The sequence below is a fragment of the Pseudomonas sp. 1 R 17 genome, assembly GCF_900067035.1.
Lineage (GTDB): Bacteria > Pseudomonadota > Gammaproteobacteria > Pseudomonadales > Pseudomonadaceae > Aquipseudomonas > Aquipseudomonas marginalis.
The window spans coordinates 64512-122182 of record NZ_FKLB01000064.1 but is presented as its reverse complement, the minus strand read 5'-3'; the positions used below and the strand labels follow the sequence as shown (position 1 = coordinate 122182).

Annotated in this window: 50 protein-coding genes and 1 pseudogene (1 of these 51 only partly in view); 16 read left to right on the top strand and 35 right to left on the bottom strand. The window is 61.0% G+C overall.

Annotation, left to right across the window (positions count from 1 at the left end):
* The 7 genes from BFP99_RS27140 to BFP99_RS27110 all read right to left on the bottom strand — a co-directional run.
* Positions 1-44, bottom strand: the start of a protein-coding gene (locus BFP99_RS27140) for a hypothetical protein (RefSeq protein ID WP_065948660.1). The gene continues 1264 nt to the left of window position 1, outside the view; 44 of the gene's 1308 nt are visible here — the first part of the coding sequence; it begins with the start codon at positions 42-44; its stop codon lies beyond the left edge, outside the window.
* A 49-nt stretch (positions 45-93) separates the two neighbouring features.
* Positions 94-837: a hypothetical protein gene (locus tag BFP99_RS27135; RefSeq protein ID WP_027606449.1), complete on the bottom strand. Its 744-nt coding sequence runs from the start codon at positions 835-837 to the stop codon at positions 94-96.
* A gap of 38 nt (positions 838-875) precedes the next feature.
* Positions 876-1556, bottom strand: a complete 681-nt coding sequence (locus BFP99_RS27130) for a C39 family peptidase (RefSeq protein WP_065927976.1) — start codon at positions 1554-1556, stop codon at positions 876-878.
* A 61-nt stretch (positions 1557-1617) separates the two neighbouring features.
* Positions 1618-2364, bottom strand: coding sequence for a hypothetical protein (locus BFP99_RS27125; protein WP_027606447.1), 747 nt, complete (start codon positions 2362-2364; stop codon positions 1618-1620).
* A 66-nt stretch (positions 2365-2430) separates the two neighbouring features.
* Positions 2431-2982 (bottom strand): hypothetical protein, encoded by a 552-nt coding sequence (locus BFP99_RS27120; RefSeq protein WP_027606446.1) that lies wholly within the window; start codon positions 2980-2982, stop codon positions 2431-2433.
* Complete coding sequence (locus BFP99_RS27115; protein WP_065948659.1) at positions 2982-3431, bottom strand: hypothetical protein; 450 nt, start codon at positions 3429-3431, stop codon at positions 2982-2984. The genes BFP99_RS27120 and BFP99_RS27115 overlap by 1 nt, the downstream gene beginning before the upstream one ends.
* A gap of 326 nt (positions 3432-3757) precedes the next feature.
* Complete coding sequence (locus BFP99_RS27110) at positions 3758-4753, bottom strand: FecR family protein (RefSeq protein WP_065948658.1); 996 nt, start codon at positions 4751-4753, stop codon at positions 3758-3760.
* Positions 4754-4893: 140 nt separating this feature from the next.
* On the opposite strand from BFP99_RS27110, the gene BFP99_RS27105 reads away from it, so the two are divergent.
* A complete protein-coding gene (locus BFP99_RS27105) occupies positions 4894-5163 on the top strand; it encodes a PepSY domain-containing protein (RefSeq protein WP_065927883.1) in 270 nt (89 codons plus the stop codon).
* A 20-nt stretch (positions 5164-5183) separates the two neighbouring features.
* On the opposite strand, the gene BFP99_RS27100 is transcribed toward BFP99_RS27105, so the two are convergent.
* The gene (locus BFP99_RS27100; RefSeq protein WP_065948657.1) at positions 5184-10346 is read right to left on the bottom strand and encodes a dermonecrotic toxin domain-containing protein; all 5163 of its coding nucleotides are present in this window, start codon (positions 10344-10346) and stop codon (positions 5184-5186) included.
* Between the two features lie 192 nt (positions 10347-10538).
* Between BFP99_RS27100 and BFP99_RS27095 the strand changes: the two genes are divergently transcribed.
* Positions 10539-11573 (top strand): Ldh family oxidoreductase, encoded by a 1035-nt coding sequence (locus BFP99_RS27095; RefSeq protein WP_065927881.1) that lies wholly within the window; start codon positions 10539-10541, stop codon positions 11571-11573.
* 155 nt (positions 11574-11728) lie between these two features.
* Here the strand turns inward: BFP99_RS27095 and BFP99_RS27090 are convergent, their stop codons facing one another.
* Positions 11729-12049 carry a DUF883 family protein gene (locus BFP99_RS27090; RefSeq protein WP_032887039.1) on the bottom strand — a complete coding sequence of 107 codons (321 nt, stop codon included), beginning with the start codon at positions 12047-12049 and terminating at the stop codon, positions 11729-11731.
* A gap of 165 nt (positions 12050-12214) precedes the next feature.
* Here BFP99_RS27090 and BFP99_RS27085 point away from each other — a divergent pair, with 165 nt between their 5' ends.
* Positions 12215-12469 carry a hypothetical protein gene (locus BFP99_RS27085; RefSeq protein ID WP_065927880.1) on the top strand — a complete coding sequence of 85 codons (255 nt, stop codon included), beginning with the start codon at positions 12215-12217 and terminating at the stop codon, positions 12467-12469.
* On the opposite strand, the gene BFP99_RS27080 is transcribed toward BFP99_RS27085, so the two are convergent.
* Positions 12441-13361: a LysR family transcriptional regulator gene (locus BFP99_RS27080; protein ID WP_065948656.1), complete on the bottom strand. Its 921-nt coding sequence runs from the start codon at positions 13359-13361 to the stop codon at positions 12441-12443. The genes BFP99_RS27085 and BFP99_RS27080 overlap by 29 nt on opposite strands.
* 90 nt (positions 13362-13451) lie before the next feature.
* Here BFP99_RS27080 and BFP99_RS27075 point away from each other — a divergent pair, with 90 nt between their 5' ends.
* Positions 13452-14378: a carbon-nitrogen hydrolase family protein gene (locus BFP99_RS27075; protein WP_065927878.1), complete on the top strand. Its 927-nt coding sequence runs from the start codon at positions 13452-13454 to the stop codon at positions 14376-14378.
* A gap of 298 nt (positions 14379-14676) precedes the next feature.
* Here the strand turns inward: BFP99_RS27075 and BFP99_RS27070 are convergent, their stop codons facing one another.
* Positions 14677-15138 carry an LEA type 2 family protein gene (locus BFP99_RS27070; protein ID WP_065927877.1) on the bottom strand — a complete coding sequence of 154 codons (462 nt, stop codon included), beginning with the start codon at positions 15136-15138 and terminating at the stop codon, positions 14677-14679.
* A gap of 16 nt (positions 15139-15154) precedes the next feature.
* Positions 15155-16579, bottom strand: coding sequence for a nucleobase:cation symporter-2 family protein (locus BFP99_RS27065; protein WP_065948655.1), 1425 nt, complete (start codon positions 16577-16579; stop codon positions 15155-15157).
* 235 nt (positions 16580-16814) lie between these two features.
* On the opposite strand from BFP99_RS27065, the gene BFP99_RS27060 reads away from it, so the two are divergent.
* Positions 16815-18440, top strand: a complete 1626-nt coding sequence (locus BFP99_RS27060; RefSeq protein ID WP_027606434.1) for a methyl-accepting chemotaxis protein — start codon at positions 16815-16817, stop codon at positions 18438-18440.
* Positions 18441-18510: 70 nt separating this feature from the next.
* Here the strand turns inward: BFP99_RS27060 and BFP99_RS27055 are convergent, their stop codons facing one another.
* The 5 genes from BFP99_RS27055 to BFP99_RS27035 all read right to left on the bottom strand — a co-directional run bounded on the left by BFP99_RS27055 (position 18511) and on the right by BFP99_RS27035 (position 23709).
* Positions 18511-19488, bottom strand: coding sequence for an NAD(P)-dependent oxidoreductase (locus BFP99_RS27055; protein WP_065948654.1), 978 nt, complete (start codon positions 19486-19488; stop codon positions 18511-18513).
* Positions 19485-20783, bottom strand: coding sequence for an MFS transporter (locus BFP99_RS27050; protein ID WP_065927874.1), 1299 nt, complete (start codon positions 20781-20783; stop codon positions 19485-19487). Before BFP99_RS27050 ends, BFP99_RS27055 begins: the two co-directional genes overlap by 4 nt.
* 45 nt (positions 20784-20828) lie before the next feature.
* Positions 20829-21770 carry a sugar kinase gene (locus tag BFP99_RS27045; protein WP_065927873.1) on the bottom strand — a complete coding sequence of 314 codons (942 nt, stop codon included), beginning with the start codon at positions 21768-21770 and terminating at the stop codon, positions 20829-20831.
* Complete coding sequence (locus tag BFP99_RS27040) at positions 21763-22545, bottom strand: sugar phosphate isomerase/epimerase family protein (RefSeq protein WP_065927872.1); 783 nt, start codon at positions 22543-22545, stop codon at positions 21763-21765. Before BFP99_RS27040 ends, BFP99_RS27045 begins: the two co-directional genes overlap by 8 nt.
* A gap of 144 nt (positions 22546-22689) precedes the next feature.
* Complete coding sequence (locus tag BFP99_RS27035) at positions 22690-23709, bottom strand: LacI family DNA-binding transcriptional regulator (RefSeq protein WP_065927871.1); 1020 nt, start codon at positions 23707-23709, stop codon at positions 22690-22692.
* Between the two features lie 244 nt (positions 23710-23953).
* Here BFP99_RS27035 and BFP99_RS27030 point away from each other — a divergent pair, with 244 nt between their 5' ends.
* From BFP99_RS27030 to BFP99_RS27020, 3 genes are all read left to right on the top strand, one after another.
* Positions 23954-25906, top strand: coding sequence for a hypothetical protein (locus BFP99_RS27030; RefSeq protein WP_065948653.1), 1953 nt, complete (start codon positions 23954-23956; stop codon positions 25904-25906).
* Between the two features lie 144 nt (positions 25907-26050).
* Positions 26051-28036, top strand: coding sequence for a hypothetical protein (locus BFP99_RS27025; RefSeq protein WP_065948652.1), 1986 nt, complete (start codon positions 26051-26053; stop codon positions 28034-28036).
* Between the two features lie 263 nt (positions 28037-28299).
* Complete coding sequence (locus BFP99_RS27020; protein ID WP_141690832.1) at positions 28300-30510, top strand: autotransporter outer membrane beta-barrel domain-containing protein; 2211 nt, start codon at positions 28300-28302, stop codon at positions 30508-30510.
* Between the two features lie 62 nt (positions 30511-30572).
* Here the strand turns inward: BFP99_RS27020 and BFP99_RS27015 are convergent, their stop codons facing one another.
* From BFP99_RS27015 to BFP99_RS26985, 7 genes are all read right to left on the bottom strand, one after another.
* On the bottom strand, positions 30573-31022 hold the full coding sequence (locus tag BFP99_RS27015; RefSeq protein WP_065948651.1) for a hypothetical protein: 450 nt from the start codon (positions 31020-31022) through the stop codon (positions 30573-30575).
* A 48-nt stretch (positions 31023-31070) separates the two neighbouring features.
* Positions 31071-31892 carry a hypothetical protein gene (locus BFP99_RS27010; RefSeq protein WP_141690831.1) on the bottom strand — a complete coding sequence of 274 codons (822 nt, stop codon included), beginning with the start codon at positions 31890-31892 and terminating at the stop codon, positions 31071-31073.
* A gap of 118 nt (positions 31893-32010) precedes the next feature.
* Positions 32011-32616 carry a LysE family translocator gene (locus BFP99_RS27005; RefSeq protein WP_065948649.1) on the bottom strand — a complete coding sequence of 202 codons (606 nt, stop codon included), beginning with the start codon at positions 32614-32616 and terminating at the stop codon, positions 32011-32013.
* 54 nt (positions 32617-32670) lie between these two features.
* Entirely contained in the window at positions 32671-33510 is an 840-nt protein-coding gene (locus BFP99_RS27000) for an AraC family transcriptional regulator (protein WP_065927865.1), read from the bottom strand.
* A gap of 72 nt (positions 33511-33582) precedes the next feature.
* Entirely contained in the window at positions 33583-34224 is a 642-nt protein-coding gene (locus BFP99_RS26995) for a DUF1345 domain-containing protein (protein ID WP_053135146.1), read from the bottom strand.
* Positions 34225-34315: 91 nt separating this feature from the next.
* Positions 34316-37405 carry an efflux RND transporter permease subunit gene (locus BFP99_RS26990; RefSeq protein ID WP_065948648.1) on the bottom strand — a complete coding sequence of 1030 codons (3090 nt, stop codon included), beginning with the start codon at positions 37403-37405 and terminating at the stop codon, positions 34316-34318.
* Between the two features lie 12 nt (positions 37406-37417).
* On the bottom strand, positions 37418-38575 hold the full coding sequence (locus BFP99_RS26985) for an efflux RND transporter periplasmic adaptor subunit (protein ID WP_065948647.1): 1158 nt from the start codon (positions 38573-38575) through the stop codon (positions 37418-37420).
* A 171-nt stretch (positions 38576-38746) separates the two neighbouring features.
* Here BFP99_RS26985 and BFP99_RS26980 point away from each other — a divergent pair, with 171 nt between their 5' ends.
* The 4 genes from BFP99_RS26980 to BFP99_RS26965 all read left to right on the top strand — a co-directional run bounded on the left by BFP99_RS26980 (position 38747) and on the right by BFP99_RS26965 (position 42462).
* Complete coding sequence (locus tag BFP99_RS26980; protein ID WP_027606419.1) at positions 38747-39448, top strand: response regulator transcription factor; 702 nt, start codon at positions 38747-38749, stop codon at positions 39446-39448.
* A 3-nt stretch (positions 39449-39451) separates the two neighbouring features.
* The gene (locus tag BFP99_RS26975) at positions 39452-40756 is read left to right on the top strand and encodes an ATP-binding protein (RefSeq protein ID WP_065927862.1); all 1305 of its coding nucleotides are present in this window, start codon (positions 39452-39454) and stop codon (positions 40754-40756) included.
* Between the two features lie 58 nt (positions 40757-40814).
* Complete coding sequence (locus BFP99_RS26970; protein WP_065927861.1) at positions 40815-41585, top strand: class I SAM-dependent methyltransferase; 771 nt, start codon at positions 40815-40817, stop codon at positions 41583-41585.
* A 91-nt stretch (positions 41586-41676) separates the two neighbouring features.
* The gene (locus BFP99_RS26965) at positions 41677-42462 is read left to right on the top strand and encodes a sulfite exporter TauE/SafE family protein (protein ID WP_027606416.1); all 786 of its coding nucleotides are present in this window, start codon (positions 41677-41679) and stop codon (positions 42460-42462) included.
* A gap of 151 nt (positions 42463-42613) precedes the next feature.
* Here BFP99_RS26965 and BFP99_RS26960 read toward each other — a convergent pair whose 3' ends face one another.
* A complete protein-coding gene (locus BFP99_RS26960; RefSeq protein WP_065948646.1) occupies positions 42614-43852 on the bottom strand; it encodes an acyl-CoA dehydrogenase family protein in 1239 nt (412 codons plus the stop codon).
* Positions 43853-44119: 267 nt separating this feature from the next.
* Between BFP99_RS26960 and sfnG the strand changes: the two genes are divergently transcribed.
* Entirely contained in the window at positions 44120-45205 is a 1086-nt protein-coding gene (gene sfnG / locus BFP99_RS26955; protein ID WP_065927859.1) for a dimethylsulfone monooxygenase SfnG, read from the top strand.
* Here sfnG and BFP99_RS26950 read toward each other — a convergent pair.
* Positions 45201-45650, bottom strand: a pseudogene (locus BFP99_RS26950) (GNAT family N-acetyltransferase); the annotation flags it as partial. The gene sfnG and the pseudogene BFP99_RS26950 overlap by 5 nt on opposite strands.
* A gap of 94 nt (positions 45651-45744) precedes the next feature.
* Between BFP99_RS26950 and BFP99_RS26945 the strand changes: the two are divergent.
* Positions 45745-47331, top strand: a complete 1587-nt coding sequence (locus BFP99_RS26945) for a RimK family protein (protein ID WP_065948644.1) — start codon at positions 45745-45747, stop codon at positions 47329-47331.
* Positions 47332-47474: 143 nt separating this feature from the next.
* Here BFP99_RS26945 and map read toward each other — a convergent pair whose 3' ends face one another.
* Both map and BFP99_RS26935 read right to left on the bottom strand, forming a co-directional pair.
* Positions 47475-48230, bottom strand: coding sequence for a type I methionyl aminopeptidase (map, locus tag BFP99_RS26940; RefSeq protein WP_065948643.1), 756 nt, complete (start codon positions 48228-48230; stop codon positions 47475-47477).
* Complete coding sequence (locus tag BFP99_RS26935) at positions 48230-48430, bottom strand: ParD-like family protein (protein ID WP_027606410.1); 201 nt, start codon at positions 48428-48430, stop codon at positions 48230-48232. The genes map and BFP99_RS26935 overlap by 1 nt, the downstream gene beginning before the upstream one ends.
* A gap of 249 nt (positions 48431-48679) precedes the next feature.
* On the opposite strand from BFP99_RS26935, the gene ilvA reads away from it, so the two are divergent.
* Complete coding sequence (gene ilvA, locus BFP99_RS26930) at positions 48680-49702, top strand: threonine ammonia-lyase, biosynthetic (RefSeq protein WP_074846461.1); 1023 nt, start codon at positions 48680-48682, stop codon at positions 49700-49702.
* Positions 49703-49934: 232 nt separating this feature from the next.
* Positions 49935-50204 carry a DUF1652 domain-containing protein gene (locus BFP99_RS26925; protein ID WP_027606409.1) on the top strand — a complete coding sequence of 90 codons (270 nt, stop codon included), beginning with the start codon at positions 49935-49937 and terminating at the stop codon, positions 50202-50204.
* 61 nt (positions 50205-50265) lie between these two features.
* Here the strand turns inward: BFP99_RS26925 and BFP99_RS26920 are convergent, their stop codons facing one another.
* The 7 genes from BFP99_RS26920 to BFP99_RS26890 all read right to left on the bottom strand — a co-directional run bounded on the left by BFP99_RS26920 (position 50266) and on the right by BFP99_RS26890 (position 57614).
* Entirely contained in the window at positions 50266-50535 is a 270-nt protein-coding gene (locus BFP99_RS26920; protein ID WP_027606408.1) for a DUF2790 domain-containing protein, read from the bottom strand.
* 84 nt (positions 50536-50619) lie between these two features.
* Entirely contained in the window at positions 50620-51558 is a 939-nt protein-coding gene (locus tag BFP99_RS26915) for a carbohydrate kinase family protein (RefSeq protein ID WP_065927855.1), read from the bottom strand.
* A gap of 12 nt (positions 51559-51570) precedes the next feature.
* Positions 51571-53052, bottom strand: a complete 1482-nt coding sequence (gene xylB, locus BFP99_RS26910; protein ID WP_065927854.1) for a xylulokinase — start codon at positions 53050-53052, stop codon at positions 51571-51573.
* Between the two features lie 189 nt (positions 53053-53241).
* Complete coding sequence (locus BFP99_RS26905) at positions 53242-54723, bottom strand: mannitol dehydrogenase family protein (RefSeq protein ID WP_065948642.1); 1482 nt, start codon at positions 54721-54723, stop codon at positions 53242-53244.
* Between the two features lie 18 nt (positions 54724-54741).
* Complete coding sequence (locus BFP99_RS26900; RefSeq protein WP_065948641.1) at positions 54742-55845, bottom strand: ABC transporter ATP-binding protein; 1104 nt, start codon at positions 55843-55845, stop codon at positions 54742-54744.
* 37 nt (positions 55846-55882) lie between these two features.
* The gene (locus BFP99_RS26895; RefSeq protein ID WP_027606403.1) at positions 55883-56713 is read right to left on the bottom strand and encodes a carbohydrate ABC transporter permease; all 831 of its coding nucleotides are present in this window, start codon (positions 56711-56713) and stop codon (positions 55883-55885) included.
* Between the two features lie 10 nt (positions 56714-56723).
* Positions 56724-57614 carry a carbohydrate ABC transporter permease gene (locus tag BFP99_RS26890; RefSeq protein WP_051429369.1) on the bottom strand — a complete coding sequence of 297 codons (891 nt, stop codon included), beginning with the start codon at positions 57612-57614 and terminating at the stop codon, positions 56724-56726.
* Between the last annotated feature and the right edge of the window lie 57 nt (positions 57615-57671).

The window sequence follows — 57671 nt, the reverse complement described above, 5'->3', positions numbered from 1 at the left end:
GTACTTAAACAGATCACAGCACGGAGCGATAACGATCGATGCATGAAATAAGCCGTCCTTTTCTAATGCGTAAGTGTCGACGGTCAGCGTAGTTCAATAACCGAGCGTGCGTAGGGCTTTGAGTTGATCCAGATTGCAGTTCAATGCGCCGTTGTTCAAACCGTTGTTGTTCATCACTACGTTGAGTTGGGTCATGTTGTTGACGAAGTTAGTGTTGCCAGTCAGAACCGTGCCTTGCAGCACATTCCCACCACCGATCTGCTGCAGGCTGTTGCCCTGGTTGTGGTTGGCCTGGATCGCCATCTGCAAGCCACCGTTGTTGGCCGACACGCTCACGCGGCCTGCTGCGCTGTCACCGGTCACCGTACCGCCGGCGACCAGCACTTGCCCCGATTGCACGATGTTGGAGGGCGCAAAACCGTTCTCGACGGTGATGCCCACATTGTTATAGGCGGTGTTGCCATCGCCGGCGGTACGCACGCTTTGTGTCACACCCTGGCCGCTGCCCAGGCCGGCGCCGCCGGTTACCGTGCCGGTGCCGGTGTTCGGGTTCGTGCCGTTGCCGGTCGAGCCGGTGGTTTGTACGTAGAATTGCGGGGTGATGGTCGACGAATCGATCTGCATGCTGGCCTTGCCGGTGATGGTGTCACCCACGGCGTTGGTCCAGGTGCTGCTCATGACAATGCCGAAGCTGATGATCCGCCCCGGCATCACGTAACGACCGCGCAGGTCGGCCATTTCCGAATCCTTGAGCTCGATGGGTTTGAACCCCGACGAAGCATAAGCGGGCATTGAGGCTGCCAGACACAAGACCGTCAGCCAACGGGAAGTGTTCATCTTTTGCTCCTGGAGCGTCCTGCCCCTTATTGCGCTTCTTAGAAGAAGTCGCTCTGGATAAAACCGAAATCCATCAGCTCGGCATCGCCTACGGGCCTGAACTCATTCAACTGGTTCTTGGCGGTCAGTGGCGTGGGCGGGTCGAGCAGGGCGTTGGCCTTGTCGTAACCTTCACCCAGCACGGCGAACACGATGCCGTTCCAGCCCTTGACGAAGTCATCATGGGAATAGCGCTTATGGCCCAGTACCGGGTCGCCGATATAGACCCAGTCCTTGTCGGCCCGCTGCATCACCACGAAGTGCTTGTAGCCACGAATTTCCAGCAGGACCACCACGGGGATCTTTACGGTGACCAGTGTTTCTGGCGCGATTTTGTAGCCCCGGGCACGCATGCCGATGCTTTCGAGGTAGCGCTTCATGTCCAGCATGGAAAAGCCCTGGGTACGCACCAGGTCCTGGTCGGAATTGACCAGCATGCCTTTGATGACGTGATCTTCGTCTACATCCAGCCAATAACCCTGGCGCAGAATGGTAGCGAGTGCCGCAGCACCGCAGCTGAAATCGGTTTTCTGTTCCACCAGGTTGGCGAACCGGCGTTCACGAATACTCTCGACCTTCTTGTAGATCACTGCACCGCCAGGCAGGGCGGAGATCGCCATGGTGCCTGCCCAGGTCGGGCCGGTGAGCAGCATCAGGAGGGTGAGGGTCGCGAGGCGCATGATCATGTGACCTGCTGGACACTGGAATAAAAAAGGGCCTTGTTGCCAAGGCCCCGTTGGATCAGAAGCGCACGCCGCTGGCGCAGACGCTGCAACCTTGACCGATCGACAGGCTGTTGCTGCCTTGGTTGCCCGAGCCGGATTGCAGGTTCACACCCACGTTGCCGGAGTTGCGGTTAACCGAGTTGTCGAGGCTGGAGTTGTTGGACACGTATTGGGCTTTGCTGCCATGGCCATACCCGTAGCTGGTAGCGGCAGTGTTCAGGTAGCTGTTGGCGAGCGAGTTTTGCTCGGTGTTGGCGGCCGCTGCGATGTTTTTGCCATCAGCGGTGGTGATTGCCAGGTTGTTTTTACCCTGGTTGCCTTGACCGGCCTGGCCGTTGTAACCCAGGTTGCCGGAGTTCCCGTTAGCCGAGTTATCCAACGAGGCGTTGTTCTGGGTGCCTTTGTTGACGAAGTTGTTGAGCCCGCTGTTTTGATTGACATCGACGACAGCGAATACCGTTGCAAAGTCACCTTTGGCACTGGAGATGGCGCCGGAGTTGTCGGCCTGGTTACCACTGCCCGCCTGTACGTTGACCCCGGTGTTACCGCTGTTGCTGGTTACCGAGCCGTCGGCAGAGGCGTTGTTTTCGGTTTTGGTGTCATCGAACTTGTTGCCCACGCTGTTTTGCACATCGGTCACGACAGAGGCAACCACACCGGTGGGTTGAGGTGCAGGGTGCCAGCCGCCACCTGCTTGAGCAGCAGCAGCCATGAGTGCGGCCAGTGCGAAAACCAGTGGTTTCAGAGCCATTTGAGGTTTCATGGTGTTTCTCCTTGCTTCTAATTAGTTGGTTAAGTGTTGGTACGGTCTAACAGTGCTACCAAGCGTTTACTTGATAGTGATGCCCAGGGTGTTAGCCACTCGGTTCCCCACCCCGGCACTCTGGTTCACCTGAATCACTCCTCGGCTGCCTGTGAAGGCCTGGTCGCTCGTAACGACAAGGCGGCTGCCAGTGGTGGGGGTGAGCCCTGAGTCGGTTGCCAGCGTCGTGGTGTTCTGTTGCAACAGGACGCTGTCATCGATGCTTTGCGGGCCAGGGTTGATGCTGATCCGCACGGCATTGATGGATTGGTTATTGGCCCCGGCGGACTGGTTGATGCCCAGTACACCGTTGCCGTTGGTAAATGAGCTGCCCTGGATCGCCGCCCTGGCGTTCAGGGACGGGTCGACACTGCCGTCGAGGCGCTGGATGTTGACGTTGGTGGCCTGGCCACCGAGCGCGATGGCGCGGCTGTTGGACATTTGCTGCTGGTTGCCGGCCGCCTGGTTGATCGACACGACACCCTGGTATTGTTGGCCGCTGTTATGGATCACCGCCGTGTCGTCGGCAAATGCCGGGGCGCTGGCCAACAGGGCGAGAACGAGCAGGGAACGATTCATCACTTGCCCCCCAGCATGTTGCCGATGTTATTCAACGGCGCCATGCCGCGCTGGACCGAGTCGCTGATCTGCCCGCCCATGCTGCTGCCCGCACCGTGGCCGGCGGCAGAGCCGGCCCCCAAGGTGGACATGCTGTTTTGCGTGGCGTGCAGGCCGGTCAAGGTGCCGTTGGTCTGAACTGCGCGGACAATGCTTGAGCCGCTGCTGATGCCGCCGATATCCATATCACTGAGTTCGCCAGTGGCACCGATGATGTCCCGGCTGGGGTTGGCGTTGGCGGTGGTGGGGTAGGGGTCTTTACCGAAGGCGGCGCGGCCGTACATATGAGCCTGTACGTTGCGCCCTGTCACGATCACGCCATCCTCTGCAAAGCTGGGAACACTGATGCCGACGCTGAGTACACAGCTGATCAGCAGCACGTTCATCGAACCTTGAGTGAGTGTGGCCACGGCGGCATTCCTTATTCGTCGCGCTGACCCTAAACAGCGCTGCAAGGGATAGAGCAGAAGCCGTGCCGCTTTTTATTTGCCGTTGTTATTCAATGGCTTGGATTTGTTTGTGGGCGAAGTGATGTCAGTGCTGTTTCAGCGCTGAGACACCTGCCTCCAAGGCATACACACAGCGGCGTACCACAAACGATTCACCAAGCTGTATCAGCGCTGTAACACTGCCTATGACAAAACGATGAATCCGCACCACACGGGCGGTCCAGGGGAGTCGAGTGTTTCAAAAATGGACACTTCAGGCGCAACGATGCCCCGGCCGGGGTGCAGGCTCAGCCTTTGGGGGATTTACGCGGGATGGAATTGAGTACGGGGTTGCCATCCTGGTTCTGGGTCAGATAGACCGGCAAGACCTTGGGCAAGGAGGGGATGAGGTTATTGACCTCGGTGATGTTGTAGATGCCACCGATGCGAATCGTCCCGGTGTTGGCGTCTGCCAGCATCACCGGTCTGTTCAGGTAGCGGTTGATCAACGGCAACGCATCCACCAGCGCCAGGTTGTCGAGCACCAGCTTGCCCTGGCGCCAGGCCAGGGCGCTGTCATTGGCGGTGATTGCCTGTATACGCGGCGTTGCATCGCCCTGTTGGTAGCTGGCCTGCATGCCCGGCGTCAGGGGCACGCTGCCGTGTAACGAGTCGCTGGCAATCTGCACCGAGCCTTCGAGCAACATCACCCGCACCTGGTCTTCATACTTCCAGACGTTGAACTGGGTGCCCGTGACGCGCACCTGGCCTTCGCCTGCGTGCACGATAAACGGATGCGCGCTGTCATGGCTGACCTTGAAGAACGCCTCACCCTTGTTCAACGTGACGCGGCGCTGATCCTTGTAGTTGCTGTAGACCAGCTCGGTGCCCAGGTTGAGTTCCACCTGGCTGCCGTCGCCCAGAATGACTTGGCGCAAGCCGTTGGCGGCCTGGAAACGCTCATAGGAACTCGGCAGCCAGCCGGCTTCCCAGCCAGTGAAAGCGGCCAGGGGCAAGGCGACCAGGCAGATCGCGGCCGCTACTGCATAGGTGCGCAGCCGGCTGCGCTGCTTGAACGGCACCACCACCGACGGGATCTCGTGGCGCGGCAGGTGGTCGGCGACGTCCCAGATTTCCAGCATGGCCGCGTATTCAAAGGCGTGCAGCGGATGGGAGTCATGCCATTGCGCAAAAGCCTGACGTTCATCCGCTGTGCAATCACTGGCGTGCAGGCGCATGCACCAATGCGCGGCGGCGTCGGTGATGGCGTCATATTCGGCTTCTGAAATGGACTTTTCGCTCATTAACTCATCCTGATTTCGCACATTCTAACCTCCCGAGGTGGACCGCGAGAACAGGCGTCATGGCGATTGCACATCAATTGGAACTTATTCTCGTTTGGGAGTACCTAAAAATCAGGACATTCCCACAATGGAGTACGAAAATGCTGAAGAAAACCTTAGTCGCGCTGTGTGCAACCACTGCTCTGCTTAGTGCGGGCGCTGCCCTGGCCGATAAGCCAGGCGCAGGCTGGATCACCATCGAAAAAGCCATCGACGTTGCCAAGACCAAGGCGGGTTATGTCGAGGTCTATGCGGCGGAAGCCGATGACAATGGCTACTGGGAAGTCAAGGGACGCAAGTCCGACGGTACCGTGTACGAAGCCCGTATCGATGGGGCCTCCGGCAACATCCTGCGCGACCAGAAAGACTGACGTACCTGCCGGGAGCCTGCTCAGGCTCCCGCATCCAGCTCTCGCCCGAGTTGGCTGATCAGGTAGGTGACCGAATCGGCATTGGCCAGAATCGTGTCGATTCGTTTGTCTGGATTGCTCATGAACATGTCCCGTGCATCATTCAGGGTTCGGCAGCCGGTGATGCCGAGGACTTTATCTTTTTGCGGCGTGGTCGCCCGACTGCTGCCGAAATCCTCCCATTCTTCGCTGAACTCATCCCAGGTTTTGAACAACAGCGTGGCGGGCGTCAGCGTGGACAGCGCGGTATCACGCAAGTCGGCCAGGTCGGTCTGCATCAGCCTGGCACCTTGGATCTTCACATTAATCAGGTCGTGAAACGGGCGCATGCTGTCCAGGTAGGCCAGGTCCTCAGTCAAGGATTTGATGTGCGATATCTCGTGAATCAGCACCGTTGCCCGTGCGTGGGCCGAGATGTTGAACGGCGTGGTCAGGCGGTTTTGATAGTTATCCAGTGGGGGGTCGAAAAAGCGGTCGAGCAAATAGATTTTCTGCTCCTGGTCATCGGGCAGCACAAAGGCAAAGGTGTTGCGCGGGCTGTAGCGATGGGTGCCGCTGACAAACCGCATCGAATCGGGGCTGATGAGGGTATGGTTCGTCAACTCATCGAGTATCTCGTCGACCCGTCGCTCGACTCGCTGCACCTGCTCGGGCGTCAGCGTGACGATGCCGAACAGTTCGCTGAAGAACCGCCCGAGCCGGCTATTGGGGGCCAAATGTGTCGCGAAGTGCAGCAGGTTGCGTTTGCAGTTGACCGAATAGTACGTCGCGACATTGAGCGCTTCATCAATGCACTGGGCCTTCCAGTTGGATAGCGTGGCAATCTCTCGTATGCCCACCGCTTCGATATTGATGGCATCGCGCTCGGCTGCACGGGTGGTGAGTTTGCCGGCGTAGCGGCTTAACGTTTTGCCGTAGCGCGGGTAATGCCGGTCGAGGTCCAGTGTCCACACCCCCTGGGTGTTGCACTGCACATAGGGGCCCGGTAGCTCGTCCTTGATCAACCGCCAGTGTTTGCCGGCTTGTTTTATCGGATAAACCTTGCCCGACAAGGGGATGAACTGCCGCGTGCCGGCCTGATCCCTGTAAAGGCCGGTAGGCTTGCCTGGGGTGAGGTCCGCCAGCGCAATATCGTGGTCTTCGAATACTTGCAGGTGTGTCCGTGCGGGTGCGGTCAGGTCCAGGTCTGCCAGGGTATCCGCAGCAGGCGCGGGGGCTTGCAACCACTGCTCAACGGGGGGCGGCTCCGTGACTGGCGCGTCCTGGGGCAAGAGCTTGTCCAGCGCCTTGCGCAGCGCGGCCAATTCGGCCACTCCGCCGGCAAAGGCCTTGAGCGCGCGTTGCCAGCGGTGCTGTTGCAGGTCTTCTGCGGAGGCCAGGAACAGTTTGTAGCTGCGCCACACCACTAGCGGGTAAGCAAGTTTACCGGCCATGAACTGCAAACCCTTGGGAATCTCCCGGGTCAACAGGCTGGTGATCCCGTCCCATTTGACCTTGCCCGACTCAGAGAACTGGCAGGCGAGCATCTGCAGCAGCAACTCAATATTGTCCTTGAACAGGCGCTTGAGCAGGTTGCCGACAATCGGGTTGGCACCCACACGGATTTCCGAAAGCCCATGACGCCAGTTCTGGCTGAGCAAATTGCGGTAAGTGGCTTGTTGCGATTCTTCCAACTGGCTGACCACCCACTCTTGCAGCGCCCCGGGGGTGGTGAATTCGCTGATGAACGCCGCTTCATTTGCGTATTCCTTCAACAGGTGGCTGGGGCTATAGGGCGCATACAGGATCAACGGGCCCGTCGCGCCGCCCTTCGGGCCGATCAGGTAGCAGCCCAGAGCCTTGACCAGCGCCGCCCCCGGCGTGGCGATCAGTTCGAGCGGGCGAACCATCGCCGTGACGCCGCATACGCTGTTGCGCGCCAGGGCATCGGGCATATCAAAGACTTGCTGGATAAAGCTCCAGGCTGATGCCGACAGGCGCTCCTGAAGTGTTTGTTCATGGGCGTATTGCAGCAATTGCCACGGCAGTTGCCGACAAAACAATCGACGACGGCGACGGGTGTCTTCGGTCTGGCCCTTGAGCAGGGTGGTCAGTTGTGTCTGGTAGAGACTTTTCAAGTCCAGTTGGCGCACCAGTTGCACCACGGTGCTGCCATCGAGTGCTGCTGGCAAGGGCGTGTCTGTACGCGATCGCGGCCGGATATCGTCAGCGTTCAGTTCAGGCAAGTGCCGCAGGGCGAAGTCGGTCAGGGTCTGGGTGTGGTTTTGCAGGTCGATACGGCCAGGTATCAATATGGCGTCGGGGTTGACCACTTGCCCGGGAAACCGCGCATTGAGCAAGGTAGATAAGCTACTCAGCACCTGTTCGCGCATGGGTGTGAGGCCGTGCAGGTAATCCTGCTCATCCGTTACGCTGGCGCGGTATTGCTCAAGCAGTTCGGCATGCAGGATTTGTTCATGTGGCCGCGCCATCCCCAGCCAGACCGGCAGTGCCTGTTGATGGATCATGGCACGTGCAATGGCCATCGCCCTGGGCAGGTTGGTCGGTGTGGCCTGGCGGATAAAACTGTCCATGAAGTCCTGAAAGCGTTGAGCGTTCAATTTCATCGACAGTACATGGTCGATCTTGTCGCGCATGAAGTCGCTGTAAGTCTGTTGGCGATTGTGCAGCAGATGCTCGTCGATACGTTGCAGGGGGCCGAGCCGATAGGACTGGTGGGGTATGCGCTTGGAGGGCCTCAGGTTCTCGATCAGCGGTAACCGTGCGGTGGGGCTCAGCAAGCGTTGTTCCAGCACTTCGCGCAAGACGTTGAACGACGCAAAGGCCTCATAGCCGGCACGCGGCGTCCACAGCATTGCCAGCCCTGAATGGTCGGGGTCGGTGCCACCACGCTCGGTCAGTACAAAACAGTTGGTCAGCGCCTCGGGTACGGCGTCAGCCCCGAGGTTGAGGGTCAAGCCAAACGCGTCAGGGATAAACCCGTTGAGGCCACGCCGGGTGAGTCGGGTCATGTTTTCGGCGTGAAGGGCGCTGTCCAGCAGGTCGAGGCAGGCGACCGGCAGGCTCTTTTGTAATCGCCTCAGTTGTGCTTCACCGCTGAGCCCCAGCAACATGCCATGGCTCAGGTGCGCGCGGTTATGTTCCAGGAGTAGATGCGGCAGCGTCCGCAGGTCATGTTCTGCAAAGGTGGTCAGGACCTGCTCGATCACCGCATTGAAGCTGTTCGTGGTCAGGTTGTGCAGTTGGTTGGCGACGCCTGAGCGGCGCTTGCCGTAAAACCAGGTCAGGGGCGAGTCGGTCAAGGCCTCGGCTTGCTTGGCCAGGCGCGCAATAAAGTGCTCCACCATGCTTGTCGACGCCAGGGGCAATCGCTCTTCGCGCTCGCTGGCTGGCGTGGCGTAGCGGTTGATGTAGACGTTGTCGGCTTTGAGGCTCAACTGTCTTTTGCCCAGCTCGACGTTCAATGCTCGGCCCACCAACTCGCGCAGGGTCGGGTGTTTGCTGCGCTCCATCGCCATCGCCGCCTCGACCGTTTCCAGCGTCTTCAGCTGTGCCTTGGCCTTTTCGGCATGGACGGTAGAGGGGCGGCCGTTGCCGCTGGTGATGGGATGGACGGACCAGCGCCCGCCGGCGTCCAGCGCCTGCAAACGGCTGTCGAGCATGGTGCGCACGTCCAGGGCATTGTCGAGCAGCGCGGCCAGGTCGATCTCACCTGCGCTACGCCGATAGAGCCCCAGCGCATATTCCAGGTTGTCGAACTGTTTGGCGAGAATGTCTTCGACCATCTCCTGGAACGCATCGCCCGCAACCGGCTTGCCGGTCACTTCTATCTGATCACTGCCAATGAACACGCTACGCTCGTCCAAGGAGAGGAAATTGAGCAACTCATCTTCATGCCCTGCGGTTTTGAGCAGGGTCAACAGGATGTCCTTCAGATCATCGATGTCCTTGAGCACCTGCAAGCCGCGTGATTGCGTGTAGAGGTACGCGTGGGCATTGCTGATCATCAAGGTGCCCCCAAGATGGACATAGTGCTGAAAGGGCGCATGGATGCGCACCCTCTCGACGTTCAGGTGGTGGGTATAGGCCGCGCGCGCGGTCTTGTCTGCCAGGAACAGCGCGCGCAGTTGCTCGCTTTCTTCGCTGCTCAGGATCATGTCCTGATGCTTGAACAGCAGGTCTGCGCGACATTTGTCACTCATGACGCGGGCGCAAAACCGTTGGCGCGACTGGTCCGCGTTGACCTCTTGGTTCCAGTACGACTGGAGCAGGCTGTTCAATAGCTTGGAAAGAATGCCGCTGGTTTGCTCGACCACGCTGTTCCATCGCTGCTGGTCCTCGGCCAGTTGCTGCTGGCTGAAGGCTGTGGTGTTTCGGCCGATGTTGAAGAACGAATGAGTCTGGTCGGTTGGCCAGGCATGCCTGACATAAAACCGCAGCAACGCATCACGCAAGGGAAGCGAGTCGACCCAGCGGGCCTCTTCGCCCGTGGCCGGGCGGCTGAAGAAGTTCACGCGAGTGTCGGCCGGGTTCAACCCAGGGAAATAGGAGCGGGCCATGATGCCGAGCAAGGTGTCGAGCATGTCGTTCAGACCGGGGAGCTTGCGCAGTTCATCGAGCATCGCCCGTACATTTTTTTGCTGGTTAGCCAGGATGATCCTCCGTTGGTCGGCCATCACGGCGTCCGCAATCGTGGCGGTGGTCAGCGTCAGGCGCACGTTTATCGGCAACGCGTCCCGTTCGGCAATGGACAGAAACTGGAGCAACTCGCTGCGCCTGCTCGGTTGCGTCAAGCGTTCCTGCACCTCGCCAAGCAGGCCGGCACGGCTGTCGAACAGTTCCAGGCCACCGTAGGGGGTATAGAGCACGGCTTTGTTGTCGTCCGGCGTCGGGCTCATCATGAACGCGCCCGCCAGTGGGATGGCGGGTTGACCGCCGGGGTTGATCAACAACCGTTCTACGTGCATGGGGTTGCTTTGCACCGCGGGGTCCTGGCGGGCTGCGTCGGTGGCGTAGTACAGCGTGTGCAACCATTCAAGGTCCTTGACCGTGAACCCCAGGGCACGCTCCCGTGGTGTCGGCTCCTTGCGTTTTACGGGAAGCAGGAACTCGTCGAAGAAGTAGGGCGGGATGACCGTCGACATAGGGCACTCTCCATCAGATAGACGTTTACGAGCGCCCACGTTAAGGATTGCGCGGGAGTGCAGGGGGGTAGATAACTCGCGATCAAACCGCCGCAGATGTCAAGCGCCCGTTGACAGCAGCCACCTGAGGCGTTGTTTAATCGGGGGTCTGGATTCTTGTTGTCTCTTCCAATTATAAAATCGGAGCTACAGATGTCTGCCCAGTCCCCGATAGTTGACAACGCTACAGCGCTCATCGGTTTCAACGACCTCGTGGGTTTGTTGCACGCGGTATTCGTGAAGCACGGCACTTCGCCGGACGTCGCCGCGATCCTGGCGCACAACTGCGCCGGCGCCGAACGCGACGGTGCCCATAGCCACGGGATCTTCCGTATTCCCGGTTACCTCAGCACCCTGGCCAGCGGCTGGGTCGACGGCAAGGCCGTGCCGGTCGTCACTGACGTGGCGTCCGGCTTTGTGCGGGTCGACGCCGGCAACGGGTTTGCCCAGCCAGCGTTGCAGGCCGCCCGTTCGCTGCTGGTGGCCAAGGCGCGCAGTGCCGGCATTGCGCTGCTGGCGATCCACAACTCCCATCACTTCGCCGCCCTGTGGCCCGATGTCGAACCGTTCGCCGAAGAAGGCCTGGTGGCGCTGAGCGTGGTCAACAGCATGACTTGCGTGGTGCCCCATGGGGCCGACCGGCCGTTGTTCGGTACCAACCCCATCGCGTTCGCCGCACCGCGTGCCGACGGCGCACCTATCGTCTTCGACCTGGCCACCAGCGCCATTGCCCATGGCGATGTGCAGATTGCCGCGCGCAAGGGTGAGCGCTTGCCGCCGGGCATGGGGGTCGACAGCCTCGGCCAGCCCACCACCGACCCCAAGGCTGTGTTGGAAGGTGGCGCGTTGTTGCCCTTTGGCGGGCACAAGGGCTCGGCGTTGTCGATGATGGTCGAGTTGCTGGCAGCGGCCTTGACCGGCGGTAACTTCTCCTTTGAGTTCAACTGGGCCGACCATCCGGGAGCGCGCACACCCTGGACCGGGCAATTGCTGATCCTGATCGACCCAAGCAAAACCGCCGGGCAGAACTTTGCCGAGCGCAGCCAGGAACTGGTGCGGCAGATGCATGCGGCGGGGCTGCGGCGGTTGCCGGGGGATCGACGTCATCGCACGCGGGCGAAGTCGTTGGAGGAGGGCGTGATGGTGGATCTGGAAGCGCTGAACCAGCTGCGGGACTGGGCTACGTAGAGGCTGTCTATCCCGCTCCGCGCAATTCCGTAGCAGCTGCCGAGCGCAAGCGAGGCTGCGTCGGCCGCGCCCCGAGCTTGAATCGGCAGTGCGCCTGACGCAGCCTCGCTTGCGCTCGGCAGCTGCTCCGCACGCATAGCGCTATACGGACGATGTCAGTTACGGCGACCCAACAACAGGCCAACCACCAGGCCGAAGCCTGCGGAGATCGCGACGGTCTGCCATGGATGGCCACCGATGTAGGTCTCGGTGGCATCGACTACTGGCTTGCTACGCTCGCGCACGTTGGATACCGAATCCAGTGCCTGCTTGAGTTTGATGGCGACCTGTTCGCGCAGGGTTTCGCCTTCTTCGCCCACCAGGGCAGCGCTGCTTTTGAGCAGCTTGTCCGATTCTTCGATCAGGGCCGTCAGTTCACTGAATGCTTGATCCTTGATTTGATCTTCAACAGCTTGGGCGGCAGTTTTGCGGGCCATGGGTGTGACTCCTTGCAAGTGAATGTGACAGTGAACAATGGAGTGCCGGGCGGTGGCAAAAGTTGCAGTTTTTTTGCCGGGTCGGCACTGGCGAACGAAATCCGAATCCGGAAAAATCGACCTACAGTGTAAGATGTCGTCTATTTGTGCAGCAGGAATTTCAACATGAGCTTCAATCTCGCCAACAAGACCCTCGCCGAACGCGCCGAGCTGGAAGATGAAAAGTCCCGCCTCTATGACCTGTGGCAGACCAACCTGGGCAAGGCCAAGGGCGAAGCCGCGCGGTTGTTCGGTGAGCGCGCCAAGCGCAAGGGCAGGTGGTCCGAATGGGTCCGCGCCGAACTGGACGGCATGTCGCCACCGGAGTTTTCCAACATGGTGCGCAGTGAAGTCAACAAACTGATGGCGGCGGCGAAGTAAAGCCGGCGGCAATCGCTTCGCGTACTTTAAGCAACATCGGATCAAGCTGGGCCTGGGTGCGCCAACCCAGTTCCACCGGGTATCGCGGCAGTGCCAACGGGCAGGGCAGGACCCGCAGGCCGGTCATCTCGGCGATGGCCTGCGCCGCATGCCCGGGAATGGTCGCTACCGCCTGGCTGCCCTTGAGCAGAAACGGCAGTGCGGCAAAATGACTGGTCGAGGCGCACACCTGGCGGCTCAGGCCCTGCGCTGCCAGCCCTTCGTCGGTGATGCCGATGAACCCGCCTGACGACACCAACACATGCTCGCGGGTGACAAATTCATCCAGGCTGAGGCTTTCCTGGCCTGGCGCCAGGCTGCGTGGGTCCACGACGCAGCGATAATCCCCCTCTCCCAGTACCTGCCGACTCAATCGGCTTTGCGCAAAGCCGCCCGCGGTAATTGCCAGGTCCAGGGTGCGGTCGAGCAGGGCGCCGGCGACGATCTGACTGTGGGTCTGGCGAAAGATCACCCGCAGCTTCGGCAAGCGCTGTGCGATGGTGTCCATCAACCGGCGGCCATAGGCAATTTCGAAGTCGTCGGACAGGCCCACCACCACCGAGCGGCCTTGATAATTCGGGTTGTCCGGATTGACCATCGCCAGGCTTTGCCGACAGCGCTCCAGCGCCTCACTGATCACCGGTTTCAATTGGTTGGCCCGCAGCGTCGGCGCCAGGCCACGGCCGGTGCGCACAAACAATTGGTCGCCATAGACGTCGCGCAGACGTCGCAGGCCTGCACTGATGGCCGACTGCGTGACACCCAGGCGCAATGCCGCGCGGCTGGCGCTGGACTCATCGTGCAGGGCTTCGAAGGTTTTCAGCAGGTTCAGGTCGACCTGGGCGATATTCATCTGGCTCATATCATTCAGCACTGAGGTGGGCTTTATTCATGATCGAGCCTGGCGAGAGAATGGGCAACCCCCTTATCTGGAGTGATCGTGATGCCCGTTTCTACTGTGGCGGCCCTGCAAATCGGTTCCCTGCCTGGCGGCAAGGCCGAGACCCTGGCGCAAATCCTCGCCTATGAAGACGAGATCCTGCGCAGCGGCGCGCAATTGGTGGTGATGCCCGAAGCGTTGCTCGGCGGCTATCCCAAGGGTGAAGGGTTTGGCACCCAATTGGGCTATCGCCTGCCCGAAGGCCGCGAAGCCTTTGCCCGCTACTTTGCCAACGCTATCGATGTGCCAGGCGCCGAGACCGAGGCTCTGGCCGGCCTGTCGGCACGTACCGGCGCCAGCCTGGTGCTGGGTGTGATCGAGCGCAGTGGCAGCAGTTTGTATTGCACCGTGCTGTATGTCGAACCCACGGGCGGCCTGGTGGCCAAGCACCGCAAACTGATGCCCACCGGCACCGAACGGCTGATCTGGGGCAAGGGCGACGGCTCGACCTTGCCGGTGATCGACGCGGCGGCAGGGCGTATCGGCGGTGCGGTGTGCTGGGAAAACATGATGCCGCTGCTGCGCACCGCGATGTACGCCAAGGGCGTCGAGGTGTGGTGCGCGCCAACGGTGGATGAGCGCGAGATGTGGCAGGTGAGCATGCGCCATGTGGCGCATGAAGGGCGCTGCTTTGTGGTCAGTGCGTGCCAGGTGCAGGCCTCGCCCCAGGCACTGGGCATCGAGGTCGCCAACTGGCCTGCAGAGCGCCCGTTGATCGCCGGCGGCAGCGTGATTGTCGGCCCGATGGGCGACATCCTGGCCGGGCCACTGGTGGGGGAGGTCGGGCTGCTGACGGCGCAGATCGACACCGATGACCTGGTGCGAGCGCGGTACGACTATGACGTGGTGGGGCATTACGCCCGCCCGGATGTGTTCGAGCTGGTGGTGGATGAGCGGGCCAAGCCAGGCGTGCGCTATATCACCGACTGAAACCCGGTCGAAATGTGGGAGGGGGCAAGCCCTAACGCCGTTCAGTTAATCCCTGTAGGAGCGAGCTTGCTCGCGAAAAACGCTCAGGCAACGCGTTCATTCTCGATAAACGCGGTGGCCCTGAGTGCTTCGCGAGCAAGCTCGCTCCTACAAAAAGCCAACTGAACGGCATTCTGGCAAGCCCCTTCCACCTTTGGCTCTCTCAGCCTTTGGGCGATTGGGTTTCCAGCCATTCCTCGCGGGTCATTTCCCAGACAGGATCAGGCGTTCGGTAAAGAGTGTCGGTTGCATGGTGTCATTACCAGGTCGCGGTATTCGGCAAGTCCAGCGTGCCACGGTCTACAAAGCGCATCGTGCCGAACAGCCCGCCCGCCAGTTTGCCCCGCAGCACGTAGGGCAGGTTGTTCAAGCTCTGGGTCTGGCTCAGGCCTAAGGTCTGGCGCAGCACGGAAAACGCCGAAACGCTGACCGGCACCATCAGCACGGTTTCGGAAAAACGCGGGATGCTGCCGCGCTGGTCACTCACCCCCGACGCCAGCGGCCGACCATTGACCTCCAGGTCGAGGGCCACGCCGTTGTAGTCGATCGCCGTTTCATTGGGGTTCTGCACCCGCAGTTTCACGGCGAAGCGCACTTCCAGGTCCTGGCTTTGCAGCGGCTCGATGCCCACCACATTGATATTCACCGGGTCGCGGTTGGGGAACAGCGCACAGGCGCTCAAGCTCAGCAGTAGCAGCGATAGAACCATGAGCTTGCGCATGCAAAGGGTGCTCCTATTACGTGACGTCCGGGTCCTGCATCACTTTGAGGGTAGAGGACTCCGGATCAAATTCATCTTCCTGCAGCTCTATGAACGCTTCCGGCAGGAAAATGTTCAGCAGGATTGCACAGAACGCGCCCACAGTGATCGGCGACTCGAAGATGTTGTGCAGCGCCTTGGGCAGGTCGCGCAACACTTCCGGCACGGCGGCCACGCCCAGGCCCATGCCCAGGGAGATCGCCACGATCAGCACATTGCGGCGGTGCAGCCCGGCTTCGGCGAGGATCTTGATGCCGGCCACCGCCACGGTGCCGAACATGATCAGGGTCGCGCCGCCCAGCACCGGCTTGGGCATCAGTTGCAGCACCGCGCCGATCATCGGGAACAGCCCCAGCAGCACCAGCAAACCCGCGATGAAGTACGCCACGTAGCGGCTGGCCACGCCGGTCAACTGGATCACGCCGTTGTTCTGGGCGAACGTCACCATTGGCAGGCTGTTGAAGGTCGCCGCCATCGCCGAGTTGAGGCCGTCGGCCAATAGGCCCGACTTGATGCGCTTGATGTACAGCGGGCCCTTGACCGGCTGTTGGGAAATCATCGAGTTGGCCGTCAGGTCACCGGCTGCTTCCAACGGCGAAATCAGGAAGATCACCGCCACCGGGATAAACGCCACCCAGTCGAACGAGAAACCGTACTTGAAGGGCACCGGCACGCTGATCAGTGGCACGTGGGGCAGGGCGGCCAGGTCGACACGGCCCATCCACCACGCGACCACAAAGCCCAAGGTCAGGCCGATCACGATGGAGCCCAGGCGCAGGAACGGGTTGTTGAAGCGGTTGAGCACCACGATGGTCACTAGCACCAGTGCTGCCAGGCCCATATTGCTCGCGGCGCCCAGGTCGCTGGCGCCAAAACCGCCAGCCATGTCGGTGACGGCCACCTTGATCAGCGACAGCCCCATCAAGGTGATGATGGTGCCGGTCACCACCGGGGTGATCAGCTTGCGCAGCTTGCCGATGAACTGGCTGAGCACCACTTCGATAAACGCCGCGAAAAAGCAGATGCCAAAGATCGTCGAGAGGATCTCATCGGTGCCGCCGCCCCGGGCCTTGACCATGAACCCCGCGCTGAGAATCACGCTGATAAACGAGAAACTGGTGCCTTGCAGGCACAGTAGCCCCGACCCAATGGGGCCGAACGTGCGCGCCTGGACGAAGGTGCCGAGCCCCGACACAAACAGCGCCATGCTCACCAGATAGGGCACTTCGCTTTCCAGACCGAGCACACCACCGACGATCAGCGTCGGGGTGATGATGCCGACAAAACTGGCCAGCACATGCTGCAACGCGGCAAATATCGCCGCACTGAAATGCGGGCGATCCTCCAGGCCGTAGATCAGGTCGGATTTATAGCGGGGGCGGGGGGCTTGAGCGTCAGACAAAATGAGGGCTCGGGTCAGAAAATGGAGGCGCAGGATGCCAGAAACGGCCCAGCGTCAGAAGTGTAAAAAAATATTTATAAAGACCCTGCATAAAACCCCGATTCCTGCCGATACTGCTTATAGGCCCATCTATCAAAAACAACAGTGATGGCCGGTGTCAGGCAGTGCGTTGACGCTGGCTGATCGTTTCGTGGCATGGACGCGCGCCGCCACTCTATATTTCGAGATCGCCCTTATGTCGCTCCGTCACCTGAATATCGCCCCTCGCGCTTCCCTCGGTTTCGCCTTCATCGCCCTGTTAGTGGTGGTGTTGGGCGGGTTTGCGGCCAACCGCATGACGTTGATCCGCCAGGCCTCGGTGGACATGAGCAGCAACCAGCTGCCCAGCGTGACGTACCTGGCCCAGATGACGGAGAACGTCCTGCGCATGCGTATCCTGTCATTTCGGGTGCTGGTCAACCGCGAGCCGGCCGGCCTGCAGGAAGCCGAAACCCGCATCGGCGTGCTGGTCGACAAGGTCAAGACGGCCCAGGCCGGCTACGCGGCATTACCCGCCGGTACGGAGGAAGCGGCGTTGTACAAGACGTTTGTCAGCACCCTGGATAACTACTTCAAGGCCCAGGCGGACATGCTGGCGCTGTCCAAGCAAGGCGACGTCGAGCAGATGCGCACCCTGATCAATACCCGGATCAAGGAAGGCACCGACCAGATGGGCGAGCAGTTGAACAAGCTGATTGCGATCAATGCCGCCAACGCCAAGCAAGCCAGCGACGCGGCAGGGCACAGTTACACCAGTGCCATCACCGGGATTATCGTGGTCTCGGTCAGCGCTGCACTGCTCACGGTGCTGCTGGCCTGGCTGCTGACCCGCAGCATTGTCACGCCGTTGCGCAAAGCCGTTCAGGTGGCTGAAACCATCGCCGGTGGCAACCTGACCAGCGTCGTTGAAGATAATGGCAACGATGAACCCGCGCGCCTGATCAACGCCCTGTCGACCATGCAAACCAACCTGCGCCAGACCATCCAGCACATTGCCGGTTCGGCCACGCAACTGGCCTCGGCGGCGACAGAGTTGAGCGCCGTGACCGAGGAAGCGTCCCGGGGCCTGCAGCAACAGAACAATGAAATCGATCAGGCCGCCACGGCGGTCAACGAGATGACCGCGGCGGTGGAGGAAGTGGCGCGCAATGCGGTGTCCACCTCCGAGGCCTCCAACCAGTCCAACCAGGCCGCGCGGTCAGGTCGCGACCGGGTGATGGAAACCGTCGGCGCGATCCAGACCATGACCCAGGACGTCCAAAACACTGCCGCGATGATCGAAGGCCTGGCCACCCAGGGCCGTGACATCGGCAAGGTGCTGGACGTGATCCGCGCGATTGCCGAACAGACCAACCTGCTGGCGCTCAACGCCGCCATCGAAGCGGCCCGCGCCGGTGAAGCCGGCCGCGGCTTTGCGGTGGTAGCGGATGAGGTGCGGGCGCTGGCCCATCGCACGGCGCAGTCGACCCAGGAAATCGAGAAGATGGTCGCCGGCATCCAGAACGGTACCGGTGAAGCGGTGCAGTCGATGCAACAGAGCAACCAGCGCACCCAGGACACCCTGGAAATGGCCCGCGCCGCCGGCGTGGCCCTGGAGCAGATCACCCAGTCCATCAGCCTGATCAACGAACGCAACCTGGTGATCGCCAGCGCGTCGGAAGAACAGGCCCAGGTCTCCCGCGAAGTGGACCGCAACCTGGTCAACATCCGCGACCTGGCCACCCAGTCGGCGGCGGGGGCCAACCAGACCAGTGCCGCCAGCCACGAGCTGTCGCGCCTGGCGGTGGATTTGAATGGGATGGTGGCGAGGTTCGTTATCTAAGTATTTGGAATACTGGCAAAAATGTGGGAGGGGGCAAGTCGAATCGTCGCACCGCCCCTCCCACATGTGTTTATTGTTTCCAAGCCCCTGGGTTGACCAGGTTCTTCGGTTTTTCACCCGCCAACGCCTGCAACAGATTGTCCACCGCACACGTGGCCATCGCCTCCCGCGTCTCATGGGTCGCCGAGCCGATATGCGGCGTCGCCACCACGTTATTCAGACGCAGCAACGGTGAGCCGTGATCAAGCGGTTCCTTTTCGAACACATCCAACCCCGCCGCCCGAATCGTACGTTGCTGCAAGGCCTCCACCAGCGCGGCCTCGTCCACCACCTTGCCCCGCGAGATATTGATAAAGATCGTCTCCGGGCCCATCCGCGCAAATTGTTCGGCGCCGATCAGCTTTTCGGTTTCAGCCGTGAGCGGCAGGGTCAGGCAGACAAAATCGGCCTGTTGCAGCAAATCGTTAAGGCTGCGGTACTGCGCGCCAAAGCGCTGTTCCACCGCCGGCTTGGGCGAATGGCTGTGGTAGATCACTGGCATGCCAAAACCGAAATGCCCGCGCTGGGCCAAGGCTTCGCCGATGCGGCCCATGCCGATGATGCCCAGGGTCTTGCCATGCACGTCGCTGCCGAAGTGTGAGGGGCCGATATTCTTGTTCCACTGGCCGGCGCGCACCATGTCGGCCAGCTCCACCACACGCCGGGCGGTGGCCAGGATCAGCGCGAAGCCGGTATCGGCGGTGGTTTCAGTGAGCACGTCCGGGGTGTTGCTGAGCAGGATGCCGCGCCGGGTCAGGTAGTCGATATCGTAGTTGTCGACCCCCACGGACACGCTGGCCACGGCCTCCAGTTGCGGTGCGAGATCCAGCAACCCGGCATCCAGGCGCAGGCTGGCACCGAGCAGGCCGTGGGCGTTGGGCAGTGCATCGCGCAGCTTGGCCAGGCCAGTCTCGTCCAGTGCGTCTATCAGGGTGACGTCGCACTGTTCATGCAGGCGCGCCATTAACGGTGCGGAGAGCTTCTTGTACAGAACCACAGACTTTTTCATGGGGTTTTCACCTTCAATTCGAGGGTCGAGATGGGCGCGCGTTCACGGTCACTGGCGCCGGGCTTGAGGAAAATCGTCAGCACCACCGACAGCATCAGCGCGCCGCTCATCAGCAGGTACGAGGCGCCGGGCGAGCCGGTGCTGCTATTGAGGTAGCCCACCAGGTAGGAGCCGCCGAACGAGCCGAGGGCGCCCATGCTGTTGATCAGCGCCATGGCGCCACCGGCGACGTTGGCGGGGAGGATTTCCGGGACGATGGCAAAAAACGGTCCGTACGGCGCATACATGCAGGCTCCGGCAATGACCAGCAGGGTGTAGGACCACCAGAAATGTTCGGCGCCCAGGGCGTAGGAGGCATAGAACGCGATGGAGGCAACCAGCAGTGGCGGCCATACGAAGCGTTTGCGCTTTTGCAGTTTGTCCGAGCCCCACGACACCGCCAGCATGGCGATCACGGCAGCGAGATAGGGCAGGGCCGAGAGCCAGCCGGCTTCGACCATGTCCATCTGCAGGCCTTTCTTGAGGATCGACGGCAGCCACAAGACGAAGCCGTACACGCCGATGCTCCAGCAGAAAAACTGCAGCGCCAGGATGATCACCTTGGGCGAACGGAACGCTTCGGCGTAATTCTTCACCGCCTTGATACCGACCTGTTCGGCGGCCAGCGCGCTTTCCAGGTCTTTTTTGTGCTGTTCGCTCAGCCACTTGGCATCTGCGGGTTTTTCATCCGCCAGTTTCCACCAGATAAACGCCCACAGCACCGCCGGCAGGCCTTCGATGATAAACATCCAGCGCCAGCTGAAATGCTGCACCAGGTAGCCGGACACCACCGACATCCACAGCATGGTCACCGGATTGCCGAGGATCAGGAAGGTGTTGGCCCGCGAGCGCTCGGCACGGGTGAACCAGTGACACAGGTACACCAGCATGGCCGGCATCACGGCGGCCTCGACCACGCCGAGCATGAAGCGAATGACGATCAGCATGTAGGCGTTGGACACCACGCCGGTCAGGGTGGCCAACCCGCCCCAGAGGATCAGGCTGACGAAAATCAGCTTCTTGACGCTGCGCTTCTGCGCGTAGATCGCACCCGGCACCTGGAAGAAGAAGTAGCCAAGGAAAAACAGTGCACCCAGCAATGACGACATACCGGGGGTGATCATCAGGTCCTCGGCCATCCCGGAGGCGGCGGCAAAGCCGTAGTTGGCGCGGTCCAGATACGCCAGGCTATAGGTGATAAAGACGATGGGCATGATGTACCACCAACGGCGGGTAGCGAGTTTCACGGTGTCCATAAGGTTGCTCCTGAGCTTGTTGTAGTTGTGGCAACAGGGTGTGGGTCAAGCGACGGATCGGGTGGGTAATTCGGAGCGGGTGGGCAAGCCTTCCATATCGCCGCGGCTTTGCACGGCGCGGCTGCCGATCCAGTTACCCCGTTGTACCGCCTCGGGGAAGCTGAGGTTTTCCAGCAGGGCGCTGATCATGCCCACCGCAAACCCATCGCCGGCGCCGACGGTGTCCACCACCTTGTCCACGCGCACGGCGGCGACAAAGCCCTGGTCGAGCTGGGTGCGGAAGTAGGCGCCGTCCGGGCCGAGCTTGATCGCCACGGCTTCGGCGCCTTGGTCGAGGTAGAAGGCGGCGATATCCGCCGGGTCGTCGAAACCGGTGAGCAGACGGCCTTCGCCCAGGCCCGGCAGGACCCAGTCGGCGAGACCGGCGAGGGCGTTGATTTCGCGGATCATCTGTTCCTGGCTGGTCCACAGCGACGGACGCAGGTTTGGGTCGAACGACACGCTGCCACCGGCTTTGCGCATCTGTGTCATCAACTCGCGGGACAGCTCGCGGGTGGCCTCGGACAAGGCCGGCGGAATGCCGGTGGCATGCAGATGGCGGGCCTGCAACAGCGCCGGGCTGATGGCCGCAGTGGACAAATGGCTGGCGGCCGAGCCCTTGCGGAAATACTCCACCTGCGGGTCATCGCCGGCTTCTTCGCGGGACTTGAGTTGAAAGCCGGTGGGGTGCGCCGGGTCGACCGCCACGTGCCGGCAATCCAGGCCTTCTTTTTTCAGCGTGTCGACCACAAAACGCCCGAGGGAATCATTGCCCACCCGGCTCAGCCAGGCGACGTTGAAGCCCAGGCGCGACAGGCCGATGGCGACATTGCTGTCGGCGCCGGCAATGCGTTTGTGAAACTGTGCCACCTGGGCCAGGTCGCCGGTCTGCTCGGCGACAAACATCGCCATGGTTTCGCCAAACGAGAGGATATCGATCTCAGACATGGGCATTCTCCCCACGGGGTTGGCCAAGGAGGGCGAGGGCTGCGACCTGTTGCGCGGTGACGTCGACCAGGTCATCGCCCTGCAACGGGAATTCCACCGCCCGTGTAATGCCTTGAGTCATGTGCGTGAGCAGTTGTTCCCACAGATGCAGGTCGGTGGCGCCGGGCGGCAGCGCCACCAGCTTGCCGTCCGCGCGACGGGCCACGGCCTTGCAGTGCAGATAGTCGACGTGCCGGCCGAGCAGGCGCGCGGCGGTCAGGGCGGACTGGTCCTGCCACTGCCAGTTGCCGATATCGAAGGTCATCTTCACCGGCAGGCCCAGGCGTTCGACCTCGGTGAAGAAGCGCTGCATCGGCTCAATGCGCCCGCCGTGCAGGGTCTGGTCGTTTTCCACCAAGAGCTTGACCGGATGGCGGGCGAGCAGGGCGTGCAGGCTTTCCAGGTCGTTGGTGTCGGTGAAGTAGCCGAGGGAGACTTTCAGCCAGCGCGCACCAAAGGCCTGGGCGCGGTCCAGGGTTGCGTTGAGGTCGGCATTCGGCTGGGCGCGGCCGGCGATCCACAATTCCAGAGGCGATGAGAACACAGACTCCAGGCCTTGCTCGGCGGCAGCCTGGGCCAGTTGTGCAGGTTGCTCGCTGGTCAGCAGTTCTTCGCGCCACTCGATGCGCCGGGCACCGGCGGCGGCCAGCAATTCGACAAAACTCAATTGGCCTTGCTGGCGGACCAGGTCGGCGCCGTAGCTGGAAAGGCTGATGGAGACGGGGTATTTGTGCATTGTTGTTTACCTCTGAAACCGGTTTCATTTTTTGCGTTAAATATCTAATCGACTCTGCCGTAGCAGCTGCCGAGCCTTGGCGAGGCTGCGTTTGCGGTGTGTCAGGTACGCCGCCGACGCAGCCTCGCCAAGGCTCGGCAGCTGCTACGTGCAGGGGCGCTGGGTTGAGCCTCGGATGATCAACTGGGGCAAAAAGTCCAGGGTTCGGGTCGGTTCGGTGTCACCGCGCAAGCGCTTGAGCAGGCAGTCGAACGCACTGGCGCCAATCGCTTCGGTGGGTTGGGCGAGGGCGGTGATGCCGTTGCCCACCAGCGGGTACCAGTCCAGGTCATCCAGGGCGATCAGCCCTACGTCGTCGAACAGCTTGCAGTCCAGCGCCTTGAGCGCACGGGTGCAGGCCAGTGTGGCGACGCCGTTGGCACAGAACACCGCCTTGGGCCCGGGTTTGGCGAGAAAGGCTTGCAGGCGTTGTTCCAGCCCGTCATCGAGCGCCAGCACCGCGCCGGTCAGCGCCGGGCGCCGGGCGATTTCGCTCTTGAAGCTGTCCAGGCGCTCCTGCCGTGAACTGGTGCCATCGCAGGCTTCGCTCACCAGCAATACATCGCGGTAACCCTGCTGTTCCAGGTGTTCCACCGCCATGCGCACCGCCGCCGGGTTATCGAGCCCCACCAAGTCGCTGTGCAGCGGCTCGACCTTGCGGTCTACCAGCACCAGGGGCATTTCCCGCTGCAGTTCCAGCAATTGGTCGAGGTGATGGCCGAGGGTGTTCACGATCAGCCCTTCGATGTTGTACGAGCGCAGCGCCGCCAAATGCTGGCGCTCCTGCTCGTCATCGCGGTCGGTGTTGCACACCACCAGGCTGTAGCCATGCCGGCGGCAGGCGGTTTCGACGCCGTGCATCACGGCAATGGAGTAGGGGTTGCGGATATCGGCCACCAGCATGCCGATCAGGCGCGTGCGGCCACGTTTCAGCCCGCGGGCCATCTGGTTGGGGCGGTAGCCGAGCTGTTCGATGGCGTGTTCGATGCGCAGGGCGATGGCATCGGAGAGCAGGGCGCGGTCGTCGCCGATAAAGCGCGACACACTGGCCTTGGAGACGCCGGCGTGTTGGGCGACGTCGAGCATGGTGACGCGGGTGCGCTGGGCGGCGGAAAAAGGAGTCACGGTCGCAGGCCTTTCTTATTGGATGAGTCGGTTTCAGCCGTGGCTTGGCAGGCTGAAACCGGTTTCAGAAGACATCAACTCGCTCATTTCGTCAAGCGTCTCATGCCCTCGGCATCGCTTGATATCCGACAAGTGGCGATACCCACCTGTTAGTTCTGACAGTATTCGACGCCAGGCATTGAGCGTTTAATGAATACCAGACGCGCCGTGGCGGTGTGCGACATGGGTATGACGGGAGGCTCCGATGAGTGCTGATAAAACCCCCGAAAGTAGGCGGCTGTATAACGGCATTTTGCGCTTGGCCGATATTCGGGTGCCCATTCTGGACGATGTTGTCCCACCGATCGTGGAGGGGTATATCCCTCACCAATATCTCGACAGCGACCTGGAAGTGGTGATCCCGGAACTGTGGGAGGATGCTGCGCAAGCCGGTGAGTTCAATATTGTCGAAATCGTTTGGTCGCGCAGTGGCGGTGAGGGTGTCCCGCCGTTCCGGGAGCGGTGGGATGGCCCGATTACCAAGGCATTCCCTTTTTCGATCAGTGTGCCGCGAGACTATCTGGAGAACGACGGCACAGTCCGCTTGGCTTATCGGATCACTGATGAAACCGGTCTGCCGACTACGTCGGAGTTCCGGACCCTGGTGCTTGATCGGAGCCCACCCAACAATAACGTTACCCCGCCGTCCCCGGCTTTTCCGGTGGGGTTGATTGATGAAGGCTATCTGGCCACGCATCCAACCGTTGACCTGGTAGTGCCGCCCTACAACGGTCGTCGATCCTGGGACAGGATCTATTACTGGATTACGGACCAAAACCCGCCACCGGACGCTGCGCCGAGTGACTATGTAGAGTTTCCCTTCGAAGACACGCCCCTTGTCCTCCCTGTGCCTGGGGATTTGTTTCGCCTGTACCCCAACGGTACTCAGTACGTTCATATCCGGCTTCAGGACCGCTCCAGCAACCGCGGCCCCAGGTCTGAGCAGTCGCCTGTGGAAGTCCAGTTGTCGGCGGTTCCGTCTGATCTGAAGCCCCTTGTCATTCCTGCGATGGCGAGCGGCCTGATCAATCGGCATGACGCTCGGATCGGCGTAGTCGCCAAGGTGCAATACGACAATTGGCAAGCCGGTGACCGGGTCACAGTCCGATGGGGGAAAACCGTGCTTACCCGCCAGTCCGTCCCCGAGTTGCCTTTCGATGTCGTCATCCCGTGGCCCAGGTTGATAGAGGATGGCCTGGGACTCGCAGAAGGCGTGGCCACTTACACCATTACCCGGTCCGGTAGCGACACGCCCACCCCGCCCAGCCCGCCGGCATTGATCCGCTGGGACTTCAGAGTCGCCGGGCAGGACCATCTCGATGCCCCCGCACTGCTCAACCTTAACCTGCCCAGGGTGACGGTATGGGGTGAAGGCTCCATGACTGAAAACCACATTGATATTCGTGATGAGGGCAAGCGCGTGTATGCCAGTGTCCCGTTGTATCACCAGCCGCGCAACGGCGAAGTATTGGAATTGTATTGGGGGGACTTTCCCAGCATGGATAACCCGATTGCGCACTATGTCGTCGATACCGATAAGGGTGATGCCGAGGGCGTGCGCGTGGAGTTCAGTGATATTCCGTGGGAAGTTATTGTCGGTGCCGGCAATGAGGAAAAGATGCAGGTGTACTACACGACGTTTAATGGCGTTAATGAACAGCTTTCCAACTTTACTGAAGTCAATGTCGATGTAGTGCCTCCCCTGGTCTTTCAGCGTGTCGAGTACCCCAGCGCCAATAACAACATGTTTATTAACTGTGGCTCCAGCCCGGCGATGTGGGATCACATTCCCATTCGGATTCTTCCTGAGGGCGCCTTCAGGAAAGACGATGATCTTGTGGTGACATGGCAGGGCTATGAAGAGTTCGGAGGCGGTGGCAAGGCCATAACATTGACTGCGGACACCCTGACGCACCGCTTGACGGAGCAGCAGGCCCAAGAGGGATATACGTTCAAGCAATCCAACTATGAAGAAAAAATCAAACCGATCAGGTCACCGCACCCCAACAGTCCGGGGAGTTCGGTGGGCGTCACGTATACCTTGTGGCGCAAGAAAAGAATCATAGGCTCGTCAAGGGAACGCTACGCGAAGATTGACCAGAAGTACTCGGGAGGGAGTTACTGCGGTCCGGACGGAGAGGATTCGGCGGGCAAGTAGTGTAGGGCACTTTAAAGTGATGGCTGATATGAATTGCGGCGTTTGGTGGTGGCGATGAAGCAGCTGTGCGACTTGATGAGTGTCATGTGAGGCAATGGTTTATCCGGCTGTAAGAGTGACTTCAAGTGCAAAAGGAGAATACAGATGACAACGTTAAGTAAAAAGCAGAAGGCTGCCATTCAATCGCGCGAGGTTAATAAAGAACTCTTGTCCCGGCGTAGAGCAGGGGGCTTGGCGCTGCCTCTGCCTACCTTTGACTCTCTGAATGAAAACGGGTTGATTTTGGAGATCGATGCGAGAAAACCGCTTCCTGTTACGTTTGATATTTCAGAGTTGGCGGAGGAAGAAGATCTTGATCCGGCAACCACCCGACTCGATATACATATGCGCGGCAAAGGCTCCACGAATTGGGGGGCGGCGATGTATAGCGTGCAATTCCAAACCCCCACATTCCCTGATCGCCAGCCTATTGACGAACCCTTTATCCGGGACATCCCTGTCTCCCGGCTGACGGAAGGGCAGCATGAGATCGGCTACATCCTTTATGAAGGCGCATCCCCCACGCCGCTGAGGGTGGGGGCGCCCTTGGAGGTCGACCGAACCGAGCCTCTACGCCCCAACTATCCGCCTGCGCCCAGTTTTCCGGGCTATTTGACAGATGAAATCACTGAGCAACATATTGAAGACAACCCGGACGGTCTGGTGTGCACCTTTCCGGATGCTCCGGGTGGTGCCGAGTTGGGCGTTAGCATCGCCGTGTATTTTTCTCCCGACTTCTCTTCACAATTGTCTGAGCCGATTGACACCTATCCCATAACCGCTGCGTTGAGTTTTACCGTGCCGTGGGCGTTGATTACCGGCAACCGCGCGGGACTCAACTACCTGTTTTACCAATTGATCGATCTCGCCGGCAACATCAGCAAAGACTCAGCCCCTGCGCGCGTTAAGTTGAATCTGACCGCTGAACCAGAGCCCTTGGAAGCGTATGTACCTTTGGCGCTTCTGCCTGATGATGGCCTGCTTGACTTGGAGGACCTTTATGAGCCGACCGGGGTTTACGTCGCTATTCGCGAATATGCCAACAATCTGCCGACGATCGATGTAATCGAACTGACGCTCGGTAGCCAGCCGCCACAGCGTTTCGCGGTTAATTTTTATTTGCCCTTTCCGTTAATGCTTCCCGTCAGCAGGGCGACACTTCTGGCCCATTACGGTACGAGCACAGGTGAACTGGATACCTCGATTGATTATTTTATCGACCGTAACGGCAGTCCATTCGATGCGCCTACCCATGACATCAAAATTGATTTTTCCGCGCCAGGTCCCACGCCGGGAACCGACCCGGAGAATTCGCTGCTCAATCCCGTGCTGGTCTACGGCTCTGATCCAGACGTGGAAAACGAGCTGACTGAAGATGACTTCGAGAATCAAGCTACGGTTGAAATCGTACTGTGGGACACGCCTATTCCGGCGCCAGGCACGGTGCTGAGGGGGTATTGGGGCAGTTTTGAATATGCGTTCGACGTTGTGCCGATCACCACCGAAGGACCGGGGGATACGGTTTCAATGAGCGTACCCTGGTCGATAATTCGTGCTGTCGGTAACGGTACAGTCAACGTCTTCTACACGCTGGAGTGGGCGACCAACGACAACATCCAGCGCTCTGCGCCACAGCCGGTGGTTGTCAATGCCAATAAGGTCGTACTGGAGCCGGCAACCTTTTCCAAGGCGACCGCATTCTGGTCGTGTACCGATCTCAATCGCACGACGTTTGCGGGCACTGTCAGGGTTCCCGGAAATATGACTTACTTCAGGGAGTTTATGGTGATCCGCTGTGAGGTGCGGGTGTTCAGCGATATCACCGGCGATAGCCAGCTGGGCGAGACCACGACGATCCACTCGCCGCCATTGACGCCAGACATGGTGGCCAACGGATTCACTATAACTGTCCCCTATGCTGTCATACGGCCAGCGGTCCGGAACTCGGCGGACTTTCACTACTTCGTTCCCATCCCCGGAGAGGGAGAGCAACCCTCCGTGAGAGCGTGGACCCGCACTCGGTTCACGGACTTGAATGGCGTGTTCTGCGAAAATCAACCCCCTACCACCCAAGAGGATGGCGTGGCCTAAAAAGTCTACGGGGGGTGTTTGCGCACCCCTCGGTTCCAATATCCCAGTGCACACGCTCATGGGGCAAGCATTCATTCATACAGATAGATTGGGATTAGTCCTACATATGCAGGTAATTCCAATCTGTAGTTTTGCGGCCTTGAGTGGCCTGGCTCCAACCCTCTGGAAATAGGCCGAACCGTTCCGTCGCGGAATGTCTGTTGAATGAGTGGTGTGTTGTGAATATCAATTCGTTTTTCAAGTTAAAACCGTTAGTTGCAATGATGCAGGTGCCGTCTGTTGTAACGTTATTGTTTCTGGCACCTGGGGCCCATGCCAGGCTCATCGAGAATGGCACTGAAACCATTGACCATGACGCCTATATCGATACGTTTGAGCTGCAAAATGCCACGCTCAACGTAATAGACGGACGGACACTGGACGTTTATGCCAATGCTTCGAGCCTGAATGTCAGCCAGAACAGCTTGATCATGGGCACTGTCGTCGCCCAAGGCGGCTCGAATGTGAATGTAGGCGCCAGTCGCGTCACCGCTTCCGGCGCGTTCCAGACCGGCATCACTTTGCTCAGCAGCACAGCACAGATCAACGACAGTGTGATTTCCAGTGCTGACTACCATGGGATGGTGGTCGGTAAATTTACCACCTCAACCCAGGCGTCCACGGCAACCGCAAACGGCAGTGTCATCGTGGGCGCAACCGGTGGTGCCGCCGTTACCGGCGGTAGCCTGCTGGAAACCGTAAATAGCCAGGTAGTCGGTACCGGCGCGGACAGTTTCGGGTTGAGCCTGCAGAGCGCCACGGCGCGTGCCTATCAAAGCAACATCACTGGTGGGCGCAACGGCGTGGAAATGTCTTATGACCGATATGCGCCGGGGGCCAATACGCTGCTTCTGGACCAAACCCACGTGACCGGCGTCACCGGTGCTGCGCTGCTGGTACAGGGGGCCAGGGGCCAGGGCGCCGTGGCGGATATTGTGGTACGCAATGGCTCGACCCTTACCGGCGGCAATGGCCATTTGCTGGAAGTAAAAGGCAACTCCACGGCGAACATGAGGGTCGAGAACAGCTGGCTTCAAGGTGACGTCATTGTCGAGTCCGGCAGCCAGGCTCATCTCAAGCTTAATGATCGGGCCTCATTGATCGGCCGCATGGAGAACGTTTCATCCCTGGAAGTAGGTGATGAGTCCCTGTGGATCATGACCGGCCATAGTCAGGTCGGCGATCTGAGACTGGCCGACGGCGTGGTCAAGTTCGGCGACGATGACGCTTTTTATCGGTTGGACCTGGAGCGCCTGTCGGGCCAGGGCACCTTTGCGATGGGCACTGATTTTGCCCGGGGCCTGACTGACTTTTTGAATATCAGCGGTGAGGCCACCGGTCATCATGGCCTGTTGCTCGCCAGTAGCGGTGCAGAGCCCGGCAATCCTGGCGCGGTGCATATCGTCCATACCGGTGGCGGTGACGCGCAGTTCGAGTTGCTGGGCGGGGCGGTGGACGTTGGGGCCTGGTCTTATGGACTCAAGCAGGAAGGCAACGATTGGTTCCTCGACCCGAACAATCGTATCGTCAGCCCAGGTACCCGCTCGGTACTGGCGTTGTTCAATACGGCGCCGACCGTGTGGTATGGCGAAATGACCTCCCTGCGCAGCCGCATGGGAGACCTTCGCTATAGCGGTGTCGAAGCCGGCGGTTGGCTGCGTGCCTACGGCAATAAGTACGAAATCAGCGGTGGGGACGGCGGAGCCTACGATCAAAACCAGCGCGGTTTCTCTCTGGGTGCCGATACACCGGTAGGCGACGGGCAATGGTTGCTGGGGGTGATGGCCGGTCACAGTACTTCCGACCTGGATCTCAGCCGGGGTACCTCGGGTACGGTGCAGAGTTACTACGCGGGCCTGTATGCCACCTGGCTGGATGAAGAGAGCGGGTATTACCTGGATGGGGTGGTCAAGGCCAACCGCCTGAACAACAATGCCAAGGTCGGTTTGAGTGACGGCAAGCAAACCAAAGGTAACTACAGCACCAATGCGCTGGGTGCGTCCGTGGAGGTCGGTCGTCATATCAAACTCGACGATGACTTCTTTGTCGAACCGTTCGCCCAGGCCTCCGTGGTGACGGTACAAGGCAAGAGTTATCGCCTGGACAACGGCCTGAAAGCCAAGAACGATCACACCGACTCGGTACTGGGCAAGTTGGGCGTAACGGTGGGGCGTGACTTCGTACTGGACGATGGCAGCGTGCTTCAGCCGTACTTGCGCGCCGGCGTGGCCCATGAATTTGTCAAGAACAACAAAGTCATGGTCAACAACCAGACTTTCGACAATAACCTCTCAGGTTCCCGCATCGAAGTGGGGGCGGGGTTCTCGGTCTCGTTGTCCCAGAACCTGCAGGTGCATGCCGACTTCGACTACGGCCAGGGCAAACATGTTGATCAACCGTGGGGGGCGAATGTCGGCGTGCGCTATAACTGGTAATCCGACAGTGGCGGTACGCTTTAAACAGGTTTAACAAAACGCCCCGGATCCGGGGCGTTTTGTCAGGACTCATCTGACGTATTTTTTGTGTTGAACAGGATTTGCATATTTATTTCGTTGTCGTCGATATCCTTGAGGTAAACGTTGAGTGCGCCCTCGACCGTATTGCCGTTAGGGTCGTGAAAAAACTCGATGGTACCCCGGTGTGCCTGATAAGCCGGGACAGGCGTGTCGTTGACGGTCATGAGAATCACCGAGTATCGAGAGGGGGACTGGGTGTCTGGAATTGAATAACGACCGGACGGCAAGTCTTCGCTGTGGTATTTGAAAATCACCCTTTGTCTCGATGTTTCACCCGGTGGAATTTTCATGGCGCCTTCAGTCAGCCAAAAGTTGTTTTTCCATTCATGCTCAATAAAGTCTGCCTTGAAATCCTCACGTCCAATTTTGCCTTGAAAATATTGCTTAGTCGTTTCTTCGGATTTAGCTTTTCGTGCGGTTGCAGTGGTCATGATTGAGTTCTCCTGCGATGGGTTGTACCCGTGTGTGTGATGAGCGCGCTAATTGGGTGTGTTTGCTGAGGCGGTGAATAATTTCAGGGACAGGTTGTCGACCACGAGGAAGGTCTCGCCCAGAATCCGTAGCGTGAACTCCGGTATTCCTTCCGGAATGGTCAACGAGTGAGTGTAAGTGTCCCAGCCGCCGCCGCCGCGAAGTTCTATTTGCTGCACGCTGTCCGGTGTGAGCTCGAATATTGCGAATCCATGACCGCCTGAGGGGGTCATTGCCTCAATGGAAAAATCGTAGGTTTGTCCTGGTGTGACGGTAATCACCTGCTCAATGAATCCACCCAGGTTTGCCTGGCACCTGTTGTCATGGATCGAGACAGATCCAGGAGGAATTTCCGTGATACTCCAATCCTTGCCGTTTTCGGCGAAATCACCATTGCGGATCAGTTCGATGGGGATGACGGTGCCTTCATCTTCCACCAGCCTGACGTTATCGAACCACACTTCCCCGGCGTCACCGATCAGTTGTACGGTGATACCGGTCGTGCCTGCGGGGGTGTTGAACGTGATCGATCGGTGGGTCCAGCCGTGGTTCCCCGTCAGCCCGATGGATTCACTTGTATCCGACGGTCGAAATGTCAGCCGGGCAGAACCGGCACCCTCATAGGTAATCAACGTATAGGCACTGAAGGTGTAGGAGGTGCCGCCGGAAGCAGGCACCTCCTGTTCCGCGCGTCCCGTGGCAGTGATGATGCAGTGTTGACGTGAAAAATCCACCCGGCCTGGAGCGGTGGCCGTGGCGGTCCAGGAGGTCCCGTGCCTGGCGAAGGTGCCATTTAGAACCAGATTATTGATCATCGGTTGTTCTGACATGAATCAACCCCCGCGCCCTTTAAATGGGTTGCTGTGGTGTGCGACTCAATTCAGCGCCATCTGCGCCGAACGCACAACTGTCAGAACTAACAGGTTCCCCGTGCCATTCGTCGGTTGTCTACGCCGGGTGCCACATCCCCAGCCAGGCAGACGCCAGCAATAGGATCGCCATGCATCGATTGAAGCGTTGCATGGCCTTGGCCGACCCCACTAAGCGGGCGGAGCCTGCGCCCAGCAACGCCCACATCCCAAGACATGGCAGGGAAACCGCAAAAAACACCAGGGACAAGGCCAACACCCGCGCCTCACGCCCCTCTCCCTGCCCGGCAAACACACTGACCACCGCCAACGCCATCATCCACGTCTTCGGATTGACCAGTTGCAGGCTGGCCGCACCGAGCAGGCCCAGGCGTTTCTGTGGGGCATCGGTGTCAATGGCCTGGGCCGGCGCGCTGAATATCTGCCAGGCGAGGTAACTCAGCCAGGCGATACCGATCCATTGCATGGCGGTTTGCACTTGCGGCAGATGGACCAGTGATTCGCCGATGCCTGAACCGACCGCCAGCACGATCCCCGCCGCACCGGCGCACGCCCCGAGGATGATCGGTACGGCTGCCCGCAGCCCATGACGCGCGCTGTTGCTGAGTACGAGGATATTGGTGGGCCCGGGGGTGATGGAGGCAACGAAGGCGAATAACAGGAAGGGCAGGAAGGTGGATGGCATACAGGCGGACTCCAATGAACAGATCAGGGCTGTCCATCTTCACAAGCCTGTGGCTTACCTGTCTGGAAGGTTTGAGCAGCGCTTGCGGTAGGCCGCCGGTGTCAGTCCATAGGCGCGCACGAACCAGCGGCCCAGGTGACTTTGATCGGCAAAACCCAGGGCCATCGCTACGTCGGCCGGTTGCTCGCCCCTGGCCAACGCGTGCCGGGCGCGGGCCAGGCGCAATTGCACCAGGTAAGCGTGGGGCGGCAACCCAAAGGCGCTCTTGAACGCGCGGCTCAGGCGGAAGCGGTCGACGCCACAGGCCAGGGCCAGTTCGTCCATGCCGACATCGTGATGCAGGTGGGCGTGCAGGTACTCCCGGGCCTTGTGAGCCACCTGCGGCAGGCGTGGGTCTTCACGGTAACGGCTGCGCCAATACAGTTGGCCGGTGAGGTGTTCGAGCAATTGGTCCATGGCGCGCTGGCGCACGATGCGCAGTTCACCGCTGTGCAGCGTCTGGAAGGCCTGGCTGGTGACCAGAGCCAGGCGCGGGTCGCTGGTCAAGGTGGTGGCGAAGCTCAATTGACTATGGGGCGGCGCCTCTTCGAACACCGCACTCACTTCTCGCGCCAGCCACTGCGGGTCGAGGTACAGCATGTGGTAGGTAAAGCCGTCCGGCGTGGGCGCGTCGCCGTCATGCAATTCACCGGGCTCCACCAGGAACACCTGGCCGGGCACGCTGTTGTGGCGGGCGCGGCGACAGTTGAACTGCTGCACGCCTTGTTCGGTGACGCCGACCAGATAGCTGTCATGCCAGTGGGGGTCATAGGCGTGACCCTCGAAATGCGCGCGCAGGGTCTCGATGCCGGTGTCGGCGTCCTGGGACAGATCGATCCAATTATGCGCAGCCATAAAACACCGGGACGGAATGTGTAAGGGTATTAGCGCCCAACGGCACCAGGGCGTCTAGAAGGTTTGTGCAGCCTAGCCGAACAGCCCGGCGGCGATGTTGATCGAGAACCCCAGGATCGCCGTATTGAACAGAAAACCGATCAGCGATTGCCCCAGCACTACCTTGCGCATGCCGCGGGTGGCGACGCCGACGTCAGAGGTTTGCACCGCCACGCCGATGGTGAAGGAGAAATACAGGAAGTCCCAGTAGTTCGGCGTCAACAGTCCTTCGGCAAAACGCAACGCCGGTTCCTTGCCGTTCCAGGTGTAATACAGGCGGGCGTAATGCACGCTGAAAATCACCCCGATCAACAGCCATGAACCGATCACCGTCAGCCCGGTAAACCCGTAGTGCAGCAGGCGCTCGGAAGTGGCCAGGTCTTTGCTGCCCACCAGTTCGAAGGTGATGGTGGCGAGGCTCGCGATGGCGGCGATGCACACCGTGAACAGCACCAGCCCGGCGTTTTCGTCCTCGATTTCGGCGATGCGCTTCACATCGTCGGCCCTGGCACGGCTGGTCAACCACAGCATCAGTACCAGGTAGGTCCAGACCCCGGCGTTCCAGCCGATGAGGATTTTGCTGGCGAGGGTGTCGGCCGGCGCCAGGATGCCGACGGCAAGGCCGAGCACAGCGGCGGCGGAGAGGCGAGGGTGGGTACGGGCTAGAAAAGGCATGGCAGCTCACAGATGGTTACCTGTGAGCACCTTAGCGCATTTTTGTTGTGGCAAGCGGGCCCGCCACCGTTACAGTGTCCCCCAAAAAGCCTTAGCGCTTTTTGCGCACCAGCTTCATGACCACCACAAAGAACACCGGCACAAATACCACCGCCAGGGTCGCGGTGATCATCCCGCCGATTACCCCGGTACCAATCGCCTGCTGGCTCGCCGAACTGGCACCGGTGGCAATCGCCAAGGGCACCACGCCGAGGATAAACGCCAGCGACGTCATGATGATCGGGCGCAACCGGAGTCGTGCGGCTTTCAGGGTGGCGTCGATGAGGTCTTCGCCCTGGTCATACAGGTCCTTGGCGAACTCGATGATCAGGATCGCGTTCTTCGCCGACAAGCCGATGATGGTGATCAGGCCGACCTTGAAAAACACATCGTTGGGCATGCCCCGCAAGGTCACCGCCAGCACCGCGCCGAGCACGCCCAACGGCACCACCAGCAACACCGACGTCGGGATCGACCAGCTTTCATACAGCGCCGCCAGGCACAGGAACACGATCAGCAGCGACAGCCCCAACAGTATCGGCGCCTGTGAGCCGGACAAACGTTCCTGCAGCGACAACCCGGTCCACTCCTGGCCCAGGCCTGCCGGCAATTGGCTGACCAGGCGCTGGATTTCCTCCATCGCCTCGCCGGTGCTGTGGCCGGGTGCGGCCTCGCCGGAAATGGCGATTGCAGGGTAGCCGTTATACCGCGTCAGTTGCGCCGGGCCCTGGGTCCATTTGGCTTCGACAAACGCCGACAGCGGTACCATCTTTCCATCCTTGTTGCGCACGTGGATCTTCATCAAATCCGCCACCTGGCTGCGCTGGTCACCTTCAGCCTGCACCACCACGCGCTGCATGCGGCCCTGGTTGGGGAAGTCGTTGATATAGGCCGAACCGATGGCCGAAGACAGCACATTGCCCACATCCGCAAACGAGACGCCCAGCGCGTTGGCCTGTTTGCGGTCGACTTCCAGCTGCACTTGCGGCGCCTCGGCCAGGGCGCTTTCGCGCACGTTGGCCAGGATCGGGCTTTTTCCGGCGGCGTCGAGCAGTTCGGTACGTGCCGCCATCAAGGCTGCATGGCCTACACCGCCGCGGTCCTGCAGGCGGAACTCGAAACCGCTGGAGGTGCCCAGGCCATCCACGGGAGGCGGCAGGACCGCATAGGCGATCGCGTCCTTGAGCTCGCTGAAGGCCATGTTGGCGCGGTCGGCAATCGAGGCGGCGGAGTCATCGCTGCCGCGTTGCGACCAATCCTTGAGCGTGGTAAACGCCAACGCCGCGTTTTGCCCGGAACCGGAGAAGCTGAAACCCATGATCATGGTGGTGTCGCCCACCCCAGGCTCGCCGGCGTTATGCGCTTCGATCTGTTCGGCCACCTGCAGCGTGCGGTTCTTGCTCGCGCCGGGCGGCAGCTGGATGTCGGTGATGGTGTAGCCCTGGTCTTCCACCGGCAGGAACGAGGAGGGCAGGCGGCTGAACATCAGCCCCAGGCCCACCAACAGCACCAGGTAGATCAGCAGGTAACGGCCGCTGCGCTTGAGGGCATAGGCGACCCAGCCTTCGTAACGGTCGGTGAGCTGCTCGAAGCGCTTGTTGAACCAGCCAAAGAACCCGCCCTTGGCATGGTGCTCGCCCTTGGCAATCGGCTTGAGCAGCGTGGCGCACAGGGCTGGGGTCAAGGTCAAGGCGAGGAAGGCCGAGAACAGGATCGAGGTGGCCATCGACAGCGAGAACTGCTGGTAGATCACCCCCACCGAGCCGGCCATGAACGCCATCGGCAGGAATACCGCGACCAGCACCAGGGTAATGCCGACGATGGCGCCGGTGATCTGGCCCATGGCTTTCTTCGTCGCGTCCTTGGGCGACAGCCCCTCGGTGACCATGATCCGTTCGACGTTCTCCACCACCACGATGGCGTCATCCACCAGGATGCCGATGGCCAACACCATGCCGAACATGGTCAGCACGTTGATCGAGAAGCCCAGCAACAGCATGGTGGCGAAGGTGCCCATCAGCGCGATCGGCACCACCAGCGTCGGGATCAGGGTGTAGCGCACGTTCTGCAGGAACAGGAACATCACCGCGAACACCAGGGCCATGGCTTCGAGAAGGGTGTAGACCACCTTGGTGATCGAGACCTTGACGAACGGCGAGGTGTCGTACGGGATCTTGTACTCCACATTGGCCGGGAAGTAGCGCGACAGCTCGTCCATCTTCGCCCGTACCAGGGTCGCGGTGTTCAGCGCATTGGCCCCCGGCGCCAGTTGCACGCTGACGGCGGTGGACGGCTTGCCGTTCAGGCGTGTGGAGAACTGGTATTCCTGGCTGCCCACTTCTACCCGCGCCACATCGCCGATGCGCACGGTGGAGCCGTCCGGGTTGGCCTTGAGCACGATATCGGCGAATTCCGCCGGCGTGGACAGCTGGCCCTTGACCAGGATCGCGGCGGTGATTTCCTGGGTCCTGGTACCCGGCAAGTCACCGATACTGCCGGCCGAAACCTGGGCGTTCTGTGCGCTGATCGCCGCATTCACGTCGGCCGGCGTGAGGTTGAAGCCGATCAGTTTCTGCGGGTCGATCCAGATGCGCATGGCGCGTTCGGCACCGTACAGCTGGGCCTTGCCCACCCCGTCCAGGCGCTTGAGCTCGTTCATCACGTTGCGCGCCAGGTAATCGCTGAGCGCCACGTCGTCGAGCTTGCCGTCGCTGGAGGTGAGGGTCACCAGCAGCAGGAAGCCGGCGGAGACTTTCTCCACCTGCAAACCCTGCTGGGTCACGGCCTGGGGCAGGCGCGGCTCCACCGCCTTGAGGCGGTTTTGCACATCGACCTGGGCCATTTCCGGGTGGGTGCCGGGCTGGAACGTGGCGGTAATCGTTGCCGAGCCGAGGCTGCTCTGGGATTCGAAATACAGCAGGTGATCGGCGCCGTTGAGCTCCTGCTCGATCAGGCTGACCACGCTTTCATCCAGGGTCTGGGCCGAGGCGCCCGGGTACACCGCGTAGATTTCCACCTTCGGCGGCGCGACGTTGGGGTACTGGGCCACCGGCAACTGCGGGATGGCCAGCAAGCCGGCCAGCAGGATAAACAGGGCGACCACCCAGGCGAAGATCGGGCGGTCAATAAAGAACTGCGGCATTGTCAAAGATCCTTATTGGCCGGAAGCCTGGGCAACGGGTGTGGGGCTGTCATCGACCTCGACTTTTTCACCGGGGCGCGCGTGCTGCAGGCCTTCGACGACGATACGGTCGCCGGGCTTGAGGCCATGGCTGACCACCCAGCGGTCGTCGATCACCGCACCCAGTTCCACCGGCTGCTGGCTGACGGTCTGCTCGGCGTCGAGCAGCAGCACCATGGGGATGCCGGCGCTGTCGCGGGTGATGGCGCGTTGCGGCACGCTGATGCCTTGTTTGTCGACGGCTTGCTCCAGGCGTACCCGCACGAAGCTGCCGGGCAACAGGTCGAGGTCCGGGTTGGGGAACTCGCTGCGCAGGATGATCTGCCCGGTGCCCGGGTCGACGCTGATCTCGGCGAACAGCAACTTGCCCGGCAGCGGGTAGAGGCTGCCGTCGTCCTGGATCAACGTGGCCTTGGCCTGGTCCTGGCCGACCTGCTTCAAGCTGCCGGCGCGGAAGGCGCGGCGCAGGTCGTTGAGCTCGCGGGTGGACTGGGTGAGGTCGGCGTGGATCGGGTCCAGTTGCTGGATGATCGCCAGGGGCGTGGCTTCGTTCTGGCCTACCAGTGCCCCTTCGGTCACCAGGGCGCGGCCGATGCGTCCGGAAATCGGCGCGGTCACGGTGGCATAGCCCAGGTTCAACCTGGCGCGCTCGACGGCGGCCTTGTTGGCGGCGACTTCGGCGTTGGTCTGGCGCAGGTTGGCGCGGGCGTTGTCGTAGTCCTGGCCGCTGATGGCATTGCCTTCCACCAGTTGGCTGTAGCGCTGCTCCTGCAGGCGCGCCTGGAACGCATTGGCCTCGGCCTTGCTCAGGTTGGCCTGGGCGCTGTCCAGGTCAGCCTTGAACGGTGCCGGATCGATGCGAAACAACACGTCGCCCTGTTTGACGTCATGGCCTTCCTTGAAGACCCGTTGCATCACCACCCCGGCCACCCGTGCGCGCACTTCGGCAATGCGTGGCGCGGCGATGCGTCCGCTCAATTCGCTGGTGATGGAGAGGGGCTTGGCCTCAAGGGTTTCGATGCGCACTTTGGCCAGGGGCATTTGCGGCGCTTCGTCGGCCGATTGGTCACAGGCACTCAGGGCCAGCATCAGGGCCAACAGGCAAAATGGCGCAAACAGATTCTTCGACATGCTCTTATCCCAATATTGACTGGCGCATCCTAAGGGCACCGGCGCTGTGGTGCTGTGAAGCTATGTAGGTCGTCTGTGAAGAAATGTAAGGTGCGGCGCGCGGGGCGCCGAGGGCGTATATCCTTGCACAATCCTGCAACACACCAACAAACCGCATTATTTGGAAACACCATGCCCAACATCCTCCTGGTGGAAGACGACGCCGCACTCTCCGAGCTGATTGCCAGCTACCTGGAACGCAACGGCTACCACGTCAGTGTGCTCAGCCGTGGCGACCACGTCCGTGAGCGCGCGCGCCTCGACCCGCCGGACCTGGTGATCCTCGACCTGATGCTGCCCGGCCTCGACGGTCTGCAAGTGTGCCGCCTGCTGCGCGCCGACTCGGCGGGCCTGCCGATCCTGATGCTCACCGCCCGCGACGACAGCCACGACCAGGTGCTGGGCCTGGAAATGGGCGCCGACGACTACGTGACCAAACCCTGCGAGCCGCGTGTGCTGCTGGCGCGGGTGCGCACCTTGCTGCGGCGCAGCAGTTTGTCCGAGCCCCAGGTGGCCAATGACCAGATCCTGATGGGCAACCTGTGCATCGACCTGTCGGAACGCACGGTGACCTGGCGCGAACAGGCGGTGGAGTTGTCCAGCGGCGAATACAACCTGCTGGTGGTGCTGGCCCGGCATGCCGGCGAAGTGCTCAGCCGCGACCAGATCCTGCAACGGCTGCGCGGTATCGAGTTCAACGGCACCGACCGTTCGGTGGACGTGGCCATTTCCAAGCTGCGCCGCAAGTTCGACGACCACGCCGGTGAAGCGCGCAAGATCAAGACCGTGTGGGGCAAGGGCTACCTGTTCAGCCGTTCCGAGTGGGAATGCTGATCGATGTTTCGTGTGCTGCTACGTCTTTACCTGATCACCATCGTCACCTACAGCGCGGCGATCTTCCTGATTCCCAAGCTGGTGATCCAACTGTTCGAACACCGCTACCTGGACTACAACGTCGAGCAGTCACGGGGCATGCAGAAGCTGATCGTCAAGCAGTACCTGCGCGCGCCGGTGGAGCGCTGGTCCCAGGTGACCGAGCAACTGGGCAGTGACTTCGCGCCCCTCAAAGTGCAATTGCTGTTGCGCCAGGACGCGAGCTACACCACGCAGGAAGCCAAACTGCTGGAGCAGGGCAACCCCGTGATTCACCTGGGGGAGTTTGGCTGGATGGAGGACATCAGCTCGCCGCTCAACGAGCAGTTCGTGGTCAAGCTGACCATTCCGCCAGACCCGCTGGACATGAACCTGTTGTACTGGTCGATGAACGTGCTGATCGGTGCGGCGTTGCTGGCCTGCCTGCTGTTCTGGCTGCGTCCGCACTGGCGCGATCTCGAACGCCTGAAAAGTACCGCCACGCAACTGGGCAAGGGCAACCTGGCCGAGCGCACGCACATTCCGCCCAGCTCCAATATCGGCAGCCTGGCGTCGGTGTTCGACACCATGGCCGACGACATCGAACACCTGCTCAACCAGCAACGCGACCTGCTCAACGCGGTCTCCCACGAACTGCGCACACCCCTTACACGCCTGGATTTCGGCCTGGCCCTGGCGCTGTCGGAGGACTTGCCGGAGGCCAGTCGCGAGCGCCTGCATGGCCTGGTTGCGCATATTCGCGAGCTGGATGAATTGGTGCTGGAGTTGCTGTCCTACAGTCGCCTGCAAAACCCGACGCAATTGCCCGAGCGTGTGGAGGTGGTGCTCGATGAATTTATCGACAGCGTGTTGGGCAGCGTCGATGACGAGCTGGAAAACCCCGAGATCGTCATCGATGTGGCACTCGACTGCGCTGTGGAACGCTTCAGCCTCGACCCGCGCCTCACCGCCCGTGCCTTGCAGAACCTGTTGCGCAATGCCACGCGTTACTGCGACAAGCGCATTCAGGTGGGCGTCAAGGTCTGCGCCAAAGGCTGTGAAATCTGGGTGGATGACGATGGCATCGGCATTCCGCTGGACCAGCGCGAGCGTATCTTCGAGCCCTTTTACCGCCTCGACCGCAGCCGCGACCGCTCCACCGGTGGCTTTGGCCTGGGCCTGGCCATCAGCCGGCGAGCCCTCGAGGCCCAAGGTGGCACCCTGACCGCACTGGCCTCGCCGTTGGGCGGCGCACGGTTCCGGGTGTGGTTGCCCACGGCTGCCGATTAGAAAATCTCCCGGGGAAGGCGCACACTGTGCCCCCGCTTTACCCGAGGAGAGATTGGCAATGACTGGTGTCCACACGTCTGCTCAACAAGGTTTCTCTACCCAGGCCGTCACTTACGCCCAAGGCCGGCCGAATTATCCCAGGCAGCTCACCGGTTGGCTCACGGATGTGCTCGGCGTCGATGGGCACTCACGGGTGATCGACCTGGGCGCCGGCACCGGCAAGTTCACGCGCCTGCTCAGCACCCTGGCGCCGACGTTGATCGCCGTCGAACCGGTGCAGGCCATGGGTGCGCAGTTGACCCGGCTGTTGCCGGATGTGCGCCTGGTCAACGGCACCGCCGAAGCCATCCCCCTGGAAACCGCCAGCGCCGACGCGGTGGTCTGCGCGCAAGCCTTTCACTGGTTCTCCACCCAGGCCGCGCTGGCGGAAATCCACCGCGTGCTCAAGCCCGAAGGGCGCCTCGGGCTGGTGTGGAATGTGCGCGATGAGTCGGTGGACTGGGTGGCGGCGATCACTGCGATCATCACGCCCTACGAGGGTGACACCCCGCGTTTTCACTCCGGACGCTGGCGTGAAGCCTTCGACGGCAAGTACTTTTCAGTCCCCGAAATGACCTGTTTCCCCTATAGCCACGTCGGCAGCCCACAGGAAGTGATCATGGATCGCTTCCTCTCCGTGAGCTTTATTGCTGCGTTGCCCGAGGCTGAAAAAGCCCTCGTGACCGAGCAGTTGCGTGGCTTGATCGCCAGCCATCCAGCCCTGAAGGGCCGCGACACGGTGGCGTTTCCTTATCAGACCCAGGCGTATGTCTGTCGTCGACTGCCATAAAAGGCATAAAGTCAGATCATATTGATATAAGTCGTTATAAGAAAAATCGCTATCCTGCGGCCAGAAATTTATAAGGCCGCGGGTAGCGTTGATGGAAGTGGGTAACTTTGGTTTTGTAATTGCGGGCCTGATCGTTGGTTTTATCGTCGGCATGACCGGTGTCGGCGGGGGCTCCTTGATGACCCCGATCCTGTTGTGGTTCGGCATCAACCCGGCCACGGCCGTGGGCACTGATCTGCTGTACGCGGCCATCACCAAATCCGGTGGCGTGCTGGTCCACAGCAAGAACAAGAACATCGACTGGACCATCACCGGCTGGCTGACCCTGGGCAGCGTGCCTGCGGTGTTGCTGACCCTGTGGTTCCTCGCCAGCCTGCACACCGACCCCAGCGCCATGAACGCGGTGATCAAGCAGGCCCTCGGCGTGGTGCTGCTGCTGACCGCCCTGGCGATCCTGTTCAAGCAACGCCTGCTGGCGTTCGCCCAGCGCCACGCCGGCGATCACTACCATATGAACCCGCGCAACCTGAATGCCCTGACCGTGGTGACCGGTGCGGTGCTGGGGACCATGGTTGCGCTCACCTCCATCGGCGCCGGCGCCCTCGGTACGGTCGCGCTGTTTATCCTCTATCCGTTCCTGGCCACGCGCCGCCTGGTCGGCACCGAGATCGCCCACGCCGTGCCCCTGACCCTGGTGGCGGGCCTGGGCCATGCCGGCATGGGCAATATGGACTGGCACCTGCTGGGCTTCCTGCTGATGGGGTCGCTGCCGGGCATTTACTTCGGCAGCCACATGACCGGCAAGGTCCCGGACGGCGTATTGCGCCCGTGCCTGGCGATCATGTTGATGACCATCGGCTACAAATTGGCCTTTTGAGGCGCACACGGGATTCAACTACACAGGCAGGGGCCAAATGTGGGAGGGGGCTTGCTCCCGATAGCGGTGGATCAGTCAACTGATGAGGCGACTGACAAACCGCCATCGGGAGCAAGCCCCCTCCCACATTTTGACTGTGACCAACCTTGACTCAGGCTTTCGCCGGGCCATTGCCGATCTGCCACACAAACGGCGGCTCGGTGCCATTGATCACCCAGTCCCCCACGATCCGCGCCTTGTAGATCACCGGGTTGTGCGACGACACGGTCCGCGCATTGCGCCAATGGCGGTCGAGGGACTTGCCCTGGCGCACATCCGAGGCCCCCAGTGCGTTGAACAACTCACTGGTGGCGCGCTGGATCAGCTCCGACACCACCACCTGCGCTGTGGCCGACTCGATTTCGGCGGCCACGTTGGCTTCGCGCTCGCCCCCCTCATCCCCACCGAAACGCGCCAGGTACGCCCGCTGTGCCGGTACCGCAGCCCTCAGCGCGCTGGCTTCGGCGGCGTAGACCAGGGCGGCGACTTCGCCCACCACCTGCTGGATCTGGGCATCCTGGCTGACGTGCTGGGCATTGCCATGGCTGTAGATGCGCTTGCGGCTGCGCACCTGGTGGGCCACATCGCGCAACGCGGCGCGGCCGATACCGGCGAGGCTGGCCAGCAGGACAAGTTGGTAGAACGCGGTCTGGTATTTGAAGCGGGTCGCGAAGTCGATGACGTTTTCCGCCTCCACCACCGCATCGGTGAAGCGCGAGGTGCCGCTGCCGGTGGTGCGCTGGCCAAAGCCATCCCAGTCATCGCTGTGTTCCACGCCGGGCTGGCGCGCGCGGGTGGCGGCGATCACATCGCCGCCGGTGTCGCTGCGCTGGGCGTACACGTCGATCCAGTCGGAGAAAATACTGCCGGTGCTGTAGAACTTTTCACCGTTGAGTTTCCACTGCTCGCCGTCCGGGCTGACCTTGGTGACAACGTCGCCAATGGCCACGGTGCCGATTTCGGTCCAGGCGCAGCCGACGATGTCGCCGTCGACAAAGCGTTTGAACCACAGGTCGCGGCCGGCACTGGGCGGCGCATTCAGGCGGTCTTCGGCAAAGGCGAAATGCCCGCGCAGGGCCTGGGGCACGTTGGAGTCGGCCTCGGCCAGTTCGATCAGCAGTTCGAACAACTGCGGCAGCGAAGCACCGCCACCGCCATATTCCACCGGCACCCGCACCGCGCCGAAGCCGGCTTCCTTGAGCCACTGGATCGGCTCGTGGGGCAGGGCGCGGGTTTGTTCGCGCTCCACTGCGCCAGCGGCGATGCGCTGGAAAATCGGGCGAAAGCGCGCCGCCAGCGTGGGGTAGTCGACGCCGACAGACAACGGGTTGATAACGTGGTGTTCGGTCATGAGCAAGGCTCCGGGGCAGTGATCGGTGCAGGGAGTGATTGCACAGTCCGTGCCGGGTGCCAGGGCCAATGTTTACGGGGGATGCATGCGGTTTACTGTTGCCCTGGCAACAGCAAATCGACAAACCGTCGCAATCCCTGACATCGGCATTCAACGCCTCCCAGCCCTGAATACATGCCGCACCCCTTGTGGCGCGGGCGTTTGCCTCCGCCTGGCACGCTTGCTGCTCCACACCTCGGTACATTCCTTTATGCGAGGTACCGTTCGATGAGTCAGCAAGCCGTGAAATTTGCCTATTGGGTGCCCAACGTCAGCGGTGGGCTGGTGGTCAGCAAGATCGAACAACGCACCCACTGGGGCATCGACTACAACCGCAAACTGGCGCAATTGGCCGAGGAAGCCGGCTTCGAATACGGCCTGACCCAGATCCGCTTCACCGCCGGCTACGGCGCGGAAAACCAGCATGAGTCCGTGGCGTTCAGCCACGCCTTGCTGGCCGCGACCACCAAGCTCAAGGTTATCGCCGCGATCCTGCCCGGCCCGTGGCAACCGGCGCTGGCGGCCAAGCAACTGGCGACCATCGACCAGCTCACCAATGGCCGCATTGCGGTGAACATCGTCAGTGGCTGGTTCAAGGGCGAGTTCCAGGCCATCGGCGAACACTGGCTGGAGCACGACGAGCGCTATCGCCGTTCCGAAGAATTCATCCGCGCCCTCAAAGGCATCTGGACCCAGGACGACTTTACTTTCAAGGGCGACTTCTACCGTTTCAACAACTACACCCTCAAGCCCAAGCCCCTGGGCCAGCCGGAAGTGTTCCAGGGCGGCAGTTCGCGAGCCGCGCGAGACATGGCGGCGCGCGTGTCGGACTGGTACTTCACCAACGGCAACACCCCGGAAGGCATCAAGGCCCAGGTCGATGACATTCGCGCCAAGGCTGCCGCGAACAACCATTCGGTCAAGGTCGGCGTGAATGCGTTCATCATCGCCCGCGACACCGAGGAAGAAGCCCGCGCCGTGCTCGCAGAGATCATCGACAAGGCCGACCCGGAGGCCGTGAATGCCTTTGGCGACGCGGCCAGGCAGGCCGGCAAGGCATCACCCGAAGGCGAGGGCAACTGGGCCAAGTCCAGCTTTGAAGACCTGGTGCAGTACAACGATGGCTTCAAGACCAACCTGATCGGCACCCCGCAGCAGATTGCCGAGCGCATCGTCGCGCTCAAGGCGGTGGGCGTGGACCTGGTGCTGGCGGGCTTCCTGCACTTCCAGGAAGAAGTGGAGTACTTCGGCAAGCGCGTGTTGCCGCTGGTGCGCGAGCTGGAAGCCAAGGCCGGGATCAAGCAGGTGGCCTGACCAAGGTTTTCTCCAGGCGCAGGGCCGGGGTGTGGTCTGCGTAGTAATCGTTGACCTGGGCGAAACGCCGGTAGCCGTTGCGTTCATACAGCGCCAGGGCGCGGGGGTTGTCGGTGCGTACCTCCAGGCGCAGGTGGGTGCAACCGTGCGTCACCGCGCAGGCCTCGACATGGCTGAGCAACTGCTTGCCCAGCCCGAGGCTGCGTGCGTGCTCGGCAATGGCGATGGAATACAGGCGCGCGAACACGCTGCCACGACGAAACAGCACCAGCGCATAACCGAGCAACTGCCCGTCCTGTTCCGCCACCAGCAACTGGCCGTGGGCGCGGCTGATCATCCAGTGAAAACTGCGCGATGAGAGCCGGTCGGTGGTGAAACACGGGTGCTCCAATGCGACTAATGCCGGTATATCGCCGGGTAATGCAATGCGAGAGAAAAGAGCCATATAACCGCCGTAAAAGTTGCGTAACGAAACGGGACTTCCCTAAAAGATCGTGCTTAATAGAAAAGGTCGAGTTCTCTAAAGCGGATCAAATATTATGTCGGCGGTACAAGGTCATTGGCGTGAAGTATCCGAGCAAATCGTCGCGGCGACAATAACATCGAAGGGCTTTTTTTCTGCGCCGCCTCGAAGTAACAGTCAAGTGGTGATCATTGTTGAACGCAAGGAAGATTGGGCCTCCTACTTTCCCAGCGAAGACATCGTCACCGCCCAGGAGTACCTGGAGCAAACCCGGCAGAACGAGTCAGGCAAGCGGGTGCAGGTGATTAACCTGTGCCGCAGCTACAAGTACCTGGGGCACGGCTACTACTGCTCGTTGCTGGCCGAAGCGCGCGGACACAAGGTGATTCCTTCGGTGCGCACCATCAGTGAGCTGACTAAAAAGTCGCTGTACGGCCTGGCGCTGGATGACTTGGATAAAACCCTTGATAAAGCCTTGAGTCATCACCTCTACAGTAATACCGAAGGGTTTACCCTGACACTTTACTTCGGCAGGACCAATATAGAACCGTTGCAGGAATTGGCCCGTCAGTTGTTTGAAACATTCCCATGTCCGATATTGTTAGTTGAGTTCAGAAAACATAACGGTTGGCATATCGTAGGGGTCAAGTCCGGCGTATTGCACAAGTTACGAGACGACCAGGAAGATCAATTCACCCACGCCCTCGATAACTTCAGCCGCAAGATCTGGCGCCAACCTCGTTCGCGGCGCCTGGCCCGTTACGACCTGGCGATCCTGCACGATCCACAGGAGCAGTTGCCACCGTCCAACGCCCGTGCCTTGGAGAATTTCATCCGCGTGGGCAAGGGACTGGGCATCGATGTGGAGCTGATCGAGCGCAAGGACTACGCGCGCCTGGCCGAATACGACGCCTTGCTGATCCGCGAGACCACCAGTGTCGACAACCATACCTACCGCTTTGCCAAAAAAGCCGAAAGCGAAGGCCTGGTGGTGATGGACGACCCGGCATCGATCCTGCGTTGTACCAACAAGGTCTACCTTACCGACCTGCTCAACAGCCATCAGTTAGGTATGCCTGCCACCGAGATTCTCTACAAGGAACGACCGCAGGACTTCGAGCGGGTCGGCGAGCGCCTCGGGTTTCCGCTGGTGTTGAAGATTCCCGACGGGTGTTTCTCCCGTGGCGTGATCAAGGTCGAAAGCCAGGAAGCCTTGCTCAAGGCCACTGCCGAGTTGTTCGAGCATTCGGTGCTGCTGCTGGCCCAGGAATTCTTTTACACCGAGTACGACTGGCGCATCGGCGTACTCAACCGCAAGCCGATCTTCGCCTGCCAATACTTCATGTCCAAGGGCCATTGGCAGATCTATAACCACAAGGCCATCGGCCAGGCCATCAACGGCGAATGCCGCACCCTGGCCGTGCATGAAGCGCCCAGGGCGGTGGTGGAACTGGCGGTGAAGACCGCCAACCTGATCGGCGACGGCCTCTACGGTGTGGACCTCAAGCAGTCCGGCGACAAGGTGGTGGTGATTGAGGTCAACGACAACCCCAACCTGGATGCCGGCATCGAAGACGCCTACTTGCAGGACGACCTGTACAGCCTGGTGCTGGAAGAGTTTGTGCGGCGCCTGGAGTTGAAACGCCAGGGCCAGGTCTGGTGAGTGGCTGAGTGCATGCCACAGGTGTTTAAAGTCGCGCCGCGTAGCCAACCGCGCAAATCCGTAGCAACTGCCTCGCCGGGGCTCGACAGCTGCTACGGATTTGCGCGGTGTTGCATAAGGCGGTATCTACGGCGGTGGGTGAATCAAGGGCGGGTTTGCAGGGTAAGGACTTCAAAGCCATCCGCCGTCACTGCCACCGTATGTTCCCACTGCGCCGACAGGCTGTTGTCCTTGGTCACCACCGTCCAGCCGTCTTTCAGGCTGCGCACCTTGGCGCCGCCCTGGTTGAGCATCGGTTCGATGGTGAACACCATGCCTTCACGCAGTTCCAGCCCGGTGCCAGGGCGGCCGAAGTGCAGGATCTGCGGCTCTTCATGCATCTGCTTGCCGATGCCATGGCCGCAGTATTCACGCACCACGCTGTAGCCATTGGCCTGTGCATGGCTCTGGATCGCATGGCCGATATCCCCCAGGCGTGCGCCGGGCTTGACCTGGCGGATCCCGGCCCACATGGCCTCGAATGTCATATCCACCAGGCGCCGCGCCTTGGGCGCGACGGTGCCGATCATGTACATCTTGCTGGAGTCGGCGATAAAGCCGCCTTTTTCCAGGGTGATGTCGATGTTGACGATGTCGCCCTCCTTGAGGATTTCCTTGGCGCTGGGCATGCCATGGCACACCACTTCGTTGATCGAGGTGTTGATGGAGAAGGGGTAGTCGTATTGCCCGAGGCTGGCAGGGCGGGCTTTCAATTCGTTGCGGATAAAGGCTTCGACGGTGCTGTCCAGTTCCAGGGTGGAACGGCCGGCGGCGACAAACCCGTCGAGCATGTCGAACACTTGGGCCAGCAGGCGTCCGGACTCGCGCATCACAGCCAGTTGGGCGGCGGTCTTGATCATCAGCTGCGCCCCCGGATCAGGTCGGGCTTGTCCAGCAACAGTTTGTTGATCAGCTCGTGGTAGGGCAGGCTGGGATTGAGTTCGGCGAGCAGGCCGACCTTGATCCAGAACTCGGCCTGGGCGTTGATGGAACGGTCCATGGCCGCACTGGCCAGACGCAGTTGTTCGTGCAGTTGGTCGCTGATCTTGACGATGCCCATGAGGTTCACTGTAGTGGTTGTATATACGAATCGTATATGTTTCGTATGTCGTCAGTAAACATGATGTTGACTTGATCCGGATGGCCGGTTAATTTCCAGGCATGACCTACCCAGCCTTCCGCAGCCAGCCAAGCATTATTACCGCCATTCCTCATTTGGCGGGATAGCACACGGCTGCACCCCAACCCGCCTTAGAGGCGGGTTTTGTTTGTTCCGTCTCCAGGGCCTTTAAAAACCAGGAGACACCCCATGAGCACGTGCCCCGCCCCGTCTACCGCTGATACGGCATTGCTTGAACACTATGTGAAAAAGATCCTCGCCGCGCCGGTCTATGACCTCGCGGTGCGTACGCCCCTGCAAGCCGCACCGGCACTCTCGGCAATGCTCGGCAACCAGGTGCTGCTCAAGCGTGAAGACCTGCAACCGACCTTTTCCTTCAAGATTCGCGGCGCCTACAACAAGCTGGTGCAGCTTACCGGCGCGCAGAAAGCGCGCGGTGTGGTGACGGCGTCGGCGGGTAACCATGCGCAAGGCGTGGCACTGGCGGCGAAGACGCTGGGGCTCCAGGCGCGGATCGTGATGCCGTGCAGTACGCCGGAATTGAAGGTGCTGGGCGTGCGCTCCCGGGGCGCCGAAGCGGTGCTGCACGGCGAGAGCTTCCCGTTTGCCCTGGCCCATGCGCTGCAACTGGCCGAGATGTCCGGCTGCACCTTCGTCTCGCCCTTCGATGACCCGGAGGTGATCGCCGGCCAGGGCACGGTGGCCATGGAAATCCTGCGCCAGCAACAAGGCCCGTTGGACGCGATCTTCGTGCCCGTGGGCGGCGGCGGCCTGATCGCCGGCATTGCGGCCTACGTCAAATACCTGCGGCCCGAAGTGCGCATCATCGGGGTCGAGCCCGAAGGCTCCAGTTGCCTGCTCGCCGCACTGCAGGCCGGGGAACGGGTGGTGTTGCCAAGTGTCGACGGGTTCGCCGATGGCACCGCAGTCGCGCAGATCGGCGCCTATGGCTTTGAGATCTGCCGCGATTGGGTCGACGAGGTGATCACCGTCAGCAATGACGAACTGTGCAGCGCAATGAAGTTGATCTATGACGATACGCGTTCCATCACCGAGCCTTCCGGTGCGTTGGCGGTGGCGGGGGTTCGCAAGTACGTGGCCAGTCGTGGGGTGAGTGGGCAGACCTTGGTCGCAGTTAATTCAGGCGCAAATATCAACTTTGATAGTTTGCGATATGTTGCTGAAAGAGTGGCGGCACAAGCTGCAGTTTAATTCGAAGCGTGGGGTTAAACGATTAATCGAAGCGGTTCGACGATGATTTAACTGGGGTGACCTAAGCTATATAAATTCCTACATTGCTTATGAAGAAAAGTTACAACAAAAACGGAATTTGCCGAGTAGGCTGGTAAAGGTAAGCGTCTTCCAGGGCTGGCGAGACGTGGCAGGCACGGGCCTGCAGACCTATAACAATCGATTGGCAGTCTCAAAAAAGGAGAGGTTGGCCATGCTTTCGGAATTAGAACTTCGCAGCATTATTGAAGGAAGTTTCCTGCCTAAACGGTGCGAATGCACCAAAGCCGAAGATGCTTCGCTGACGATCAAGGTCTATGACGACCGCGACCGTGACCGGGTGGATTTGGAGGTCAAAGGTATCAATGCTGACAAACTCGACAGCAGTCGAGCTATTTGCAACCTCATTACCGGGTTGCGTGAAGACCTCAAGCACAGCCATGCACCTGTCCAGCAGCGGGCTGGAGGGCGCGGTTACTACTGATCGTTGGTTATGAACGGTGGGCCTGGTAAATGCCAGGCCCAATGCTGTGTATGTTTGCCCATCAATTCTGGAAATCGCAGGCTTCGGACATCTTCCGGTAGCTCACGTCTTCCACTTTGCCCGCCTTGTCCAGGAACTTGATATCCGCATCAATGACTTTACAGTCGCCGGTTGGGGTTTCGTTCATGGCCAGGACCTTGGCAATGTTCATCGGCATGCCGTAATGATAAGGCACGGGGTTGACCGCCTGGGTTTGATCGTCAGCCTGGGCCAGGCCCGACACTGCCGCCAGCGCCAGGGCGCCGCCGAGCATTAAGGTGTGCAGTTTCATGGTGGTGCTCCGCAAGTGAGTGGAATTTCACTCTCGACTTGCGGGATTAACCATCGATTAATTTTGCCCTGGCTGACAAAACCTTCATCCAAGCTGCTGGCGATACGGCAGGTCCGGCCCGGTCTTGCCGCACGTCAGTGCCGCAGCGCGGATGGCAAAACCGAGCATGGCGTCGATCTGCACGCGGGTCAGTTGTTGCAGGCCTTGCACCGAGTCCAGCTGGTGCTCGGTCAGCCAGGCAATCAACGCGGCCTGGAAGGTATCCCCGGCACCCACGGTATCCGCCATCACCACGCGCTGTGCCGGTTGCGACCAGGTGCCATGCTGACGGCTGAACACACTGGCGCCATCGCCGCCACGGGTGAGGAACACCAGCTGGCAACGGTGTTGCAGCCAGCCCTGCAGCACGCTTTCCGGCGACTGGCCGGGGTAGAGCAGGTGCAGGTCTTCGTCGCTGACCTTGATCAGGTCGGCATGCTTGGCCAACTCGGCGACGCGGTCGCGCCACAGTTGGATATCCGGCTGCGGATTAAGGCGCACGTTGGGGTCGAGGCTGATCAGGCGCTTGCCGCTTTCGCGCTTGACCAGGCTCAGCAGGGTGTCGCCGATCGGTTGCACCACCAGGGAGAACGAACCGATATGCAGCCCGCGCACCTCATCGCCGAGGACCGGCAAATGCGCGACTTCCAGCAGTCGGTCGGCGCAGCCTTCACCACGGAAGTTGTACTGCGGTGAGCCATCGGCGCCCACGGCGACCATCGACAAGGTGGTCGGCGCGGCGAACTCCACCAGGAACCGCTCGCTGACGCCTTCATCCTTGAGCACCTGCAACAGGCGCCGTCCGAGGAAGTCGCTGGACAGGCCGCCGAACAACCCGGCCTCAATGCCCAGGCGGCGCAAACCCACCGCGACGTTGAACGGTGAACCACCGGCAATCGCCTTGTAAGTGACCTTGGAGGCCTGCCCGCTGGCATCTTCCTCGCTGAAAAAATCAAACAGCGCTTCACCACACACCAGATACATAGTCGTTCGCTCTTAAAGGGTTGCCACGTGCTGTTGATAGCGTTCGTAAGCCAGTTGATAGGCGCCGACATTGGCCGCCACCGGCAGGGTACGGCTGGCCGGGTCGACGCTCACGCATTTGTCGCACAGGCTGGCCAGGGACTCTCCGGACTGGCTCCACGCCGCCTGGATCGCCGCGCCCAGGGCGGCGGCTTCGCTTTGTTCGGTGCAGATCACTTCGGTGTTCATGATATCGGCGACCATCTGCCGCCACACCGGGCTTTTCGAGCCGCCGCCGATCAGGCGGATGCTCTGGCTTTGCAGGCCGGTGTGGCGTAGCAGATCGAGGCCGTAGCGCAGGCCGAAGGTGGTGCCTTCGACCACCGCGCGGCACAGGTTGGCACGGGTCAGGTTGGTCATGGTCAGCCCATGCAGGCTGCCGGTGGCGTGGGGCAGGGCGGGTACGCGTTCGCCATTGAGGAACGGCAGCATGCTGACGCCATCGGCGCCAATCGGGGCTTGCTCGACCAGTGCGTTGAAGGCGTTGAGGTCCAGCTCGAACAACTCGCGAATCACCCCGGTAGCGTTGGTCAGGTTCATGGTGCAGATCAACGGCAGCCAGCCGCCGCTGGACGAGCAGAAGGTTGCGACCGACGCCTGCGGGCTGACATTGGGCTGGTCGGCGAAGGCATACACGGTGCCGGACGAGCCCAGGCTCATGGTGATCACGCCGGGGGCGATATTGCCCGTGCCGATGGCACCCATCATGTTGTCGCCGCCGCCGCTGGACACCCTGGCATTGGGGTTGATGCCCAGGCGTTCGGCGATGGCCGGCAGGATCGTGCCTACGCTTTGATCGGCTTCGATCAATGTCGGCAGCGCAGCTTCGAGACGGCCGCTGGGGTCGATGTGCTTGAGCAGCGCCATATCCCAGGCGCGGGTGCGCACGTTGAAGTAACCGGTGCCCGAGGCATCGCCGTATTCCGCGACCGCGCGGCCGGTGAGCCAGTAGTTGAGGTAGTCGTGGGGCAGCAGCACATGGGCGATGCGCGCGAACACATCCGGGTGCTGCTCGCGGGTCCACAGCAGTTTCGACACGGTGTAGCCCGGCGCAATCGCCACGCCCAGGCGTTCCAGCGAGCCGCCTTCGCCGCCCAGGTAGGCCAGCAGGCGCTCGTTCTCCAGCGCGGTTTCGGTGTCGCACCACAGCTTGGCCGGGCGCAGCACCTGGCCGCTGTCATCCAGCAACACCAGGCCGTGCTGCTGGCCGGACACGCCGATGCCGAGGATGTCCTGGCCGTCCACGCCGGCCTGTTGCAAGGCGCGGTGGGTGGCTTCGGTAAAGGCGTCCAGCCATTCCTGGGTGTGCTGCTCGCGACGGCCATTGGCGCCGCTGATCAGGGTGTGCGCGGCGGCGCCCAGGCCCAGTACCTTGCCGCTGGACGCGTCGAGGACGATGGCCTTGGTGCCTTGGGTGCCGCAGTCGATGCCGAGGAACAGGTTTTGCTGGGTCATGAGGGTGTGCTCAGCGGTGTTATTTTTTTGGATTGGCAACCCGGTCCAGTGTGGGAGGGGGCTTGCTGTGGTGAGTGGGGCTTGTCCCCCGACGGGTTCACCACAGATTTGTAGGCTGCTTCGCAGCCTGGCGCGGGGCAAGCCCGCTCACCACAGCAAGCCCGCACCACAGCAAGCCCCCTCCCACATTTAAACCGGTTTCTTCAGGAGGTGCTTCAGGGTAGTGGTGACGCCGTTATCACGCAGGCTCCCATAGCACCGCTCGAACGCTGCCACAAACTCAGGCGAGTTGGGAATAGCCGTACCGAAAATCTCTTCCACTGCCAGCAACCGCTGGCTGATCAGTGCATCGTCACTCACCAGCCCCTGGCAGAACTCGGCGCGCGGATCGGGGATTGTGTAGCTCACGCCATTCTCATCCACACCCTTCAAATACAAGGCCCAGGCCGCGACGACCAGTGCTGCACGCTCGGTCTCACGGCCGTCGGCAATCAGGCGGTTGATGGTCGGCACGGTGAACTTGGGAAACTTCGACGAGCCATCCGAACACACCCGTTCCAACTGGTCGGCAATCGCCTGGTTGGAGAAGCGGTCCACCAGGGTCTGCTTGTAGTCGGTCAGGTCGATGCCCGGTACCGGCGCGAGGTTTGGCGTGACGTCGAGGTCCATGTAGGCGCGCATGTAGGCCACGAACAGCGGGTCGTTCATGGTCTCGTGCACAAACCGATAGCCCTTGAGAAAACCCAGGTAGGTCAGGGCCAGGTGGCTGCCGTTGAGCAAGCCGATCTTCATCTCTTCATAGGGTGTCACATCGTCGGTGAACTGCACGCCGACCTTTTCCCACGCCGGGCGACCGTTGACGAACTTGTCTTCCAGCACCCACTGCACAAAGGGTTCGCAGACCACCGGCCAGGCGTCGTCGATGCCGTGTTCATCGTGCAGTTGCAGGCGGTGGGCGGTGCTGGTCATCGGCGTGATGCGGTCGACCATGGCGTTCGGGAAGCTCACATGGGCCTTGATCCAGTCATGCAGCTCGGCATTGTGCAGGGCGGCGAACGCCAGCAGTGCCTTGCGCGTGACAGCGCCATTGTGGGGCAGGTTATCGCAGGACATCACGGTAAACGCCGGGATGCCGGCCGCGCGGCGCTGGGTCAATGCCGCGCAGATAAAGCCGAACACGGTTTTTGGCGACGACGGATGAGCCAGGTCGTGCTGGATCTGCGGCAAGTGGGCCATAAACTCGCCGTTGCTGTCGTCGATGCAGTAGCCGCCTTCGGTGATGGTCAGCGAGACGATGCGAATCTCGGGGCTGGCCAGTTTATCGATCAATGCCTGGGCGCTGTCTTCGGCCAGCAGCATGTCGCTGATCGAGCCGATCACGCGCACTTCGGTGTCGTCGGTGTCGCCCAGTTCGTACAGGGTGAACAGGTAGTCCTGGCCGGCCAGGTCATCGCGGGCCTTGCGGTCCTCGCTGCGCAGGCCAACGCCGCAGATGCTCCAGTCCAGGCCCTCGCCGGTATTCATCAGCGCATCGGTGTAATACGCCTGGTGCGCGCGATGGAAGCCGCCGACGCCGATATGGGCGATGCCCTGGCGTGTGTCGGCAAGCGTATAGGCTGGCAATTTCACTTCGGGCGCCAGCTGGGTGAGGTTCTGCTTATTCAGTTTCATCGATCAATACTCGCGAAATCAGGCGGCGGCGCGCAGTGGACGGGCCACAGCCACGCCGTCGGTGTCGAACAGATGGCAGTGCGCCGGGTCCAGGTGCAGGTGCAGCGTTTCGCCGTATTGGCTGGCCATGTCGCCGCGAATCCGCATGGTCAGCGGCTCGCCATTCGAGGTGATGACGTGGCAGAAGGTGTCGCTGCCCAGGCGCTCGCCGACGTCGGCGGTGACGGTCAGGGCGGTTTGCCCAGGCGCGGCAATTTCCAGGTGCTCCGGACGAATGCCCAGGGTCACCGCGCTGCCCACGCTCAGGCTGGCGCCGCTCAGCGGCAGGCTGATCAGAGTGCCGGCGTCCAGCTGCACCTCACAGCCTTGGCCGTCGACGCGGGTGACCTTGCCCTTGAGGAAGCCCATTTTCGGCGTGCCGAGAAAACCCGCCACAAACAGGTTGGCCGGCTGGTGGTACAGCTCCAGCGGCGAGCCGACCTGCTCGATACGCCCGCTGTTCAACACGACCACCTTGTCGGCCAGGGTCATGGCTTCAACCTGGTCATGGGTCACGTAGATCATGGTCGCTTGCAGCTCTTTGTGCAGGCGCGCCAGTTCCAGGCGCATCTGCACGCGCAGGGCGGCGTCGAGGTTGGACAACGGCTCGTCGAACAGGAAGATCTTCGGGTTGCGCACAATCGCCCGGCCGATCGCCACACGCTGGCGCTGGCCACCGGAGAGTTGCTTGGGCTTGCGCTCCAGCAGCGGGCCCAGTTCGAGGATGCGCGCCGCTTCGTTGACCTTGCTCTCCACCAGCTGCTTGTCGACGCCGGCCAGGTCCAGGGCAAATGACATGTTCTTGCGCACGCTCATGTGCGGGTACAGGGCATAGGTCTGGAACACCATCGCCAGGTCGCGCTTGGCCGGGGTGACTTCGGTGATGTCGCGGCCATCCAGTTCGATGGTGCCTTCGCTCACTTCTTCGAGGCCGGCGATCAGGCGCAGCAGGGTGGATTTACCGCAGCCCGAGGGGCCGACGAAGACCACGAATTCCTTGTCGTTCACTTCCAGGTCGATGCCCTTGATGATCGAGAAACCTTCGAAGCCTTTTTGCAGATTCTTGATTTTCAGGTTGGCCATGGGATGGGCCTCCTTTTTGAATTTTTATAGGAAACCGTTATTTCACGGCGCCGAAGGACAAACCGCGCACCAGCTGTTTCTGGCTGATCCAGCCAAAGATCAGGATCGGCGCGCAGGCCAGGGTCGAGACGGCAGACAATTTGGCCCAGAACAAGCCTTCGGGGCTGGAGTAGGAGGCGATCAGTGCGGTCAACGGCGCTGCGTTGGACGAGGTCAGGTTCAACGACCAGAAGGCTTCGTTCCAGCACAGGATCAGCGACAGCAGCACCGTGGAGGCCAGGCCGCCCTTGGCGATCGGCAGCAGCACCCGGACCATTTCCTGCCACAGCGTGGCGCCGTCCAGACGCGCGGCTTCGAGGATGTCCTTGGGGATGTCCTTGAAGTAGGTGTAAACCATCCAGACCACGATCGGCAGGTTGATCAGGGTGTAGATGATGATCAGCGCGATGCGCGTATCCAGCAGGCCAAAGCTCTTGGCCAGCAGGTAGATCGGCATCAGCACGCCCACCGGTGGCAGCATCTTGGTGGAGAGCATCCACAGCAGCGTGCTCTTGGTGCGTTTGGTTTCGTAGAACGCCATGGAGTAGGCGGCCGGCACCGAAATCAGCAGGCACAGGGCGGTGGCGCTGAATGAAATCAGCACCGAGTTCCAGGCATAGCTGAAGTAGTTGCTGCGTTCGTTGATGTGCAGGTAGTTCTCCAGGGTCGGCGTGAAGATGAACTGCGGCGGCGTGGCGAACGCGTCGATTTCGGTCTTGAAGCTGGTCAGCACCATCCAGAAGATCGGGAAGAAAATCAGGATCGCGATGGCCCAGGCCAGGGTGCCGAGCAACAGGCTTTGCAGGCGGCGGGATTGTTGAAGCGTCATGGCGCGGCCCTCAAGGCTTGTCAGTCAGGTTTTTGCCGATCATCCGCACCAGGATGATCGCCGCGATATTGGCGATGACCACGGCGATCAAGCCGCCGGCCGAGGCCATGCCCACGTCGAACTGCACCAATGCCTGGTTGTAGATCAGGTAGGCGAGGTTGGTCGAGGCGTAGCCGGGGCCACCGTTGGTGGTGGTGAAGATTTCGGCGAATACCGAGAGCAGGAAGATCGTTTCGATCATCACCACCACGGCAATCGGGCGGGCCAGGTGGGGCAGGGTCAGGTGCCAGAAAATCGCGATGGCGCCGGCACCGTCCAGGCGTGCGGCTTCCTTTTGTTCCTGGTCGAGGGACTGCATGGCGGTCATCAGCAGCAGGATGGCGAACGGCAGCCATTGCCACGAGACAATGATGATGATCGACAGCAACGGGTAGTGCGCCAGCCAGTCCACGGGCTCGGCGCCGAAGAACTTCCACACGGCGGCGAGAATCCCCGACACCGGGTGGAAAATCAGGTTCTTCCAGATCAGCGCACCGACGGTGGGCATGATGAAGAACGGCGAAATCAACAGCACCCGGACGATGCCACGCCCGAGGAACTCACTGGCCTCCAGCAGCGCACTGATCAACACGCCGAACACCACGCTGATCAGCAGCACGCTGCCCACCAGCAACAACGTATTGGTGGCGCCGGGCAGGAAACCCGAGTCAGTGATGAAGTAGGTGAAGTTCTCCAGCCCCACGAATTGGTTCTCGCCGGGGTAGAGCAGGTTGTAGCGAATCAGCGAAAAGTACAGGGTCATGCCCAGCGGCACGATCATCCACAGCAGCAGCAGGGCGACCGAGGGCGTGACGAGGAACCAGCCGGGGTTGGCCAGGCGGTTTTTGGCGGATGTATTCATGATAGTCAAGGCCAGTCAGGTACAGGTGCGTAAAACCCCTGTAGGAGCGAGCTTGCT

Bases quoted from the DNA above. Each gene is read 5' to 3' on its own strand.
- BFP99_RS27135 (WP_027606449.1), bottom strand. From the start codon at position 837: ATGAACACTTCCCGTTGGCTGACGGTCTTGTGTCTGGCAGCCTCAATG.
- BFP99_RS27130 (WP_065927976.1), bottom strand. From the start codon at position 1,556: ATGCGCCTCGCGACCCTCACCCTCCTGATGCTGCTCACCGGCCCGACC.
- BFP99_RS27125 (WP_027606447.1), bottom strand. From the start codon at position 2,364: ATGAAACCTCAAATGGCTCTGAAACCACTGGTTTTCGCACTGGCCGCA.
- BFP99_RS27120 (WP_027606446.1), bottom strand. From the start codon at position 2,982: ATGAATCGTTCCCTGCTCGTTCTCGCCCTGTTGGCCAGCGCCCCGGCA.
- BFP99_RS27110 (WP_065948658.1), bottom strand. From the start codon at position 4,753: ATGAGCGAAAAGTCCATTTCAGAAGCCGAATATGACGCCATCACCGAC.
- BFP99_RS27105 (WP_065927883.1), top strand. From the start codon at position 4,894: ATGCTGAAGAAAACCTTAGTCGCGCTGTGTGCAACCACTGCTCTGCTT.
- BFP99_RS27100 (WP_065948657.1), bottom strand. From the start codon at position 10,346: ATGTCGACGGTCATCCCGCCCTACTTCTTCGACGAGTTCCTGCTTCCC.
- BFP99_RS27095 (WP_065927881.1), top strand. From the start codon at position 10,539: ATGTCTGCCCAGTCCCCGATAGTTGACAACGCTACAGCGCTCATCGGT.
- BFP99_RS27090 (WP_032887039.1), bottom strand. From the start codon at position 12,049: ATGGCCCGCAAAACTGCCGCCCAAGCTGTTGAAGATCAAATCAAGGAT.
- BFP99_RS27085 (WP_065927880.1), top strand. From the start codon at position 12,215: ATGAGCTTCAATCTCGCCAACAAGACCCTCGCCGAACGCGCCGAGCTG.
- BFP99_RS27080 (WP_065948656.1), bottom strand. From the start codon at position 13,361: ATGAATATCGCCCAGGTCGACCTGAACCTGCTGAAAACCTTCGAAGCC.
- BFP99_RS27075 (WP_065927878.1), top strand. From the start codon at position 13,452: ATGCCCGTTTCTACTGTGGCGGCCCTGCAAATCGGTTCCCTGCCTGGC.
- BFP99_RS27070 (WP_065927877.1), bottom strand. From the start codon at position 15,138: ATGCGCAAGCTCATGGTTCTATCGCTGCTACTGCTGAGCTTGAGCGCC.
- BFP99_RS27060 (WP_027606434.1), top strand. From the start codon at position 16,815: ATGTCGCTCCGTCACCTGAATATCGCCCCTCGCGCTTCCCTCGGTTTC.
- BFP99_RS27055 (WP_065948654.1), bottom strand. From the start codon at position 19,488: ATGAAAAAGTCTGTGGTTCTGTACAAGAAGCTCTCCGCACCGTTAATG.
- BFP99_RS27050 (WP_065927874.1), bottom strand. From the start codon at position 20,783: ATGGACACCGTGAAACTCGCTACCCGCCGTTGGTGGTACATCATGCCC.
- BFP99_RS27045 (WP_065927873.1), bottom strand. From the start codon at position 21,770: ATGTCTGAGATCGATATCCTCTCGTTTGGCGAAACCATGGCGATGTTT.
- BFP99_RS27040 (WP_065927872.1), bottom strand. From the start codon at position 22,545: ATGCACAAATACCCCGTCTCCATCAGCCTTTCCAGCTACGGCGCCGAC.
- BFP99_RS27030 (WP_065948653.1), top strand. From the start codon at position 23,954: ATGAGTGCTGATAAAACCCCCGAAAGTAGGCGGCTGTATAACGGCATT.
- BFP99_RS27025 (WP_065948652.1), top strand. From the start codon at position 26,051: ATGACAACGTTAAGTAAAAAGCAGAAGGCTGCCATTCAATCGCGCGAG.
- BFP99_RS27020 (WP_141690832.1), top strand. From the start codon at position 28,300: ATGCAGGTGCCGTCTGTTGTAACGTTATTGTTTCTGGCACCTGGGGCC.
- BFP99_RS27015 (WP_065948651.1), bottom strand. From the start codon at position 31,022: ATGACCACTGCAACCGCACGAAAAGCTAAATCCGAAGAAACGACTAAG.
- BFP99_RS27010 (WP_141690831.1), bottom strand. From the start codon at position 31,892: ATGTCAGAACAACCGATGATCAATAATCTGGTTCTAAATGGCACCTTC.
- BFP99_RS27005 (WP_065948649.1), bottom strand. From the start codon at position 32,616: ATGCCATCCACCTTCCTGCCCTTCCTGTTATTCGCCTTCGTTGCCTCC.
- BFP99_RS27000 (WP_065927865.1), bottom strand. From the start codon at position 33,510: ATGGCTGCGCATAATTGGATCGATCTGTCCCAGGACGCCGACACCGGC.
- BFP99_RS26995 (WP_053135146.1), bottom strand. From the start codon at position 34,224: ATGCCTTTTCTAGCCCGTACCCACCCTCGCCTCTCCGCCGCCGCTGTG.
- BFP99_RS26990 (WP_065948648.1), bottom strand. From the start codon at position 37,405: ATGCCGCAGTTCTTTATTGACCGCCCGATCTTCGCCTGGGTGGTCGCC.
- BFP99_RS26985 (WP_065948647.1), bottom strand. From the start codon at position 38,575: ATGTCGAAGAATCTGTTTGCGCCATTTTGCCTGTTGGCCCTGATGCTG.
- BFP99_RS26980 (WP_027606419.1), top strand. From the start codon at position 38,747: ATGCCCAACATCCTCCTGGTGGAAGACGACGCCGCACTCTCCGAGCTG.
- BFP99_RS26975 (WP_065927862.1), top strand. From the start codon at position 39,452: ATGTTTCGTGTGCTGCTACGTCTTTACCTGATCACCATCGTCACCTAC.
- BFP99_RS26970 (WP_065927861.1), top strand. From the start codon at position 40,815: ATGACTGGTGTCCACACGTCTGCTCAACAAGGTTTCTCTACCCAGGCC.
- BFP99_RS26965 (WP_027606416.1), top strand. From the start codon at position 41,677: ATGGAAGTGGGTAACTTTGGTTTTGTAATTGCGGGCCTGATCGTTGGT.
- BFP99_RS26960 (WP_065948646.1), bottom strand. From the start codon at position 43,852: ATGACCGAACACCACGTTATCAACCCGTTGTCTGTCGGCGTCGACTAC.
- sfnG (WP_065927859.1), top strand. From the start codon at position 44,120: ATGAGTCAGCAAGCCGTGAAATTTGCCTATTGGGTGCCCAACGTCAGC.
- BFP99_RS26945 (WP_065948644.1), top strand. From the start codon at position 45,745: ATGTCGGCGGTACAAGGTCATTGGCGTGAAGTATCCGAGCAAATCGTC.
- map (WP_065948643.1), bottom strand. From the start codon at position 48,230: ATGATCAAGACCGCCGCCCAACTGGCTGTGATGCGCGAGTCCGGACGC.
- BFP99_RS26935 (WP_027606410.1), bottom strand. From the start codon at position 48,430: ATGGGCATCGTCAAGATCAGCGACCAACTGCACGAACAACTGCGTCTG.
- ilvA (WP_074846461.1), top strand. From the start codon at position 48,680: ATGAGCACGTGCCCCGCCCCGTCTACCGCTGATACGGCATTGCTTGAA.
- BFP99_RS26925 (WP_027606409.1), top strand. From the start codon at position 49,935: ATGCTTTCGGAATTAGAACTTCGCAGCATTATTGAAGGAAGTTTCCTG.
- BFP99_RS26920 (WP_027606408.1), bottom strand. From the start codon at position 50,535: ATGAAACTGCACACCTTAATGCTCGGCGGCGCCCTGGCGCTGGCGGCA.
- BFP99_RS26915 (WP_065927855.1), bottom strand. From the start codon at position 51,558: ATGTATCTGGTGTGTGGTGAAGCGCTGTTTGATTTTTTCAGCGAGGAA.
- xylB (WP_065927854.1), bottom strand. From the start codon at position 53,052: ATGACCCAGCAAAACCTGTTCCTCGGCATCGACTGCGGCACCCAAGGC.
- BFP99_RS26905 (WP_065948642.1), bottom strand. From the start codon at position 54,723: ATGAAACTGAATAAGCAGAACCTCACCCAGCTGGCGCCCGAAGTGAAA.
- BFP99_RS26900 (WP_065948641.1), bottom strand. From the start codon at position 55,845: ATGGCCAACCTGAAAATCAAGAATCTGCAAAAAGGCTTCGAAGGTTTC.
- BFP99_RS26895 (WP_027606403.1), bottom strand. From the start codon at position 56,713: ATGACGCTTCAACAATCCCGCCGCCTGCAAAGCCTGTTGCTCGGCACC.
- BFP99_RS26890 (WP_051429369.1), bottom strand. From the start codon at position 57,614: ATGAATACATCCGCCAAAAACCGCCTGGCCAACCCCGGCTGGTTCCTC.